General features: G+C 69.1%; 51 protein-coding genes and 1 pseudogene (2 of these 52 running past the window's edge). 32 read left to right on the top strand and 20 right to left on the bottom strand.

Annotated elements, in window-relative coordinates; genetic code table 11:
- The 6 genes from ACQEVY_RS14450 to ACQEVY_RS14425 form a co-directional block, all read left to right on the top strand.
- Window positions 1-777, top strand: partial view of a F0F1 ATP synthase subunit delta gene (locus ACQEVY_RS14450; RefSeq protein WP_432948445.1) — the 3' portion only. It extends 45 nt beyond the left edge of the window; only the last 777 of its 822 coding nucleotides appear in the window; the start codon falls outside the window, past its left edge; its stop codon occupies window positions 775-777.
- Window positions 778-908: 131 nt separating this feature from the next.
- The gene (gene atpA, locus ACQEVY_RS14445; protein ID WP_432948443.1) at window positions 909-2,501 is read left to right on the top strand and encodes a F0F1 ATP synthase subunit alpha; all 1,593 of its coding nucleotides are present in this window, start codon (window positions 909-911) and stop codon (window positions 2,499-2,501) included.
- 20 nt (window positions 2,502-2,521) lie between these two features.
- Window positions 2,522-3,439, top strand: coding sequence for a F0F1 ATP synthase subunit gamma (locus ACQEVY_RS14440; RefSeq protein WP_432948441.1), 918 nt, complete (start codon window positions 2,522-2,524; stop codon window positions 3,437-3,439).
- On the top strand, window positions 3,439-4,875 hold the full coding sequence (gene atpD, locus ACQEVY_RS14435) for a F0F1 ATP synthase subunit beta (RefSeq protein ID WP_432948439.1): 1,437 nt from the start codon (window positions 3,439-3,441) through the stop codon (window positions 4,873-4,875). Before ACQEVY_RS14440 ends, atpD begins: the two co-directional genes overlap by 1 nt.
- Window positions 4,876-5,069: 194 nt before the next feature.
- The gene (locus ACQEVY_RS14430) at window positions 5,070-5,444 is read left to right on the top strand and encodes a F0F1 ATP synthase subunit epsilon (RefSeq protein WP_328768591.1); all 375 of its coding nucleotides are present in this window, start codon (window positions 5,070-5,072) and stop codon (window positions 5,442-5,444) included.
- A gap of 129 nt (window positions 5,445-5,573) precedes the next feature.
- Window positions 5,574-6,020 (top strand): DUF2550 domain-containing protein, encoded by a 447-nt coding sequence (locus ACQEVY_RS14425; protein WP_328768590.1) that lies wholly within the window; start codon window positions 5,574-5,576, stop codon window positions 6,018-6,020.
- An 87-nt stretch (window positions 6,021-6,107) separates the two neighbouring features.
- Here ACQEVY_RS14425 and ACQEVY_RS14420 read toward each other — a convergent pair.
- From ACQEVY_RS14420 to ACQEVY_RS14410, 3 genes and pseudogenes are all read right to left on the bottom strand, one after another.
- Window positions 6,108-7,217, bottom strand: a pseudogene (locus ACQEVY_RS14420) (glycoside hydrolase family 18 protein); the annotation flags it as partial.
- 294 nt (window positions 7,218-7,511) lie between these two features.
- Entirely contained in the window at window positions 7,512-8,153 is a 642-nt protein-coding gene (locus ACQEVY_RS14415) for a response regulator (protein ID WP_432948437.1), read from the bottom strand.
- Window positions 8,150-9,382 (bottom strand): sensor histidine kinase, encoded by a 1,233-nt coding sequence (locus tag ACQEVY_RS14410; protein WP_432948435.1) that lies wholly within the window; start codon window positions 9,380-9,382, stop codon window positions 8,150-8,152. Before ACQEVY_RS14410 ends, ACQEVY_RS14415 begins: the two co-directional genes overlap by 4 nt.
- Before the next feature lie 152 nt (window positions 9,383-9,534).
- On the opposite strand from ACQEVY_RS14410, the gene ACQEVY_RS14405 reads away from it, so the two are divergent.
- The 3 genes from ACQEVY_RS14405 (at window position 9,535) to ACQEVY_RS14395 (ending at window position 10,734) form a co-directional block, all read left to right on the top strand.
- Window positions 9,535-10,116, top strand: coding sequence for a hypothetical protein (locus ACQEVY_RS14405; RefSeq protein WP_432948433.1), 582 nt, complete (start codon window positions 9,535-9,537; stop codon window positions 10,114-10,116).
- Between the two features lie 76 nt (window positions 10,117-10,192).
- On the top strand, window positions 10,193-10,468 hold the full coding sequence (locus ACQEVY_RS14400) for a type II toxin-antitoxin system Phd/YefM family antitoxin (protein ID WP_432948431.1): 276 nt from the start codon (window positions 10,193-10,195) through the stop codon (window positions 10,466-10,468).
- Window positions 10,465-10,734, top strand: a complete 270-nt coding sequence (locus tag ACQEVY_RS14395) for a type II toxin-antitoxin system RelE family toxin (protein WP_432948429.1) — start codon at window positions 10,465-10,467, stop codon at window positions 10,732-10,734. The genes ACQEVY_RS14400 and ACQEVY_RS14395 overlap by 4 nt, the downstream gene beginning before the upstream one ends.
- Before the next feature lie 27 nt (window positions 10,735-10,761).
- Here the strand turns inward: ACQEVY_RS14395 and ACQEVY_RS14390 are convergent, their stop codons facing one another.
- Genes ACQEVY_RS14390 through ACQEVY_RS14380 form a run of 3 tightly spaced genes read right to left on the bottom strand, consistent with a single transcriptional unit; the run spans window position 10,762 to window position 12,887 of the window.
- Window positions 10,762-11,334 (bottom strand): cob(I)yrinic acid a,c-diamide adenosyltransferase, encoded by a 573-nt coding sequence (locus tag ACQEVY_RS14390; RefSeq protein ID WP_432948427.1) that lies wholly within the window; start codon window positions 11,332-11,334, stop codon window positions 10,762-10,764.
- 13 nt (window positions 11,335-11,347) lie between these two features.
- The gene (locus tag ACQEVY_RS14385; RefSeq protein ID WP_432948425.1) at window positions 11,348-12,097 is read right to left on the bottom strand and encodes an ABC transporter permease; all 750 of its coding nucleotides are present in this window, start codon (window positions 12,095-12,097) and stop codon (window positions 11,348-11,350) included.
- Window positions 12,098-12,104: 7 nt separating this feature from the next.
- The gene (locus ACQEVY_RS14380; protein ID WP_432948423.1) at window positions 12,105-12,887 is read right to left on the bottom strand and encodes an ABC transporter ATP-binding protein; all 783 of its coding nucleotides are present in this window, start codon (window positions 12,885-12,887) and stop codon (window positions 12,105-12,107) included.
- 96 nt (window positions 12,888-12,983) lie between these two features.
- Between ACQEVY_RS14380 and ACQEVY_RS14375 the strand changes: the two genes are divergently transcribed.
- The 4 genes from ACQEVY_RS14375 to ACQEVY_RS14360 all read left to right on the top strand — a co-directional run bounded on the left by ACQEVY_RS14375 (window position 12,984) and on the right by ACQEVY_RS14360 (window position 17,981).
- Window positions 12,984-13,625 carry a TetR/AcrR family transcriptional regulator gene (locus ACQEVY_RS14375; RefSeq protein WP_432948421.1) on the top strand — a complete coding sequence of 214 codons (642 nt, stop codon included), beginning with the start codon at window positions 12,984-12,986 and terminating at the stop codon, window positions 13,623-13,625.
- Window positions 13,626-13,759: 134 nt separating this feature from the next.
- Window positions 13,760-14,608 carry a 3-hydroxyacyl-CoA dehydrogenase family protein gene (locus ACQEVY_RS14370; RefSeq protein WP_432948419.1) on the top strand — a complete coding sequence of 283 codons (849 nt, stop codon included), beginning with the start codon at window positions 13,760-13,762 and terminating at the stop codon, window positions 14,606-14,608.
- Between the two features lie 165 nt (window positions 14,609-14,773).
- Window positions 14,774-15,097 carry an STAS domain-containing protein gene (locus tag ACQEVY_RS14365; protein WP_165340644.1) on the top strand — a complete coding sequence of 108 codons (324 nt, stop codon included), beginning with the start codon at window positions 14,774-14,776 and terminating at the stop codon, window positions 15,095-15,097.
- Between the two features lie 295 nt (window positions 15,098-15,392).
- Window positions 15,393-17,981 carry an ATP-binding protein gene (locus tag ACQEVY_RS14360; protein ID WP_432948417.1) on the top strand — a complete coding sequence of 863 codons (2,589 nt, stop codon included), beginning with the start codon at window positions 15,393-15,395 and terminating at the stop codon, window positions 17,979-17,981.
- 116 nt (window positions 17,982-18,097) lie between these two features.
- Here the strand turns inward: ACQEVY_RS14360 and nucS are convergent, their stop codons facing one another.
- The gene (gene nucS / locus ACQEVY_RS14355) at window positions 18,098-18,769 is read right to left on the bottom strand and encodes an endonuclease NucS (protein WP_165340642.1); all 672 of its coding nucleotides are present in this window, start codon (window positions 18,767-18,769) and stop codon (window positions 18,098-18,100) included.
- Between the two features lie 280 nt (window positions 18,770-19,049).
- Between nucS and ACQEVY_RS14350 the strand changes: the two genes are divergently transcribed.
- Window positions 19,050-19,442 (top strand): SCO5389 family protein, encoded by a 393-nt coding sequence (locus ACQEVY_RS14350; protein WP_165340641.1) that lies wholly within the window; start codon window positions 19,050-19,052, stop codon window positions 19,440-19,442.
- Window positions 19,443-19,593: 151 nt separating this feature from the next.
- Here the strand turns inward: ACQEVY_RS14350 and ACQEVY_RS14345 are convergent, their stop codons facing one another.
- Window positions 19,594-20,622 carry an LLM class flavin-dependent oxidoreductase gene (locus ACQEVY_RS14345; protein WP_432948414.1) on the bottom strand — a complete coding sequence of 343 codons (1,029 nt, stop codon included), beginning with the start codon at window positions 20,620-20,622 and terminating at the stop codon, window positions 19,594-19,596.
- 237 nt (window positions 20,623-20,859) lie between these two features.
- Here ACQEVY_RS14345 and ACQEVY_RS14340 point away from each other — a divergent pair, with 237 nt between their 5' ends.
- On the top strand, window positions 20,860-21,189 hold the full coding sequence (locus tag ACQEVY_RS14340) for an ATP/GTP-binding protein (protein WP_432948412.1): 330 nt from the start codon (window positions 20,860-20,862) through the stop codon (window positions 21,187-21,189).
- Between the two features lie 28 nt (window positions 21,190-21,217).
- Here ACQEVY_RS14340 and ACQEVY_RS14335 read toward each other — a convergent pair whose 3' ends face one another.
- The 5 genes from ACQEVY_RS14335 to mce form a co-directional block, all read right to left on the bottom strand.
- Window positions 21,218-22,093: an ABC transporter permease subunit gene (locus ACQEVY_RS14335; protein WP_432948410.1), complete on the bottom strand. Its 876-nt coding sequence runs from the start codon at window positions 22,091-22,093 to the stop codon at window positions 21,218-21,220.
- On the bottom strand, window positions 22,090-23,280 hold the full coding sequence (locus ACQEVY_RS14330) for an ABC transporter ATP-binding protein (protein ID WP_432948408.1): 1,191 nt from the start codon (window positions 23,278-23,280) through the stop codon (window positions 22,090-22,092). Before ACQEVY_RS14330 ends, ACQEVY_RS14335 begins: the two co-directional genes overlap by 4 nt.
- A 209-nt stretch (window positions 23,281-23,489) precedes the next feature.
- Window positions 23,490-24,425, bottom strand: a complete 936-nt coding sequence (locus ACQEVY_RS14325; RefSeq protein WP_165340636.1) for a cellulose-binding protein — start codon at window positions 24,423-24,425, stop codon at window positions 23,490-23,492.
- A gap of 184 nt (window positions 24,426-24,609) precedes the next feature.
- A complete protein-coding gene (scy, locus tag ACQEVY_RS14320; RefSeq protein WP_432948406.1) occupies window positions 24,610-28,371 on the bottom strand; it encodes a polarized growth protein Scy in 3,762 nt (1,253 codons plus the stop codon).
- A gap of 298 nt (window positions 28,372-28,669) precedes the next feature.
- On the bottom strand, window positions 28,670-29,134 hold the full coding sequence (mce, locus tag ACQEVY_RS14315) for a methylmalonyl-CoA epimerase (RefSeq protein WP_328768572.1): 465 nt from the start codon (window positions 29,132-29,134) through the stop codon (window positions 28,670-28,672).
- A gap of 146 nt (window positions 29,135-29,280) precedes the next feature.
- Here mce and ACQEVY_RS14310 point away from each other — a divergent pair, with 146 nt between their 5' ends.
- From ACQEVY_RS14310 to ACQEVY_RS14300, 3 genes are all read left to right on the top strand, one after another.
- Window positions 29,281-30,483 carry an acetyl-CoA C-acetyltransferase gene (locus tag ACQEVY_RS14310; protein ID WP_432948404.1) on the top strand — a complete coding sequence of 401 codons (1,203 nt, stop codon included), beginning with the start codon at window positions 29,281-29,283 and terminating at the stop codon, window positions 30,481-30,483.
- Window positions 30,484-30,528: 45 nt separating this feature from the next.
- A complete protein-coding gene (meaB, locus tag ACQEVY_RS14305) occupies window positions 30,529-31,485 on the top strand; it encodes a methylmalonyl Co-A mutase-associated GTPase MeaB (RefSeq protein ID WP_432948402.1) in 957 nt (318 codons plus the stop codon).
- Between the two features lie 111 nt (window positions 31,486-31,596).
- Complete coding sequence (locus tag ACQEVY_RS14300) at window positions 31,597-32,298, top strand: DUF4389 domain-containing protein (RefSeq protein ID WP_432948400.1); 702 nt, start codon at window positions 31,597-31,599, stop codon at window positions 32,296-32,298.
- 9 nt (window positions 32,299-32,307) lie between these two features.
- On the opposite strand, the gene ACQEVY_RS14295 is transcribed toward ACQEVY_RS14300, so the two are convergent.
- Together ACQEVY_RS14295 and ACQEVY_RS14290 are read right to left on the bottom strand one after the other, a co-directional pair.
- The gene (locus ACQEVY_RS14295) at window positions 32,308-32,601 is read right to left on the bottom strand and encodes an MTH1187 family thiamine-binding protein (protein WP_432948398.1); all 294 of its coding nucleotides are present in this window, start codon (window positions 32,599-32,601) and stop codon (window positions 32,308-32,310) included.
- Window positions 32,598-32,942: a DUF3817 domain-containing protein gene (locus ACQEVY_RS14290; RefSeq protein ID WP_432948396.1), complete on the bottom strand. Its 345-nt coding sequence runs from the start codon at window positions 32,940-32,942 to the stop codon at window positions 32,598-32,600. Before ACQEVY_RS14290 ends, ACQEVY_RS14295 begins: the two co-directional genes overlap by 4 nt.
- A 250-nt stretch (window positions 32,943-33,192) precedes the next feature.
- Here ACQEVY_RS14290 and ACQEVY_RS14285 point away from each other — a divergent pair, with 250 nt between their 5' ends.
- The 4 genes from ACQEVY_RS14285 to ACQEVY_RS14270 all read left to right on the top strand — a co-directional run bounded on the left by ACQEVY_RS14285 (window position 33,193) and on the right by ACQEVY_RS14270 (window position 35,838).
- On the top strand, window positions 33,193-33,825 hold the full coding sequence (locus ACQEVY_RS14285; RefSeq protein ID WP_328774076.1) for an AIM24 family protein: 633 nt from the start codon (window positions 33,193-33,195) through the stop codon (window positions 33,823-33,825).
- The gene (locus tag ACQEVY_RS14280) at window positions 33,825-34,475 is read left to right on the top strand and encodes an AIM24 family protein (RefSeq protein ID WP_432948394.1); all 651 of its coding nucleotides are present in this window, start codon (window positions 33,825-33,827) and stop codon (window positions 34,473-34,475) included. The genes ACQEVY_RS14285 and ACQEVY_RS14280 overlap by 1 nt, the downstream gene beginning before the upstream one ends.
- A gap of 38 nt (window positions 34,476-34,513) precedes the next feature.
- On the top strand, window positions 34,514-35,263 hold the full coding sequence (locus tag ACQEVY_RS14275) for an AIM24 family protein (RefSeq protein WP_432955212.1): 750 nt from the start codon (window positions 34,514-34,516) through the stop codon (window positions 35,261-35,263).
- Between the two features lie 98 nt (window positions 35,264-35,361).
- On the top strand, window positions 35,362-35,838 hold the full coding sequence (locus ACQEVY_RS14270; RefSeq protein WP_328768566.1) for a MarR family winged helix-turn-helix transcriptional regulator: 477 nt from the start codon (window positions 35,362-35,364) through the stop codon (window positions 35,836-35,838).
- Between the two features lie 179 nt (window positions 35,839-36,017).
- Here the strand turns inward: ACQEVY_RS14270 and ACQEVY_RS14265 are convergent, their stop codons facing one another.
- Window positions 36,018-36,683: a response regulator transcription factor gene (locus ACQEVY_RS14265; RefSeq protein ID WP_432948391.1), complete on the bottom strand. Its 666-nt coding sequence runs from the start codon at window positions 36,681-36,683 to the stop codon at window positions 36,018-36,020.
- A 125-nt stretch (window positions 36,684-36,808) separates the two neighbouring features.
- Here ACQEVY_RS14265 and ACQEVY_RS14260 point away from each other — a divergent pair, with 125 nt between their 5' ends.
- The 6 genes from ACQEVY_RS14260 to ACQEVY_RS14235 all read left to right on the top strand — a co-directional run bounded on the left by ACQEVY_RS14260 (window position 36,809) and on the right by ACQEVY_RS14235 (window position 46,550).
- Window positions 36,809-37,696: a PepSY domain-containing protein gene (locus ACQEVY_RS14260; protein ID WP_432948389.1), complete on the top strand. Its 888-nt coding sequence runs from the start codon at window positions 36,809-36,811 to the stop codon at window positions 37,694-37,696.
- A gap of 514 nt (window positions 37,697-38,210) precedes the next feature.
- On the top strand, window positions 38,211-38,720 hold the full coding sequence (locus ACQEVY_RS14255; RefSeq protein WP_432948387.1) for a MarR family winged helix-turn-helix transcriptional regulator: 510 nt from the start codon (window positions 38,211-38,213) through the stop codon (window positions 38,718-38,720).
- 66 nt (window positions 38,721-38,786) lie between these two features.
- Complete coding sequence (locus ACQEVY_RS14250) at window positions 38,787-39,125, top strand: DUF3817 domain-containing protein (protein ID WP_432948386.1); 339 nt, start codon at window positions 38,787-38,789, stop codon at window positions 39,123-39,125.
- Window positions 39,126-39,200: 75 nt separating this feature from the next.
- Window positions 39,201-40,901, top strand: a complete 1,701-nt coding sequence (locus ACQEVY_RS14245) for an acyl-CoA mutase large subunit family protein (RefSeq protein ID WP_432948384.1) — start codon at window positions 39,201-39,203, stop codon at window positions 40,899-40,901.
- A 529-nt stretch (window positions 40,902-41,430) separates the two neighbouring features.
- Window positions 41,431-46,191, top strand: a complete 4,761-nt coding sequence (locus ACQEVY_RS14240; protein WP_432948382.1) for a ricin-type beta-trefoil lectin domain protein — start codon at window positions 41,431-41,433, stop codon at window positions 46,189-46,191.
- A 2-nt stretch (window positions 46,192-46,193) separates the two neighbouring features.
- A complete protein-coding gene (locus ACQEVY_RS14235) occupies window positions 46,194-46,550 on the top strand; it encodes a hypothetical protein (RefSeq protein ID WP_432948380.1) in 357 nt (118 codons plus the stop codon).
- A gap of 870 nt (window positions 46,551-47,420) precedes the next feature.
- Here the strand turns inward: ACQEVY_RS14235 and ACQEVY_RS14230 are convergent.
- Entirely contained in the window at window positions 47,421-48,050 is a 630-nt protein-coding gene (locus ACQEVY_RS14230; protein ID WP_432948378.1) for a TetR/AcrR family transcriptional regulator, read from the bottom strand.
- A 262-nt stretch (window positions 48,051-48,312) separates the two neighbouring features.
- Between ACQEVY_RS14230 and ACQEVY_RS14225 the strand changes: the two genes are divergently transcribed.
- The 4 genes from ACQEVY_RS14225 (at window position 48,313) to ACQEVY_RS14210 (ending at window position 52,718) form a co-directional block, all read left to right on the top strand.
- The gene (locus tag ACQEVY_RS14225) at window positions 48,313-49,296 is read left to right on the top strand and encodes a tetratricopeptide repeat protein (protein WP_328768557.1); all 984 of its coding nucleotides are present in this window, start codon (window positions 48,313-48,315) and stop codon (window positions 49,294-49,296) included.
- A gap of 641 nt (window positions 49,297-49,937) precedes the next feature.
- Window positions 49,938-50,570 (top strand): DUF6230 family protein, encoded by a 633-nt coding sequence (locus ACQEVY_RS14220; protein ID WP_432948376.1) that lies wholly within the window; start codon window positions 49,938-49,940, stop codon window positions 50,568-50,570.
- A gap of 218 nt (window positions 50,571-50,788) precedes the next feature.
- On the top strand, window positions 50,789-51,325 hold the full coding sequence (locus ACQEVY_RS14215; RefSeq protein ID WP_432948374.1) for a DUF6114 domain-containing protein: 537 nt from the start codon (window positions 50,789-50,791) through the stop codon (window positions 51,323-51,325).
- Window positions 51,318-52,718 carry an antitoxin gene (locus tag ACQEVY_RS14210; RefSeq protein WP_432948372.1) on the top strand — a complete coding sequence of 467 codons (1,401 nt, stop codon included), beginning with the start codon at window positions 51,318-51,320 and terminating at the stop codon, window positions 52,716-52,718. The genes ACQEVY_RS14215 and ACQEVY_RS14210 overlap by 8 nt, the downstream gene beginning before the upstream one ends.
- 124 nt (window positions 52,719-52,842) lie before the next feature.
- Here ACQEVY_RS14210 and pyk read toward each other — a convergent pair whose 3' ends face one another.
- The 3 genes from pyk to pta form a co-directional block, all read right to left on the bottom strand.
- The gene (gene pyk, locus ACQEVY_RS14205; RefSeq protein WP_432948370.1) at window positions 52,843-54,261 is read right to left on the bottom strand and encodes a pyruvate kinase; all 1,419 of its coding nucleotides are present in this window, start codon (window positions 54,259-54,261) and stop codon (window positions 52,843-52,845) included.
- A gap of 107 nt (window positions 54,262-54,368) precedes the next feature.
- Window positions 54,369-55,577, bottom strand: a complete 1,209-nt coding sequence (locus ACQEVY_RS14200; protein WP_432948368.1) for an acetate kinase — start codon at window positions 55,575-55,577, stop codon at window positions 54,369-54,371.
- On the bottom strand, window positions 55,574-56,220 hold the 3' portion of the coding sequence (gene pta, locus ACQEVY_RS14195; protein WP_432948366.1) for a phosphate acetyltransferase. The gene runs 1,459 nt beyond the window's last position; 647 of the gene's 2,106 nt are visible here — the last part of the coding sequence; the start codon falls outside the window, past its right edge; its stop codon occupies window positions 55,574-55,576. The genes ACQEVY_RS14200 and pta overlap by 4 nt, the downstream gene beginning before the upstream one ends.

Below are 56,220 nucleotides of genomic sequence, written 5' to 3'. Positions count from 1 at the left end.
GAGCGTCTCGACGCGCTGACGGACAGCACGTCCGTGGACGCGCTCGCGCTCGCCGACGAGCTGGCCGCCGTCACCGCGCTGCTCGACCGCGAGATCAGCCTGCGTCGGGTCCTCACCGACCCGGCGCAGCCCGGCGAGGCCAAGGCCGAGCTGGCCGGCCGGCTGTTCGGCGGCCAGGTCGGCGAGGCCACCGTCGACCTGGTGTCCGGCATGGTGCGCTCCCGCTGGTCGCAGCCGCGCAACCTGGTGGACGCGATGGAGGAGCTGGCCAACACGGCCGACCTCACCGCGGCCCAGCAGGCGGGCACGCTCGACGAGGTGGAGGACGAGCTGTTCCGGTTCGGCCGGATCGTCTCCTCCAGCACCGAGCTGCGTGCCGCGCTGACGAACCGTGCCGCCGGCACCGCCGCCAAGACCGAGCTGCTGCGCAGTCTCCTCGGCGGCCGGGCCAAGACCGGAACCGAGCGGTTGGTCACGCGCCTTGTGACCGCGCCGCGGGGACGTAGCCTGGAGGCGGGACTCGAGTCCCTGTCCAAGCTCGCTGCCGAGCGCCGAGACCGCATGGTCGCCGTCGTCACCTCGGCGGTCCCGCTGAGTGACCCGCAGAAGCGGCGCCTGGGTGCCGCCCTCGCGAAGCTCTACGGGCGTCCGATGCACCTCAATCTCGATGTCGACCCCGAGGTCGTCGGAGGGATCCGGGTGCAGGTGGGCGACGAGGTCATCAACGGCTCCATCGCGGACCGGCTCGAGGACGCCAGTCGCCGTATGGCGGGCTGACAGCAACTCAATACACGTACGTAAACAGGCAGTACTACGGCCCTGGTTGGGCCGTGCAGAGGATTCCTGGGGGTCGCCCCCAGACCCCCAAGTTGAAACTTCGGGCCCAACAAGGAGAGCAGGGAACCCAGATGGCGGAGCTCACGATCCGGCCGGAGGAGATCCGGGACGCGCTGGAGAACTTTGTCCAGGCGTACAAGCCGGACGCGGCCTCGCGCGAGGAGGTCGGTACGGTCACCCTTGCCGGCGACGGCATCGCGAAGGTCGAGGGCCTCCCCTCGGCCATGGCCAACGAACTGCTGAAGTTCGAGGACGGCACCCTCGGCCTCGCGCTCAACCTGGAAGAGCGCGAGATCGGCGCCATCGTCCTCGGCGAGTTCAACGGCATCGAGGAAGGCCAGCCGGTCAGCCGTACCGGCGAGGTCCTGTCGGTCGCCGTGGGCGAGGGCTACCTCGGCCGCGTCGTCGACCCGCTCGGCGCCCCGATCGACGGCCTCGGCGAGATCGAGACGTCCGGACGCCGCGCCCTCGAGCTGCAGGCCCCGGGCGTCATGGTCCGTAAGTCGGTGCACGAGCCGATGGAGACCGGCTACAAGGCCGTCGACACGATGACCCCGATCGGCCGTGGCCAGCGTCAGCTGATCATCGGCGACCGGCAGACCGGCAAGACCGCCCTCGCCGTCGACACGATCATCAACCAGCGGGACAACTGGCGCACGGGCGACCCGAACAAGCAGGTCCGCTGCATCTACGTCGCCATCGGTCAGAAGGGCTCGACCATCGCCTCCGTGCGTGGTGCCCTCGAAGAGGCCGGCGCCCTGGAGTACACGACCATCGTCGCCGCCCCGGCGTCCGACCCGGCCGGCTTCAAGTACCTTGCGCCGTACACCGGTTCGGCCATCGGTCAGCACTGGATGTACGAGGGCAAGCACGTCCTCATCGTCTTCGACGACCTCTCGAAGCAGGCCGACGCCTACCGCGCCGTGTCCCTGCTGCTCCGTCGTCCGCCGGGGCGCGAGGCCTACCCCGGTGACGTCTTCTACCTGCACTCCCGTCTGCTGGAGCGCTGCGCGAAGCTCTCCGACGACATGGGCAAGGGCTCGATGACCGGTCTGCCGATCGTCGAGACGAAGGCCAACGACGTCTCGGCGTTCATCCCGACCAACGTCATCTCCATCACCGACGGCCAGTGCTTCCTGGAGTCGGACCTGTTCAACGCCGGTCAGCGCCCCGCGCTGAACGTCGGTATCTCCGTCTCCCGAGTCGGTGGTTCCGCGCAGCACAGGGCGATCCGCCAGGTCTCCGGCCGGCTTCGCGTCGACCTCGCCCAGTACCGCGAGCTGGAGGCGTTCGCCGCCTTCGGTTCCGACCTGGACGCCGCGTCGAAGGCGCAGCTGGAGCGCGGTCAGCGCATGGTCGAGCTGCTGAAGCAGCCGCAGTACCAGCCGATGGCCACCGAGGACCAGGTCGTCTCCATCTGGGCCGGCACCACGGGCCGGATGGACGACGTGCCGGTCAACGACATCCGCCGCTTCGAGAAGGAGCTGCTGGAGTACCTGCACCGCAAGGAGCAGGGCCTGCTCACCTCCATCAAGGAGGGCGGCAAGATGTCGGACGACACGATCACGGCCATGAGTGACGCCGTCGCGGAGTTCAAGAAGCAGTTCGAGACCGCGGACGGCAAGCTGCTCGGCGAGGACACCCCTGCCGCTACGGGCAAGTGACGACGGAAGGGACCTGACTCATGGGAGCCCAGCTCCGGGTCTACAAGCGTCGCATCAAATCCGTCACCGCGACCAAGAAGATCACCAAGGCGATGGAGATGATCGCCGCCTCGCGCGTCGTCAAGGCGCAGCGCAAGGTGGCGGCCTCCACGCCGTACGCGACCGAGCTCACGCGCGCGGTCACGGCGGTCGGCACCGGCTCGAACACCAAGCACCCGCTGACCACGGAGGCGGAGAACCCGACCCGCGCCGCGGTACTGCTCCTCACGAGCGACCGCGGCCTGGCCGGCGCCTTCAACTCCAACGCCATCAAGGCGGCGGAGCAGCTGACCGCCCGTCTCGAGCGCGAGGGCAAGGAGGTCGACGTGTACATCGTCGGCCGCCGCGGTGTCGCCCACTACAACTTCCGTGAGCGCAAGATCTCGGAGCAGTGGACCGGCTTCACCGACGCGCCCTCGTACGGGGACGCCAAGAAGGTCGCGGCCCCGCTGATCGAGGCCATCGAGACGGAGACGGCGGACGGCGGCGTGGACGAACTCCACATCGTCTACACCGAGTTCGTCTCGATGATGACGCAGACGGCGGTCGACAGCCGCCTGCTGCCGCTCAGCCTCAAGGAAGTGGCGGAGGAGTCGCACCCCAAGGGCGAGATCCTTCCGCTGTACGACTTCGAGCCGTCGGCGGAGGACGTCCTCGACGCCCTGCTGCCGCGCTACGTCGAGAGCCGTATCTACAACGCGCTGCTCCAGTCGGCTGCCTCCAAGCACGCCGCCACGCGCCGCGCGATGAAGTCGGCGACCGACAACGCCGGGGATCTCATCGAGAACCTCACCCGGCTTGCCAACGCGGCCCGCCAGGCCGACATCACCCAGGAAATCAGCGAGATCGTCGGTGGCGCCAGCGCCCTGGCCGACGCGACCGCGGGGAGTGACAAGTAATGACGACGACAGTTGAGACGGCCGTTGCCACGGGCCGCGTCGCCCGGGTGATCGGCCCGGTCGTCGACGTGGAGTTCCCCGTCGACGCGATGCCGGAGATCTACAACGCCCTTCACGTCGAGGTGGCCGACCCGGCCAAGGCCGGCGAGAAGAAGATCCTGACCCTTGAGGTCGCCCAGCACCTGGGTGACGGACTGGTCCGTACGATCTCGATGCAGCCCACCGACGGTCTGGTCCGCCAGGCCCCGGTGACCAACACCGGCACGGGTATCACCGTCCCGGTCGGCGACTTCACCAAGGGCAAGGTGTTCAACACCCTCGGCGAGGTCCTGAACGTCGACGAGCAGTTCGAGGGCGAGCGCTGGCCGATCCACCGCAAGGCCCCCAAGTTCGACCAGCTCGAGTCGAAGACCGAGATGTTCGAGACGGGCCTGAAGGTCGTCGACCTTCTCACCCCGTACGTACGAGGCGGCAAGATCGGTCTGTTCGGTGGTGCCGGTGTCGGCAAGACCGTGCTGATCCAGGAAATGATCATGCGTGTGGCCAAGCTGCACGAGGGCGTTTCCGTGTTCGCCGGCGTCGGTGAGCGCACCCGTGAGGGCAACGACCTCATCGACGAGATGACCGAGTCCGGCGTACTGGACAAGACCGCGCTGGTCTTCGGTCAGATGGACGAGCCCCCGGGCACCCGTCTGCGTGTGGCCCTGGCCGGTCTGACCATGGCGGAGTACTTCCGCGATGTGCAGAAGCAGGACGTGCTGTTCTTCATCGACAACATCTTCCGCTTCACCCAGGCCGGTTCCGAGGTGTCGACCCTGCTCGGCCGTATGCCGTCCGCGGTGGGCTACCAGCCCAACCTCGCGGACGAGATGGGCCAGCTCCAGGAGCGCATCACCTCGACCCGTGGTCACTCGATCACCTCGATGCAGGCGATCTACGTCCCCGCGGACGACCTGACCGACCCGGCCCCGGCCACCACCTTCGCCCACCTCGACGCGACGACGGTGCTCTCCCGTCCGATCTCCGAGAAGGGCATCTACCCGGCCGTGGACCCGCTGGACTCCACGTCCCGCATCCTGGACCCGCGTTACATCTCGCAGGAGCACTACGACTGCGCCATGCGCGTCAAGACGATCCTGCAGAAGAACAAGGACCTCCAGGACATCATCGCGATCCTCGGTATCGACGAGCTCGGCGAGGAGGACAAGCTCGTCGTCCACCGTGCCCGTCGTGTCGAGCGCTTCCTGTCGCAGAACACCCACGCCGCCAAGCAGTTCACCGGCCTGGACGGTTCGGACGTGCCGCTGGACGAGTCGATCACCGCGTTCAACGCGATCTGCGACGGCGACTACGACCACTTCCCGGAGCAGGCGTTCTTCATGTGCGGTGGCCTGGAGGACCTCAAGGCGAAGGCCAAGGAGCTCGGCGTCTCCTGAACCTCTGGTTCTCGGTGAGGGGGCGGGCGCGTCCCGCCCCCTCACTCACGCCTAGGCAGCATCTCCCGGGGGCGACCCCCGGACCCCCGGCCGAGAGGCGGGGCGGGGCCCGGCACTTGTGACAAGCGGACCCCTACTAGACTTACTTCCAACACCCGGCAGCAACCGCCGGGTGGTGACCCGAGGAGCCCACCTTGGCTGCTGAGCTGCATGTCGAGCTCGTCGCCGCGGACCGCAGTGTCTGGTCCGGCGAGGCCACCCTGGTCGTCGCGCGCACCACGTCCGGCGACATCGGCGTCATGCCCGGTCACCAGCCGCTGCTCGGTGTGCTGGAGTCGGGCCCGGTGACCATCCGTACGAGTGAAGGTGGAACGGTCGTCGCTGCGGTGCACGGCGGTTTCATCTCATACGCGGACAACAAGCTGTCGCTGCTGGCCGAGATCGCCGAGTTGTCGGACGAGATCGATGTCCAGCGTGCGGAGCGGGCGCTCGAGCGCGCGAAGTCGGACGCGGACGCGTCCGCCGAGCGTCGCGCGGACGTCCGACTGCGAGCGGTGGCGGCACGCTGAAACCAGCGCGCCACAGGACTTGACTCAGCCGCGGCCAGGACCGGAGCCTTCTCCGGACCGGGCCGCGGCTGCGGCAATGCGGGTGCTTTTTCCCTTTCCGTTACCTAGGAGACGAGGAGGTCGGTGTCGATGGTCCTCGCTCTGACTGTGTGCGGTTTGGTGGTCCTGCTGGCGGCGGCCGGACTCTTCGTCTTCGGTGTGCGCCGCAGACTGATCCAGCGCTCCGGCGGAACCTTCGACTGCAGCCTCCGCTGGAACACCCCCGAGAAGAGCGACACCAGCGGCAAAGGCTGGGGCTACGGAATCGCCCGCTACAACGGCGACCGCATCGAATGGTTCCGCGTCTTCTCGTACGCCCCTCGCCCGCGCCGCATTCTGGAACGTTCGGCCATCGAGGTGGCCGGCCGTCGCGCCCCCGAGGGCGAGGAGGAGCTGGCGCTGCTCTCCGACGCGATCGTGCTCGCCTGTCTCCACCGGGGCACGCGCCTCGAACTGGCGATGAGCGAGGACGCGCTGACCGGCTTTCTCGCGTGGCTGGAGGCAGCGCCGCCCGGGCAACGAGTCAATGTGGCTTAAATTGCTGTCTCGTTGAATGGGGGTCCCCCCGGACGGAGTCTGGGGGAGAGTCAATGTGGCCTAGGAGTTGCTAGTCGTTACCAGGCGTTAGCTGAGGCCCTTGTTGATGGCCTTCACCAGTTCGCCGTTGCCGGTGTCACCGCTGAACTCCCAGAAGAACGCGCCGCCCAGGCCCTGCTTCTTGGCCCAGCTCATCTTTCCGAGGATCGTCGCCGGGGTGTCGTAGGACCACCATTCCTTGCCGCAGTGCGCGTAGGCCGTGCCGCCGACGGTGCCGGTGGCCGGGCAGGACGTCTTGAGGACCTTGTAGTCCTCGAAGCCCGCCTCGTACGTGCCCGGGGCCGCCCCCGTCGCCGTACCGCCGGGCGCGGACTGTGTGACGCCGGTCCAGCCGCGACCGTAGAAGCCGAGGCCGAGCAGCAGCTTCTTCGCGGGCACGCCGAGCGACTTGTACTTGGCGATGGCCTCGGCGCTGGTGAAGCCCCGCTGCGGAATGCCGCGGTAGGGGGTGAGCGCGGAGTGCGGGGCGGTGGGACCGTCCGCGGCCCAGGCGCCGAAGAAGTCGTACGTCATCACGTTGTACCAGTTGAGGTACCGCGCGGCGCCCGCGTAGTCGGCGGCCTCGATCTTGCCGCCGGACGAGGCGTCGGCGGTGACGGCGGCGGTGACCAGGTACTTCGCGCCGAACTCGGTACGCAGGGCGCGCATCATGTCCCGGTAGGCCGTGGCATCGCTGGTGTCGCAGGTCAGACCGCAGGCCCCCGGGTACTCCCAGTCGATGTCGATGCCGTCGAAGACATCGGCCCAGCGCGGGTCCTCGACCAGGTCGTGGCAGGACTTGGCGAAGGCCGCCGGGTCCTTGGCCGCCTCGGTGAAGCCGCCGGACCAACTCCAGCCGCCGAAGGAGAAGAGGATCTTGATGTGCGGATACTTGGCCTTCAGCTGGCGCAGCTGGTTGAAGTTGCCCTTGAGCGGCTGATCCGCGGTGTCGGCCGTGCCGCTCACCGAATTCTCGGCGGAGACCGGCATCTCGTAGTCGGCCCATGAGTCGCCGACCGCGCACTTGCCGTCGACGACGTTTCCGAAGGCGTAGTTGATGTGCGTGACCTTGGCGGCGGAGCCGGAGGTCACCAGGTTCTTGACGTGGTAATTGCGGCCGTAGACGCCCCACTGGATGAAGTAACCGAGCTTGACGGTCTTCTCCGGCGGCGGAGCGGGCGCGGCATCCACGGCGTCCACGGTAGCCGGGGCGGAGTTCGGGGTGGCCGGCTGGGCGGGACCGGCGAGGCCGACCAGGGCGGCGAGCGGGAGCAGCAGGGTGGCGAACCCTGCCACGGCTCTGTGTCTGACTCTGAGGCCGAAGCGCATGCGGGGACTCCTCGGAGAGGTGAGGGAGCTGAGAGCGGTGTGAGGGGGTGCGCTGGACAATAGAAAGGTCTGGACCATAGGTCAATAGGTCCAGACCACTGGCTGTGCTCGGCGGCGTGCTTGTTACACGCCCAACTCCTGCGCCAGCACCGCCGCTTGCACCCGGCTGCGCAGCTCCAACTTCCCCAGCAGACGGCTGACATGGGTCTTCACCGTGGCCTCCGCCATGTCCAGGCGGTCGGCGATCTCCGCGTTGGACAGCCCGTCGCCGAGGCAGGACAGCACCTCGCGTTCACGGCGGGTGAGGGATTCCAGGACTGCGGGGTCGGGCCGTGGACCCCGTACGGGCTTCGCGGCGAACTCGGCGATCAGGCGCCGCGTGACCGCGGGCGCGATCAGGCCCTCGCCGCGTGCGACCGTGCGGACCGCTTCGATGAGAGCCTGCGCCTCGGTGTTCTTCAGCAGAAAGCCGGAGGCACCGGCCCGTAGGGCTCCGAAGACGTATTCGTCGAGGTCGAAGGTGGTCAGCACGAGCACGTCGGCGAGGCCCTCGTCGACCACCTGGCGGGTGGCCGAGACGCCGTCGAGACGGGGCATCTGGATGTCCATCAGGACGACGTCCGGCCTCAACTCCCGCGCCAGGGCGACCGCTTCCTCGCCGTCCGCGGCCTGGCCGGCCACCTCGATATCGGGCGCGCTGCGCAGAATGAGGACCAGCCCGGCACGTACGGCGGACTGGTCCTCGGCGACGAGCACGCGGATCATTCGGTTCCTCCCAGGGTGGTCGGCAGGGTGGCGTGTACGGTCCAGATCTTGCCGCCGCGTGATTCGGGCGAGCCGTGCAGGTCGCGTGAGTCGCCCGCGTCGGGTGCGCTTTCGGGCCCGGCCTCGAAGGTGCCGCCCAGCAGCGCGACCCGCTCCCGCATGCCGACCAGACCGGCGCCCGAGCCGGGGGCGCTCGGGCCGTCGCGGTCCCCGTACGGGCTGGTCACCCGCAGGCTCAGGGTGCCGTCCTGCTGGGCGAGCGTCACGGTGACGCGGCCGGGGGAGGCGTGCTTGAGGGCGTTGGTCAGGGACTCCTGGACGATGCGGTACGCGGCGAGCTCGACCGGCGCGGGGAGCTTCATGGGCGTGCTGTCGAGCGTGACGTCGAGGCCGTTGGTGCGGGCGGTGTCGACGAGTGCGCCGAGCCCGTCCAGGGTGGGGGCGGCCGAGGGCTCGGTGTCGCCGCTGGAGTCCCGGAGTATCCCGATGAGCCGCCGCATCTCCGCCAGGCCCTCGACGCTGTTCTCCCGGATGATGCCGAGGGCCTGCTTCGTCGTGTCCGTGTCGTCGATGGAGAGCGCGGCCGTGGAATGGATGGCGATCGCGGACAGGTGGTTGGCCACCATGTCGTGCAACTCCCTTGCCATCCGGGCGCGTTCGGCGGTGACCGCCTGGGTGCGGTCGATCTCGGCGAGCAGGGCGGTCTGTTCGGCGCGCAGACGGGCGGCTTCGGCGGCGTCGCGGTGGTTGCGGACGATCCAGCCGGTGGAGGCGGGGGCGAGCCCCACCACGCCGACGGCCACGCCGAACAGGATGGCCTCCGGCCTCCGCCAGAGCGCGAGGGGCACCACCGCGGCGAGCACCGTGAGCAGGCCGGTGATCCAGGGGATGCGGCGGGCGGAGGCCGGGGTGCCGTACAGGACGGCCGCGTAGACGATGTCGGTGAACAGCACGACGGTGACCACGTTGCCCCGCGTGATCGTGTCGGCCGTCAGCATGAGGATGCCGATGAGCAGGGCCGTACGCGGCATGGTCCGGCGCAGCAACTCACAGCCGGCCATCACGGCGAGCGGCACCAGCGCCGCCCACTCCGGGGACCACAGGACGATGCCGTTGTCGCCCCCTAGACGGGGGAAGAGACCGAGGATCCAGAACAGGAGCCCTCCGAGCAGCCCGCCCACCGCGATGAGCACGTCGTCGCGGTGCGGGCGGGGCAGTCGTACAGCCATGAAGCCATCCAACACGGCGTCCGCGCCCGGCGCCTGATCCTGCGGAACGGTCCACGGCTACATCGAAGGATGCAGTGCCGTTTCGTCACCGGTGACGACGAATCGGGCCGATGCCGCCGGGAGCCTGGAGAGGTGACCGAGAGGAGCAAGCCGTGATCGTCACACTCATCATCGTCTGCGAAGTCGCCTTCTGGGTGCTGCTGGCCGCCGGCCTGGCCGCGCGCTATCTGCTCAAGATGCCGCGCACCGGCCTCGCCCTGCTGCTGTGCGAGCCACTCCTCGAAGTCCTGCTGTTCACCGTCACCGCGATCGACCTCAAGAACGGCGCCGAGCCCGACTGGAAGCACGGCCTCGCCGCCGTCTACATCGGCTTCACCGTGGGTCTGGGCCACTCCATGATCAAGTGGGCAGACGCCCAGTTCGCGCACCGCTACGCAGGCGGCCCACCGCCGCCGAAGCCGCCGAAGTACGGAATGGCCCGCGCGCTGCACGAGTGGAAGACCGCGGCCCGCTGGATCCTCGCCGCGGTCGTCGCACTGGCCCTGCTCCAGGCCGCGATCTGGTACGTCGGCTCCGGCGGCGACACCGAGTCCCTGCGCACCTGGCAGTCGAGGATGCTCTTCGTGATCGGCATCAACGTGCTCATCGCACTCGGCTACACGGTGTGGCCGAAGAAGGCCCCGCACGGTTACGTGGAGAAGGACCCGTACGCGGAGAAGCCAACGATCCGCTGAGCCGCTCCGCCCCAGGAATGGACCGGGCTTCGTCACCGGCGACCCGTGTGTACACGTAGATGGGTACACTTGCGCCATGGATGAATCCGTATCGGTGCGCGAAGCCCGTGCCGGCCTAGCGAAGCTTCTCGACCAGGCCGAGGCGGGGGAGCCCACGGTCATCACCCGAGGTGGCACTCCCGTCGCCGCGATCGTGCCCATCGAGGAGTACGACGCGCTGGAAGCAGCCGCAGACGAACTCCTCGCCCGCAAGGCCATCCGGACCCTTGAGGAGGATGGCGGCGAGCCGCGCGCGACCATGGCCGAAGTCCTCGCCGACATCTTCGGGACCGGCGCGACGGACGTGGCGTGAAATACGCCTTCGAGTTCACCGCCGCCGCGCGACGCCAGCTGCGCACCATCGACCAGACGACGGCCCTGCGCATCCTCCACGCGCTCAGCCGCATCGGTGACGATCCCTATCGCGATGACGCTGACGTGAAGAAGCTGTCCGGGTACGACGATCTGTACCGTCTGCGGGTTGGCGCTTACCGGATCGCCTACACCATCGATGACGGGAAGCTGATCATCTTGGTGGTCGAGGTCGGACACCGCAGGGACATCTATCGAAGGCTCTGACCGTCGCCGTCAGGGCACGGCGGCTCTTCAGCGCTCGCCCCCCGGCACCCAGAGCACGTCCCCGACCTCCTTGTTGGCCGACCGGGCAAGGATGAACAGTAGGTCGGAGAGCCGGTTGAGGTAGGTGGCGGTGAGGGGGTTCATGGTGTCGCCGTGGGCCTCCAGGGCCGCCCACGTCGACCGTTCCGCCCGTCGTACGACCGTGCACGCCTGGTGCAGCAGTGCCGCGCCGGGTGTGCCGCCGGGGAGGATGAAGGAGCGGAGCTTTTCCAGTTCGGCGAGGAAGCGGTCGCAGTCCGCCTCCAGCTTGTCGATGTAGAACTGCTCGACCCTGAGGGGCGGGAACTCCGGGTTCTCGACTACCGGCGTCGACAGGTCCGCACCCACGTCGAACAGATCGTTCTGTACGCGTGTGAGGACCTTGACGATCTCCTCGTCCAGGCCTCCGAGGGCGATCGCCGTACCGATCACCGCGTTCGCCTCGTTGGCGTCCGCGTACGCCGCGATCCGCAGATCGGTCTTGGCGACCCGGCTCATGTCGCCGAGGGCGGTGGTGCCCTGGTCGCCGGTCCTGGTGTAGATGCGCGTCAGATTGACCATGTGACCAGCCTAGTTACGCTCCGGCCTTCCGGAACACTCGTGTGCCCACCGTCACGGCGAGCGCCGCGAAGCAGAGGGCCACGAGCACGCCGTACAGCATCGTGGTGGTGGCGTACGAGCCGACGTACGCGTCCCGCATCGCGTCGACCAGATAGCGCACCGGCATGAACCGCGAGAGCACGTCCAGCCAGCCGGGCGCCAGGGCCATCGGCAGCATCAGACCGGACAGCAGCATGGACGGCATCGCGATCGCGTTGATGGCGGGACCGAACTCCTGCGGGGTCCGCACCGTCATCGCGAACGCGCACGAGAGCGCGGCGAGCGACACGGAGAGCAGCGCCACGAAGGCGAAGCCGATGAGGACGCCGGCGAGTGGTGCGCGCAGGCCCATCACCAGTGCCGAGAGCACCAGCAGCACGGACTGGAAGACGAAGAGCAGGGCATCGCGCAGTACCCGTCCGAGCAGCAGGGCCAGCCTGCTGACCGGGGTCACCCGCATCCGCTCGATCACTCCGGTCTGCTTCTCGATGATGATCGAGAATCCGCTGAACGAGGCGCCGAACAGGCCGAGTTGGAGTAACAGCCCGGGGACCAGCACCTGCCATGACGAGCCTTGCGAGCCCAGCGGCAGGTCGGTGAGCAGCGGTCCGAAGAAGAGCAGGTAGAGCAGCGGCATGAGAATGCCGAAGAGCATCTGGAACTTGGAGCGCAGCGTCTGGCGGGCGTAGCGGCCGAAGACCAGCGCGGTGTCGTGCAGAAACATGGGGGTCCTATACGGCTACGGGGGTGGAGTCGGCGGGTACGGGACCGCGACCGGTGATGGCGAGGAAGGTGTCCTGGAGGGTGGCGTCGAGTGACCCGCCGTACTGGAGCTTGAGCGCGCCCGGCGTGCCCTCGGCCACCACCGTTCCCTTGTCGACGATCACCAGCCGGTCCGCGAGCGCGTCCGCCTCGTCGAGGTAGTGCGTGGTCAGGAATACGGTCGTGCCGTACTCGTCGCGCAGCCGCCGCACCAGATCCCACAGATCGGCGCGGCTGCCGGGGTCGAGCCCGGTCGTCGGCTCGTCGAGGAAGAGCACCTCGGGCCGGTGCATCAGGCCCATCGCGATGTCCAGCCGCCGCCGCTGGCCGCCGGAGAGCGCCGCGCACTTGCGGTCCAGGAACTCGGTCAGGCCCAGGTCCTTGGCCAACTCCTCGGCGCGGGCGATGGCCTGAGGTTTCGTCAGGCGGTAGAGGCGCCCCTGGGTGACCAGTTCCTCGCGTACGGAGATGTTCGGGTCGACGCCTCCGGACTGGGCGACATAGCCCGTCTTCTCGCGCACGCGGCCGGGTTCGCGGACCAGGTCGCAGCCGGCGACCGTGGCCGCGCCCCCGGTGGGCGCGAGCAGTGTGGTGAGCATCCGAAGCGTGGTCGTCTTGCCCGCGCCGTTGGGTCCGAGAAAGCCGACGATCTCGCCCGGCTGAACGGTGAGGTCCACGCCCCGCACCGCCTCCACCGGGCCTTGTTTCGTCTGGAAGGTCCGGGCCAGCCCGGCCGTACTGATGATTGCCATGCGCCAAGAAAAACAGAGTCCATGAAATTTTGCAACAACACCAAAAATTGTCTGGACCCAAGATTGGCCTCACCGCAGCAAAGCTACGATGGAGGCATGGCAGAGGGGCTCAGGGAGCGGAAGAAGCGCGAGACGAGGCAGCGGATCTCGGACATCGCCACGTCGCTGTTCGTGGAGCACGGCTTCGTGACCGTGACGATCGCGGACATCGCCGACAAGGCCGACGTCTCCGTGAACACCGTCTACAACTACTTCCCCGCCAAGGAGGACCTCTTCCTCGACCGCAGCAAGGACGTGGTCCACCGACTCTCGCGTTGGGTGCGCGGCCGTGACGTGGGGGAGTCGGCCGCTGCCGCCGTACTGCGCGAGCTGCGGGAGGAGGTCGAGACGGTCTCGCCGCGCGTCGGTCTCATGGAGGGCTACGAACAGTTCATGAGGGTCATCCATGAGGCGCCCACCTTGCGTTCCAGGCTGTGGAGCGTCCAGCAGGAGGTCCAGGAGAACTTGGAGGCGACCCTGCGCGAGGAAACCGGCGCCCCTGTCGACGACCCCATGCCCACGCTGATCGCCGGTCAGATCAACTGGCTGCACCAGACGGTGATGGGCGTCATCGGCCGCGAAATGGTCGCCGGGCGCAAACCGGGCGAAGTGTCCCGAGAGGTGCTCTTGCTCCTGGACGACATGGAGGACCTGTTGAGCGAGAAGGTCCTCAACTACGCCGTACGAGCGCCGGAATGACCCCTCCCGGTGTGATGTCCGTCCATTGAGACGTGACGCGCATTACTAACTAGTCACACAGCCCTTAACGAGCGCTAAGGTCCGCCGGAGAGGCAGATATAAGCAGCGTGTTAGTGGGTTAGGGGAGTCGGACTGTGGCGCGGAAGCTTGCCGTCATCGGAGCCGGACTGATGGGTTCCGGTATTGCCCAGGTATCCGCACAGGCCGGCTGGGACGTCGTCCTACGGGACGTCACCGATGAGGCGCTGACCCGTGGCACCGACGGCATCAAGGCCTCGTACGAGAAGTTCGTGAGCAAGGGGAAGCTGGACGCCGATGCGGCCGAGGAGGCCTTGGGGCGTATCACCGCGACCACCGATCTCGACGCGGTCGCCGACGCCGACATCGTCGTCGAGGCCGTCTTCGAGAAGCTGGACGTCAAGCACGAGATCTTCCGTGCGCTCGACAAACTGGTGAGGGACGAGGCCGTACTCGCGTCCAACACCTCCGCCATCCCGATCACCAAGATCGCGGCGGCCACCGAGCGCCCGGAGCGGGTCGTCGGCGTCCACTTCTTCTCGCCGGTCCCGATGATGCAGCTGTGCGAGCTGGTGCGCGGCTACAAGACGAGCGACGAAACGCTCGCCACCGCACGGGAGTTCGCGGAATCGGTCGGCAAGACCTGCATCGTCGTCAACCGCGACGTCGCCGGCTTCGTCACTACGAGGCTCATCTCGGCGCTCGTCGTCGAGGCGGCGAAGCTGTACGAGTCGGGCGTGGCCAGCGCCGAGGACATCGACGTCGCCTGCAAGCTGGGCTTCGGTCACGCGATGGGGCCGCTGGCCACCGCCGACCTGACCGGCGTGGACATCCTGCTGCACGCCACGAGCAACATCTACACGGAGACGCAGGACGAGAAGTTCGCGCCTCCGGAACTGATGCGCCGGATGGTCGACGCCGGTGATATCGGACGCAAGAGCGGGCAGGGCTTTTACGCCTACTGACGTTCTGTCGTCCCCTACAGTGATCACCCTTCGGGGTGGTTTCGGTATCGGTTCGCTTACAGACGGCAACTTCTGCCCCGGTACGGCAGTCAGTCCTGGCACAAACACAGGACACGGAAGAGCACGAAAGACGCTGAACACGAAACGCACTCTCGGGGAGCGCATATGCACATCAGGGGCGACCACGCCGAGCTGGCCGTCGGGGGCCGCCTCGACGTCGTCAGCGCGGCGGACGCCCGTACGGTCCTGCACTCGGCCGTCGACGACGGAGCCGGCGACCTGGTGCTCGACCTGTCAGAACTGGACTCCTGGGACGCCACCGGACTCGGTGTCATCATGGGGGCCCACCGACGGGCGGGGAGGTGTGGCCGGAGGCTTGTGCTGCGCGGCGTCCCGCCGCAGATGCAACGCCTGTTGGTGGCGACCCGGCTGCACCGGATCCTGGCGATCGAGGGTGGCATCGGAGTCGAGTCGCTGCCCCGGGTATGAGCCGGACCGCCGCCTCCAGAAGGAACGTACCGCCGCTCACTCGAGAACCGGCTTTCGCAAGGAACCGGACCGCCGTCTCCTGCATGAAAAGCACAGCGAACACAATCCTCATGAAGCTGTGACGTCTAGGACGGCGCCGTACCCCGTCTGTTCGTAGATACTGTGCAAAGGTTTAGGGTTCGGCTGCCCGCTATACCCTCACCAACCCGTAAGCGGGCACCGGACCAGAAGCGACAGCGCAGTGTGCAGCAGGCCGGGGGGCTCGGCACACAACGCTTTTGGGGGGCTTGGACCTATGGACCCGACGAACAACCGAGGACCCGAAGAGCACGTCCGCGACGACGACGTCCGGACGCCTCGACAACGTCCGCCGCGCGATCCGCTCACGCAGGCGCTCGCACCGGGAAACAGCCAGAACGCGCCGGCACTGGCGCGCACCGTCCAGCTCGTGTCCGGTGACTTCCTGCTCACCGTCAATCCCGTCGACGGCAGCGAGATAGAGCTCTGCCCGCCGGGCGAACGGCCGGGCAGACCGGTGAAGTTCACACCCGCGGAGCGAGCCGAGCTGGCGCGCGCCTCGCGGCCGCCCGTACCACCGGGGCACTCGCTGCCCCGGATGCCGCTCCTGGAGCGCCAGGAGGAGCGTGAGCGGCTTGTACGCCTGCTTGCGCGCGGGCGCTCCGTACGGCTCACCGGGCCGTCGGGATCGGGCCGTACGGCGCTTCTGGACGCCGTCGCCGAGGACTGCGCGGATCTCGCGCCGGACGGCGTCGTACGTCTCAGCGGCTACCGCCGCACCGTCGGCGATCTGCTGCACGACCTCTTCGCGGCCGTCTACAGCGCGCCGCTGTACCGGCCGGAGCCGGACGAACTGCTCGCGCTCGTCCGGGAGATCGGCGCGGTCGTCGTCCTCGACGACATCGAGTTCGGCGGCGGCGCGCTCGACGGGCTGCTCGACGCGACGCCCGAGTGCGCCTTCCTGATCTCCGCGACGCCCGAGGTCGCCGCGCCGTCCGCCGACTCACTCCTCGAAGAGGTGTTCCTCGGGGGCCTGGGCCGGGCCGGCGGGCTCGAACTGCTCGAGCGTGCCGTGGGCCGCGTACTGACCGAGGACGAGGCGAACTGGGCGGGCGACCTCTGGTTCGAGTCCGAGGGACGGCCGCTGCGCTTCGTACAGGCCGGCGCCCTGCTGCGGCAGCGCGACCAACTGCGCGCCGACCCGAACGCCTTCGACGAGTACGGCTACTACGAGGACGCGCCCGTGGACGCGCCCTTCGACGCCGACGACCTCCACGACGTACCGCTGCCCTCGCTCGCCGACGGCGCCGCACCCGCCGCGCTGCTCGCCTCCCGGCTCAGCGAATCGGCGCGCGCCACGCTGCGGTTCGCCGTCGCCCTGGGCGGCGAGGTGCCGCACCAGGCGCATCTGCCGGCGCTGGTCGGGGACACGCACGCGGACGCGGCGCTCGCGGAGCTGGTCGGCTGCGCGCTCGTCACGCCGGTCGGCTCGCACTACCGGCTCGCGGCGGGCGTGCACACCCAGCTGACGGCCAACGGGTATGCCTCCGACGCGCATGAGCGGGCGCAGACCGCCGCCCAGCACTACGCCTGGTGGGCCGGGCATCCTTCGGTCACGCCGGAGCGGGTCGCCGCCGAGGCGGACGCCGTGCTCGCGGCGCTCACCGGGCTTGTGTCGGTCGCCGAGCCGCCGTTGGAGGGCGAGGAGGAGAGCGTCGCCGTAGCGCTGGCCCGTGCGGTCGCGCCCGCGTTCGCCGCGAGCCTCGACTGGGGTTCGTGGGAGCGCACACTCCGGGCCGGAGCCGAGGTGGCCAGGGTCGCCGGTGAGGTCTCCGAAGAGGCCTACTTCCACCATGAGTTGGGGATACTGGCGCTCTGCGGCAGCCAGTACGACCGGGCCCGCGCCGAGCTGGAGGCCTCCGTCGGGCTGCGCGGCGCCGTCGCGGACAAGCGCGGTAGCACCGCAGGCCGCCGCGCCCTCGCGCTGGTCGACGACCGTACGGGTGTCACGCCGGCCGGCGGGTTCGGGGCGACGACGGGCGAGGAGGTGTCCGACGCGCGGTACGAGGAGTCGGCGTCGCCCCCTGGTGGCGTACCGGCTACGTTCGCGTCGGCCTCGCCGCCCACGCCGCCCCAGCTCGCGACGGTGATCACGCGTCGGACCGGGCCTCCGGCTTCGCACCGGCCCAGCGGCGTCAAGCGGCTGGTGAACGGCACCAAGCGCAATCTGGTGGCCGCGGGCGCGGGAGCGCTCCTCGTCGCTGTACTCGGCACCGTGGTGACGCTCGGCGCCACCTCGGACGGCGAGAACCCGCCGCCTTCGGAAAGGGTCGGCGTCAACCCGTCGGCCGGTCCGGGCGAGAACGGCGGCGGGCTCGGCGCGGACCAGCCGGTGAGGGACGACGACAGCAACTCGGACTCCACGAGCCGTCCGACGCCCCCGGACCCGGGCGAGGACGGCATCGTGGGCACCGCGGACGATCCGACGCCGACGCCGAGCAAGAAGCCGTCGAAGGACGACCCGACCGGGACGAAGGACCCGGACGACCCGACCAAGTCGCCGTCGAAGCCGCCCACGAGCAAGCCGCCGGCGGACGACCCGAAGCCGACGCCACCGGACGACCCGACTCCGCCGGACGACCCGACTCCGCCGGACGACCCCACGCCGCCGGACGACCCGACGCCGACGCCGCCGGACGATCCGACGACTCCGCCGACCGTCGAGCCGCCGGACGACCCCACGCCGCCGGACAACTCGGCCAGCGGCCCGGCGCCCAGCACACCGGTGAGCCCGCCCGAGACCACCGCGAGCGCTCCGGCGGAGAGCGACGATCCGACGGGCGGCGATCTGACGACGGTGATCTGACGCCGGGGTTCTGACAGCCGCATACGACACGGCAGTTGTACGTCACGGCAGAGGGCCGGGTCCGCTTCATGCGGACCCGGCCCTCTGCCGTCGTAAGCCTCAGAACGTCCCGTCCGTCAGAACAGCCGCAGCTTGTCGTCCTCGATGCCCCGCAGCGCGTCGTAGTCGAGGACCGTGCAGCCGATGCCGCGGTCGGTCGCGAGGACGCGGGCCTGCGGCTTGATCTCCTGGGCCGCGAAGATGCCGCGTACCGGCGCGAGATGCGGGTCGCGGTTCAAAAGCTCCAGATAGCGCGTGAGTTGCTCCACGCCGTCGATCTCGCCGCGGCGCTTGATCTCCACGGCGACGGTCTGTCCCTCGGCGTCCCGGCAGAGGATGTCGACCGGGCCGATGGCCGTCATGTACTCGCGGCGGATCAGCGAATAGCCCTCGCCGAGGGTCTCGATGCGGTCGGCGAGCAGTTCCTGGAGGTGTGCTTCCACGCCATCCTTGATCAGGCCCGGGTCCACGCCGAGTTCATGTGAGGAGTCGTGGAGGACTTCCTCCATCGTGATGATGAGCTTCTCGCCCGCCTTGTTGGTGACGGTCCAGACGCCCTTCTCGTCTCCGTCCCCCTCTTTCAACGTGCAGGGCGGAGACATCCAGTTGAGGGGCTTGTAAGCCCGGTCGTCCGCATGAATCGAGACGCTGCCGTCCGCCTTCACCAAGATCAGGCGGGGTGCCGACGGGAGATGGGCGGTGAGCCGGCCGGCGTAGTCGACGGAGCAGCGGGCAATGACGAGACGCATGGTCGGCAACGCTACTCGACGGGCGCTGGTGAACGCGATTCGCCCATCGTCAACGCCTCTTGCCAATGGCACATGCTGTTCGTAAGTGGCCGGTTGTGTGCGCATTGGCGCCCTGCTGTGTTCCAGATGTCCTGGTGCGATCAAGAACAGTTGCCTACCGTATGAACGGGAGGTCGTGGTGCGCGTACGCAGCGTGTCCGTTGTCAGCTTGTCCGTTGTCGCGGTCTCCCGCCCTGTCCGTCAACCCCCTCTGTCGGGAGGGGGTGCGAGAGGAGAACCCATGTCGCTGGACGTCTCACCGGCCCTACTCGAACAGGCCGAGCGAGGCGAGGTCGACGAAGCGGAATTCGTCGACTGCGTCCGGACTTCCCTGCCTTACGCATGGGAGATGATCAGCTCCCTGGTGGCCCAACTGAAGGTCGACGGCGGAAACTTCGCCGACAACCAGACGCCGCCGCCGGACGAGCAGGCACGGGGCCAGTTGCTGCGAGCGCTCGCGAGTGACGCGATACGCGGCGCTCTGCAGCGGCACTTCGGAGTACGGCTGGCCTTCCAGAACTGCCATCGGGTGGCGGTGTTCCCGCTTGACGCGTCGGTTGACGACACGCTGGCCCGCTTCACCTCGGTGCGCAGCCAACTGCTGAACCAGTCCCCGGAGTTCCGGGACTGCTGAGGCAGCGACGCCGCAGGCTTGCCGCCCCGTACGCGGGAGGTGCATTTTTTGCACGGGGCGGCAAGCTCCCCGCGAGGCGGGCGCGTTGAACCCCGCCCGCCGCCGACCGGCCGGGCACACCAACTGCCGTACCCGTCCCGGCACCAGCTCCTCACCGCAGCCGTGGCAGCACCTCCGCTCCCAGCCGCCGTACGTTCTCCTCCGTCGCCGCCAGGTCACCCGAGCCCTCCACCAGGAGCGCGAAGCGGGTGATCCCCGTACGCTCCGAGGTCGCCGCCAGCCGGTCCGCGCACAGCCGGGGCGGGCCCACCGGGTGCAGACCGCAGAGCAGTTCGGTGTACGCCAGCGGGTCCCGCATCGACCGGGCGCGGCCGTCCACCGTCACATGGGCCTCAAGACCCTGCTTCAGCCAGCCCGGCATCGCCTTGACGAGCGTCTCGACCGCGTCCGTCCGACGGTCCGCTATCTGCGCGATACCGGCCGAGACGTGCGCCGCGCCCGCGATCTCCTCGGGGGAGCGGCCCGCGGCCCTGGCGTGCTTACGCCACAGCGCGACCATCTCCGCCTTCTCCTCGTCGCCGACATGCATCCCCAGCAGCATCGACAGACCGCGCTCGGCGGCCAGCCGGACGCTCGCCGGCGAGGTGCAGGCGACGACGACCTCCGGACCCTCGGCGCCCGTCAGATCCTCCGACGGCCTTGGTACGACCGGGACTTCACGGAAGTTGAAGCGCTCGCCGGCACTGGAGACGGAGGGTTCGCGCAGCCAGCGCACCAGCAGATCGAGTGATTCCGGGAACCCCTGCTCGTACGCCTCGAGGCCCGCACCGAAGACCTCCAGATCGACCCAGGGACCTCCGCGCCCCACGCCGAGCATGAAGCGTCCGCCGGACGTCACATGCAGCAGCGCGGCCTGTTCGCCGAGCGCCACGGGGTGTGTGTTGGGGAGCACGCTGACCGCCGTGCCGACGCGGATACGGCGGGTGCGGCCGAGCAGCAGCGCGGCAAGCGTGACGGCCGACGGGCATGTCCCGTACGGCACGAAGTGGTGCTCGGCCAGCCAGACCGCGTCGAGTCCCGCCTCCTCGGCGACCTCCGCCGATCGCACCGCGCGATGCAGTGCCTCTCCGTGGCCCTGTCCCGGGAACTGGGCCGCCAGTACAAAACTTCCTATGCGCATCGCACTCCTGTCCTCCTTGGCGCCGAGGCGGCTCCCTGCCCCGCATAACCGTCTGACACGTGCCAAAGACACGGCTTGGCGGGGAGATTGGCGGATTGTCTGCAGAATGGGCCGGTCACGCCGGAAGGTTGAGCCGGTCACGCCGGAGTCTGTGGGGGCTTTGTGGTACGTGTACCCATGGCTGCGCCGCGTAGGCTGGATGCGGCCCGTGCTCCCTGTAAAGCCGTGAGGTGTCCTGTGTCCCCGCGCCGCAATCGTCCCAAGGGCGCCCCCAGCGCGTCCGCGGAACAGAGCGACCGGTCCGACCGCTACGGCGGCTGGCAGACCTCGGAGAGCTGGCAGGGCGAGGCGTGGAGCGTACGCCACGTCGCGGGCGCGAGTGCCGAGGGCAAGACGTATCGGTGCCCGGGCTGCGCGCAGTTGATCCCCTCGGCGGTCCCGCATGTGGTGGCCTGGCCGGAGCACGCGGGCGTGGACGACCGCCGCCACTGGCACAAGGCCTGCTGGAACGCGAAGGACCGCCGCACCACTCGGGTGCAGCGGTCCCGCAACGCGCCACGTTTCTAAGGGCCCTTGGGGCCCCTGTTCATACGGCTCACACGTCGCGCTTCTCCAGCAGGAGGTAGGCGCCGACGAACGCCGCGGCCGTCACGCCCAGCATGATCCACAGCGGGTCCCAGCCGGACGGGCCGGTCTCGCTGAGGGACTGGGAGTAGAAGACGCTGAGCTGGTTCGGGATCGAGTACTCGAGGAGCGCGTCGCGTACGCCTTCGAGGGACGCCGTGAACATGAACATCGCGATGACCAGCGGAGCGAGCAGCGCCCCGATCATGATCGTGATGGCGCCCGCCGAATGTCGGACGAGCGAGCCGACGATGAGCGAGAGCAGTCCGAGCAGCGCGATGTAGAGGCTGATCCCGACCGTGCCCTTCAGCCAGTCCTCACCGGTGGGATCGCCCGCGCCGTTGTCCTTCAGCATGGTCACCTGGGCGAAGGCGACGATCGTGGCGGACACCACCGTGACCACGAAGGCGACCAGGAAGAACACGATCGCCTTGGCCACCAGCACCCGCGCGCGGCTGGGGCACGCGGTCATCGTGGTCCGGATCATGCCGGTGCCGTACTCGGAGGCGGTGGTGAGCACGCCGAGCGTCATGATGCACATGCTGCCGAGGAGCAGCCCGAAGAAGCCCAGGGACAGCGGGTGCTCGCCGTCCAGATCCGTCGAGGAGGCGGCGACGGCCGCACCGGCGGCCAGCCCGATGCCGACCACGAGCAGGATGAAGACCCCGAGCGTCCACATGGTGGACCGTACGGACTTGATCTTCGTCCACTCCGAGGCGATGGCATGCCCCAGGTGCGTACGCGTGATGGGGATCGGCGAGGTGTACGAAGGGCCGGGCGCCGCCTGCCAGTTGGGCGGGGCCTGCTGCTGCGTCTGCTGCTGCATCTGTGGCTGGGGCGTACTCATCGGGCGTCCTCGGGCTTGGTCATGTCAGGAGCGGCGGCGGGCTGCGCGGGAGCGGCCTGGGCGTACGGGTTGGGCTCGCCGGGGCCGCCGGGCGCGGTCGGCGCCCCGTACGGGCCCGCGGGCTGCCCCTGAGGCATCGCGAACGGCTGGCCGCCCTGCTGGGGCGGCGGCGGGGCGTACCAGCCCGGCTGGCCCTGCCCGGGCACCGGCATCTGCGGCGGCGGCATGGCACCCGGCGGCATCTCCTGCTGGAAGCCCGCGCGCTGGTCGTCGGTCGAGCGGTAGTCGACGGCGCCCTGCGTCATCCGCATGTACGCCTCCTCCAGCGAGGCCTGGTGCGGGGACAGCTCCCACAGGCGTACGTCATGGCTGTGCGCGAGGTCGCTGATGCGGGGCAGCGGCAGGCCCATGATGCGCAGCGCCCCGTCCTGCTCGGGCAGCACCTGGCCGCCGGCCTCGGTCAGCGCCGCCGTCAGCTTCTCGCGCTGCTGCGGTTCGGCATCAGGAGTCCGTACGCGCGCGAAGTCCGCGGAGTTGGCCGAGATGAACTCCTTGATGTTCATGTCGGCCATCAACTGACCGCGGCCGATCACGATGAGGTGGTCGGCGGTCACCGCCATCTCGCTCATCAGGTGCGAGGACACGAAGACCGTACGGCCTTCCGCCGCAAGGGACTTCATGAGGTTGCGCACCCACAGGATGCCCTCGGGGTCGAGTCCGTTGACCGGCTCGTCGAAGAGCAGCACCTGAGGGTCGCCGAGCAGCGCGGCGGCGATGCCGAGGCGCTGGCCCATGCCGAGCGAGAACCCCTTGGAGCGCTTCTTCGCCACGTCCTGGAGGCCCACGACCCCGAGGACCTCGTCCACACGGCGGGCCGGGATGCCGGACAGCTGCGCCAGGCACAGCAGGTGGTTACGCGCGTGCCGGCCCCCATGCACGGCCTTGGCGTCGAGCAGCGCGCCGACCTGGCGGGGGGCGTTGGGCAGCCTCCGGTACGGATAGCCGCCGATCGTCACCTGCCCCGCGGTCGGGTTGTCCAGGCCGAGGATCATCCGCATGGTCGTCGACTTGCCCGAGCCGTTGGGCCCGAGAAAGCCGGTGACGGCACCTGGCCTCACCTGGAAGGAAAGGTTGTACACGGCTGTCTTCGCGCCATAGCGCTTAGTCAGGCCGACTGCCTCGATCATTCTCCGCACCCATCGACAGGTCAGTGTGTCGGGACGCATGCCCCCGTAAGGCTTAGGAGGATAACGGTCGGCTGACGGTTCCCACCAAGTCTGGGTAAAACACAAGCCCCCTGCGCTTGAAAGCAGGGGGCTCGTGGAGCGCCCCTTTAAGGGGCGCGGGGAACTGCGCGACCAGCCACAACCGGCCGGCAGTTAACCCACAACCGAACTTACCGAGACTGCTGAGCCGGAACTCCCCGAGAGATCGGCTCATCCTGCTCCGGCGTGCCCGCGGCAGCGACAGCCGCCCCGGTCAGCGTCGCGAGCATCTCGCGCACGTTCGTCAGCTGAGCGTTGATCGAATCGCGGCGGTTGGTCAGAGCCGCAAGCTCGCGCTCGGATTCCGAACGGATCCGGTCCGCCTTGGCGTTGGCGTCGGCCACGATGTCCTCGGCCTGCCGCTGAGCCGTCTCGACGGTCTGCCGGGCCCGGCGCTCGGCGTCCGTACGCAGCTTCTCCGCCTCCAGGCGCAGCTGCTCCGCGCGGTGCTCGATCTCCGCGAGGCGCTTCTCGGCCTTGGCCTGACGCGAGGCCAGGTCGCGCTCGGACTGCTCGCGCCGCTTGGCGAGGTTCGTCTCGAAGTCGGCGGCGGCCTGCGCGGCCTTGGCGCGGGTCTCCTCGAAGAGGGCGTCGGCCTCCTCGCGCTTGGACGCCGCGTCCTTCTGCGCCTCGGCACGCAGCTGAGAGGCGTCGCTCTTGGCCTTCTCGACGATCCGGACGCCCTCGTCCTCCGCCTTGGCCTTGCGGTCGGCGGAGAACGCCTCGGCGTCGTTACGCACCTGCTGGGCGGCGGACTCGGCGAGCTCGCGGTGCTGCTCGGCCGCGCGACGGGCCTCCTCGCGCAGATCCTTCGCCTCCTCCTCGGCGAGGCGGAGGATCTTCTCGACGCGCGCGCCGAGACCCGCGTACGACGGCTCGGCGTCGTTCACCTGAGCCTGGGCGTTCTGCGTCTCGAGGTGGAGTTCCTCGATGCGCTTTTCCAGGGCGGTGATACGGGCCAGAGCGCTGTCACGGTCGGAGACGAGCTTCGAGATGCGTTCGTCCACCTGAGCGCGGTCGTACCCACGCCGCACAAGCTCGAAGCCGTAGGGGGAAGTGTCGCTCATGGGGTTCCTGTCGAATGAGACCGGTGAGGTGATAGGTGGAATCCTAGGGGTCAAGGCGGCGCGTCATCGAGCAGAAGACAGACTTGGTATGGAGAATGACGCCCTTTTTGATGGCTAACGGTCCGCAGCGCACCCAGGACACGGTGTCACAGGCCCCGAGCGAGTACGAAACCGGCCGTTTTGGCTAGCTTTCCGAGGACTTGCCACCCGAACGGGTCGCACCGGCCGCCGCGCCCGCCTTGACCCCCGAGTCCTTGCCGCTCGCGGGGGCCTCGAAAGACTCCAACGCCTCGAGGACGTCCTGGACACGGGAGATCTCCGCGTTGATGTCCTCGCGGCGGCGGACCAGCACCTCCAGCTCGCGCTTGCCCTCCTCGACCATCCGCTTCGCGTCGCGCTCGGCGTCGGAACGGATCTGCTCGGCCTCGGCGATGAGCGCGGTCTTCTTCTGCTCGGCTTCCTTGAGAAGCCCCTCGGCCTTGCGTACGGCGGCGATACGGACCTTGCCCGCCTCGGAGTTGGCCTCCGAGACCATGTCCTTGGCCTTCGCCTCGGCTTCCTTCAGCTGGTCCTCGGCGGCCTTCACCAGCGCGTCGCAGCGCTCGCCGGCCGATCGCATCGCCTCGGCGGACTCACGGCGGGCCCGCTCGTGCAGCTCCTCGATCTCGCCGGTGATCCGGTCGCGCAGCTCCTCCGCCCGTTCGCGGATCGCGGTGGCGTCCCGGCGCGCGCCGACCAGCAGCTCGTCCGCGTCCGTACGGGCCCGCTCCACATACGAGTTGCCCTCGACGGTCGCCTCGGAGACCAGCCGCTCCGCTTCGTGGCGGGCCGCGCCCACCATCGTGTCGGCCTGCGTCTCGGCGTCCGCCGTGGTCTTCTGCGCGGTCCGCCGGGCCTCGGAGGTCAGCTTCTCCGCCTCGGCCGACGACTCCCGAATGAGCTTGTCGACCTGCTCCGCCGCCTCGGAACGCCGCTTGTTGGCGTCCTTGCGGGCCTCGTCCATCAGGCGGTCGGCCTCCTCGCGCGCCTCCGCCCGGACCCGCTCGGCCTCCGCCTCCGTCTCGGCCTTGAGCCGCTGCGCCTCGCCGCGCACCCGCTCGGCGTGCTGCCGTGCGGAACCAACGGTCTCGGCGGCCTCGGCGCGCAGCCGCTCGGCGTCGCCCGTCGCGTCCGAGATCAGCTTCTCGGCCTTCGCCACGGACTCGGCGCGAACCCGCTCCGCCTCCGTGTTCGTCTCCGAACGGAGCCGCTCCGCCTCGGAGCGGGCCTCGCCGATGAGGTTGTCGGCCTGGGTCGCCGCGTCGGAACGGAGCCGGTTCGCGTCCTCCCGGGCCTCCGAGCGGAGCCGGTCGGACTCGGCGATCGCCTCCGAAACCGTGCGCTCCGCAAGGGACTTGGCGGCCTCCGCCTCCTCCCGCGCCTCCCGCTTGAGACGGTTGCCGTCCTCGGCGGCCCGCTCCCGCTCCGCGTAGGCGTCGGCGCGGACCCGGTCCGCCTCCTCCTGTGCCTCCGTGCGCGTACGCTCCGCCGCGTGCTCGGCGGCGCTGCGCAGGCCCGCGATCTCGTCCTGCGCCTGCTCGTGCAGCCCGGCCACGGAGTCCCGTACCTGCTGCGCGGTCTGCTCGGCGGCCGACACCATCTCGGTGGCGCGCCGGTCGGCCTCCTCGACCAGGCGCAGGGCCTCGGCCTGGGCCTCCTCCACGCGGTTGCGCGCCGAGGCCAGCAGCTCCTCGCTCTGCTCGCGGGCCCGCTCGCGCTCCTGGTCGGCCTCCTCGCGCGCGGTCCCGAGGATCTGCTCGGCCTCGCGGCGGCGCCGGGTGGCCTCCTCCTGGGCGACGGCCAGCGTCTCGGCACCCTCGGCCGCCAGCCGTTCGGCGGCGGCCTGCGCCTCCGCCCGGACCCGGTTCGCGGAGTCCTGGGCCTCCGACTTGAGCCGCTCGGCCTCGGCGGAGGCCTCCGAACGCAGTCGTACGGCGATGGCCTCGCCCTCGGCCCGCGAGGCGGACGCATCGGAGGCGGCCTCGTGGCGCAGCCGCTCGGCTTCCGCCTCGGCCTGCGCCTGGAGCGTCCGGAGCCGCTCGGCGGCCTCGTGGCGCAGCCGGTCGGCCTCCTCGACGGCTTCGCGGCGGATCCGCTCCGCCTCTGCGCGGGCGTCGGTCAGGGCCTCCTCGGCGGCGGCCAGACGCGCCTCGGTCTCCGTGTGGAGCCGGTTCAGTTCCTCGGCGGCCTCGGCCTGCCGGGCGGCGACGGCGCGCTCGGCCTCCTCGCGCAGCTCCAGCGCGGCCCGTTCGGCCTCTTCCTTGATGGTCTCCGACAGCTCGACGGCCTCCGCGCGATTGCGCTCGGCCTCGTCGCGGGTGCGCTGCAGGGTCTCCTCGGCCTGGCGGCGCAGCGTCGTGGCGCGCTCGATGGCCTCGGTGCGGAGCTTCTGGCTCTCCGTCGTCGCGTTCGAGCGCAGCTCATCCGCGTCGGCCTTCGCCTTGGCGAGCAGCTCCTCGGCGGTCTTGGCCGCCTCCTCGATCTGCTGGACGGCCTCACGCCGTGCCTCGGCGCGGATCCGCTCGCCCTCGCCGACCGCGTCGGCCCGCAGGGCCTCGGCCTCGCCGCGCAGCCGGCGCGCCTCCTCCTGCAGCTCGACGGTCTTGGCGCGGTACTCCTTGGTGTCGTCCTTCGCCGCGCCCTTCAGCTCCTCGGCGATGTCGTGCGCCTCGGCCCGCAGCCGGTCCGCCTCGGCCTCGGCCTCGCGGCGGATCCGCTCGGCCTCCTCGGTGGCCGCCTTGGTCGTCTTCTTGGCGTCCTCCGACGCCTTGTTGAGGACCTCCTCGGCCGTACGCGCGGCCGAGGACAGCTGCGAGGCGGTCTCCTCCGCGGTGGCGCTCCGGGCCGTCTCGGCGGCCTCCGCGAGGATCTTCTCCGCCTCCAGGCGGGCGTCGGCGACGACCTGCTCGGCGTCCGCCTTGGTGGTCTCGGCCTCCTTGGTGGCCTCGCTGACCAGCCGGGCGACCTGCTCCTTCGCCGTACGCGTGCGCTGCTCGTTGGTGGACTCGGCGCTGGCCAGGGCCTTGGCCGCGGCCTCCTTCGCCTCCGTGAGGACCTTGTCGGCCTCGGCCTGCGCCTCGCGGAGCTTCGCCTCGGCCTCCGCCATGCGCTGCTCGGCGGCCCGGCTCAGCTCGGTGGCCTGACGGCGGGCCGACTCCGACTCGTTCGTCGTGGAGCTGCGCAGCTGCTCGGCGTGGTCGGTTGCCTCCTGCGCCTGCGTGGACGCGGCGTTCAGCAGCCGCTCGGCGTCCGTACGGGCCCGGCGCAGCAGCGCCTCGGCCTCCGCGCGGGCGGCCTCGGCATCGGCCTCCAGGCGCTGCCTGGCCTCCGCGGAGATACGTTCGGCCTCGGCGCGAGCCGCGGCCAGGGCCTGCTCGGCCTCGGCGCGGGACTCGTCCAGAAGGCGGCGGGCCTGCTGCTCACTGCGGGCGCGCAGCTGCTCGGCCCAGGCGACGTTGTCGTTGACGTGCGACTCGACGGTCTGCCGGCGCTCGGCCAGCTCCTGGTCGAGCTTCTGACGCCGGGCCACGGCCTCGGCGTGCAGCTCGGACTGGAGGCGGGCGGCCTGCTCGGCGTGCTCCTGGAGGATCCGCTGGGTCTGCGCGCGAGCCTGGCTCAGCTCCCGCTCCGCGTCCATCCGCAGCTGGTCGGCCTGGATCTGCGCATTACGCAGCATCTGCTCGGCCTGATAGCCGATGTCGGCGCTGTCGAAGGCAGGACGGGACGCCAGATTGCGGCGCGCCTCATGCAGCTTGGCGCGCAGCACCTCGACTTGATAGCCGAGGTCCTCGGCGTGCTGGACGGCCTTCTCCCGCTCGGTCTTCAGCCGTTCCATCTCGGCCTCGAACCGAGAGAGGTGGTCGACGTCAGCCGCCGGCTCTCGCTCCTGGCGTTCGTAGCCCCGCACTGCGCGGTCCCATCCGTCCCCTGGTCGCAAGTCTCTCCAAACGAGCTCCGTCCATCCGCCGAACGGGGCCCCCGGGGAATGGTGTCAGATCAACGGCGGAGCATGGGCTGCTGCCCCGACGCTCGTCCCCCGAAACCCGGACCCCGGCCCGCGGCCGCCCTCCCGGAGCGACGACCGCATCCAACCCTACCGGGCCCGATCGACCCGGGTGCCTGGCCAACCTGCTTTTCCGGCCGGGGGATCCGGGGTCCGAGGCGCAGTGGCCGACGGAAAGTCCCCAGACCATGACTTACGGACCTCAGTGCCCGGACGACTCAACGGCCCCCTCACCAGTGGACTCCTTGGGCGCGGACGTCACCAGTTCGGTCAGTACGCCATGGCAGTCCTTGGGGTGCAGGAACGTGATGCGCGACCCCATCGTGCCCCTGCGAGGCTCGTCATAGAGCACACGTACGCCCTTGTCCCTGGCGTCGGCCGCGTCCGCGTCGACGTCCGGGGTGCCGAAGGCGATGTGGTGCACGCCCTCGCCGTTCTTGGCCAGCCATTTCGCGACGGTGGAGTCCTCGCGGGTCGGCTCCAGGAGCTGGAGATAGGTGGCGCCGCCGTCGGAGGTCTCGTTGATCTTGAGCATGGCCTCGCGTACGCCCTGCTCTTCGTTGACCTCGGAGTGGAAGACCTCGAAGCCGTACGTGGCACGGTAGAACTCGACGGTCTTGTCCAGGTCGAAACAGGCGATCCCGATGTGGTCGATTCGCGTCAACATGGTGTTAGTGCAGCGCGCCCCACGCGGTTACGCAACGTGCGCGCGATCACACGCCCCGCCGGATGACGGGTGGCCTACCGCTCAGTACATTTTAGTAAACCCTCGTTCACTCCTCAGCTGTGCAAGCTGGAAGGGGATCGCTCCTCATGACTGGAACGAACAGCACCACCTCCGTGATCGTCGCGGGTGCCCGCACCCCGATGGGACGGCTGCTCGGCTCCCTGAAGTCCTTCTCGGGAGCCGACCTCGGTGGATTCGCGATCAAGGCCGCCCTGGACCGTGCGGGGATCAGCGGCGACCAGGTGCAGTACGTGATCATGGGCCAGGTTCTGCAGGCCGGGGCGGGGCAGATCCCGGCGCGGCAGGCCGCGGTCAAGGCCGGCATCCCGATGAACGTCCCGGCGCTCACCGTCAACAAGGTCTGCCTCTCGGGCCTGGACGCGATCGCGCTCGCGGACCAGCTGATCCGGGCCGGCGAGTTCGACGTCATCGTGGCCGGCGGCCAGGAGTCCATGACGAACGCGCCGCATCTGCTGCCGAAGTCCCGTGAGGGCTTCAAGTACGGCGCGATCGAGATGCTCGACGCGATGGCGTACGACGGTCTGACCGACCCGTGGGAGAACGTCCCCATGGGCCAGTCGACCGAGAAGCACAACACCCGCCTCGGCATCGCCCGCCCGGAACAGGACGAGATCGCCGCCCTCTCGCACCAGCGGGCCGCCGCCGCCCAGAAGAACGGCGTCTTCGACGCCGAGATCACCCCCGTCGAGATTCCGCAGCGCAAGGGCGACCCCGTCGTCTTCAGCAAGGACGAGGGCATCCGCGGCGAGACGACCGCCGAGTCGCTGGGCAAGCTGCGGCCCGCGTTCACCAAGGACGGGACGATCACGGCCGGTTCGGCCTCGCAGATCTCCGACGGTGCTGCGGCCGTCGTGGTCATGAGCAAGGCCAAGGCGCAGGAGCTGGGCCTCGAGTGGCTCGCGGAGATCGGCGCCCACGGGAATGTGGCCGGCCCCGACAACTCCCTCCAGTCCCAGCCCTCGAACGCCATCCAGCACGCCCTGAAGAAGGAGGGCCTGGACGTCTCGGACCTCGACCTCATCGAGATCAACGAGGCCTTCGCGGCCGTCGCGGTCCAGTCAATGAAGGACCTCGGGGTGTCCACGGAAAAGGTGAATGTCAACGGCGGCGCGATCGCCCTCGGCCACCCCATCGGCATGTCCGGCGCCCGTCTCGTACTCCACCTCGCCCTGGAACTGAAGCGGCGCGGTGGCGGCGTGGGCGCGGCAGCCCTGTGCGGCGGTGGCGGCCAGGGTGACGCGCTGATCGTGCGGGTACCCAAGGGCTGAACGGCCTTTTAGTCCTTACTCGGTATGGATCGGATCGGAGCTGTGATGCAGGACGTCCCCACACTGGTGGCCCAGGCCAGGGAAGGCCGGCCGCGGGCCGTGGCCCGGCTGATCTCCCTGGTGGAGGGGGCGTCCGAGCAGCTCCGCGAGGTCATGGCGGCGCTGGCCCCGCTCGCCGGGAACGCGTACGTCGTCGGGCTCACGGGTTCGCCTGGCGTGGGCAAGTCCACGTCCACGTCCGCGCTCGTGACCGCGTACCGGCGGCAGGGCAAGCGGGTCGGCGTCCTCGCCGTCGACCCGTCCTCGCCGTTCTCCGGCGGAGCGCTGCTAGGCGACCGCGTACGGATGTCCGAGCACGCCGGCGACTCCGGCGTCTACATCCGCTCCATGGCCACCCGCGGCCACCTCGGCGGACTCGCCTGGGCTGCGCCCCAGGCCATCCGGGTACTGGACGCGGCGGGCTGCGACGTGGTCCTGGTCGAGACGGTGGGCGTGGGCCAGTCGGAGGTCGAGATAGCGTCCGAGGCCGATACGTCGGTGGTGCTCCTGGCTCCCGGAATGGGCGACGGAATCCAGGCTGCGAAGGCCGGAATCCTGGAGATCGGCGACGTATACGTCGTCAACAAGGCCGACCGCGACGGCGCCGACGCCACAGCCCGCGAACTGAACCACATGCTCGGCCTGGGCGAATCCCGCGCCCCCGGCGACTGGCGCCCTCCGATCGTCAAGACGGTCGCCGCGCGTGGCGAGGGCATCGACGAGGTAGTCGAGGCCCTGGAGAAGCACCGCGCCTGGATGGAGGAGCGAGGCGTCCTCGCCGAACGCCGCCTCGCCCGCGCCGCCCACGAGGTCGAGACGATCGCCGTCACGGCCCTCCGGGAGCGCATCGGGGACCTGCACGGCGACCGCCGCCTGGGCGCGCTCGCGGAGCGGATCGTGGCGGGGGAGCTGGATCCGTACCGGGCGGCGGATGAGCTGGTGGCGGGCATTACGGAGGGCTGAGAGGCATCCTCAGGGGGCGGCGGCCACGAGTCGCAGGCTTCCGCGCCGCGTGCGAGCCTGAGTTCCTGACGGTGATCATCTCGACCGGGGGGACCGGAAGGAGCCCGCCACGTGACCGCGCCCCCTGCCCCCGCGCCCCCTGCCCCCGCGTCGCCTGTCCGTCTCGAAGCCTCGCTCGATCCCCGGCTGTCCCGATGGATGTGGCTGGTGAAGTGGCTGCTCGCCATCCCGCACTACATCGTGCTGTTCTTCCTGGGGATCGCGTTCGTGCTGGTGACGATCGTCGCGTTCTTCGCCATCCTGTTCACCGCCCGGTACCCGCGGTCCCTCTTCGACTTCAACGTCGGCGTGATGCGCTGGAACTGGCGCGTGACCTACTACGCCCACACCGCACTCGGCACGGACCGGTACCCGCCGTTCACCCTCGCGGACGTACCCGACTATCCGGCGCATTTCGACGTCGCCTACCCCGAGCGGCTCTCCCGCGGCCTTGTCCTGGTGAAGTGGTGGCTGCTGGCGATCCCGCAGTACATCGTCGTCGGGTTCCTCGCCGGCGGCTGGGGTTCGGGGGAGGACGGGTGGCGGGGCGGCGGCCTGATGCCGTTCCTGTCCCTGGTCGCGGTGGTCATCCTGGCGTTCACCGCCCGCTACCCGGGACACCTCTACGACTTCCTGCTCGGCCTGGCCCGCTGGGTTGCCCGCGTCATGGCTTACGCCGCGCTGATGACCGACCAGTACCCGCCGTTCCGGCTCGACATGGGCGGGCAGGAACGGTCGACGGCGAAGATCCCGGCGCCCGACTTGAGCAAGTGACGGAACGCCTCAGGCGGACAGGTGCCGTTCGACCGTCTCCACCTTGGACGTGAGGCCGTCCGTCACGCCGGGCCGGATGTCCGCCTTGAGGACGAGCGAGACGCGCGGCGCGCGTTCCTCGACCGCCGCGACGGCCCGCTTGACGACGTCCATGACCTCGTCCCACTCGCCTTCCACGGACGTGAACATCGCGTCGGTACGGTTCGGCAGCCCCGACTCGCGTACGACACGGACCGCGTCGGCCACGTACTCGCCCACGTCGTCGCCGACACCCAGCGGCGTCACGGAGAAGGCGACGATCATGCGTTGACGATCCCTTCCTGGCGGGCGCGCGACGCGATGACCGCGTTCTCGGCCTCACGCTTCAGCTTGCGCTCGGCGACGAAGCCGCCGGCCGGGAGGACGGAGAGGATGAAGTACAGGGCCGCCGTCTTCGGGGACCACTTCGTACGGTTCCACGCGTCGGCCCAGAAGAGCACGTACAGGATGAAGAGGACACCGTGGATCATGCCCATCACGGGCACCGCGTTGAAGTCCGTCGTCCGCTTCAGCACCGAGCAGACGAGCAGCAGCAGGAACGAGATCGCCTCGGGGGCGGAGACCAGACGGAGGCGGCGGAGGGCGGAGGCGGTCTTGATGTCCACGAGTCACCTTCGATGGCAGTGGCGGTAGAGGGTCACGCTTTGCGGCGGTTTGTGAACGTACGCACAAGCGGCTCCCATTGTGGCATCCGGCGCTGACACGGACCGGCGTGGGGGCCGAACCGCGTTCAGGGGTTCGACCACGCGTCCCGCACGGGTCCCCCTGCGGTGCGATCAGGGTGTGCTCAGGGTCGGGATCATCCCGGAGGATCTGTCACCGGCCGCGCCCGGCGGCTACCTTCACACCGTGGCGATGTTCCGACTCCAGGGCAGCAAGGTGCTGGCCGTCGACATGACCGGCGATGCCGTGAAGGCGAAGAACGGCTCGATGGTGGCGTACGACGGGCAGATGGACTTCAAGAAGATGAGCGGCGGCGGGGAGGGGATACGGGGGATGGTGACCCGGCGCCTCACCGGCGAGCAGATGACGCTGATGGAGGTGAAGGGGCACGGGACCTGCTGGTTCGCGGACCGGGCGAGCGAGATCAACCTCGTGACCCTCCAGGGCGACAAGCTCTTCGTCGAGTCGAGCAATCTGCTCGCGACGGACTCGGCGCTGCGTACGGGCACGTCCTTCACGGGCATGCGCGGCGCCTCGCAGGGCAACGGCCTCTTCACGACGACCATCGAGGGTCACGGCCAGGCGGCGATCATGTCCGACGGTCCCGCGGTGGTGCTGCGGGTCAGCTCGCAGTATCCGCTGACGGTCGACCCGGGGGCGTACATCGCGCACCAGGGCAATCTGCGGCAGTCGTTCCAGTCGGGTGTGACGTTCCGCACGTTCATGGGCGAGGGCGGCGGCGAGGCCTTCCAGATCCGCTTCGAGGGCGATGGGCTCGTGTATGTACAGCCCAGCGAGCGCAACACGATCGGCGGGGAGGTCTGATGCCGTTCCGCGAGGTCAACTCGAAGGTGATCGAGGCCACGGTCGCGCCGGGGCAGCGGCTGTTCAGCCAGCGTGGCGCGATGCTCGCGTACAAGGGCGAGGTCTCCTTCACCCCGAACATGCAGGGCGGCCAGGGCGGCGTCATGTCGATGATCGGCCGCCGGGCCGCGGGCGAGGCGGCGCCGCTGATGACGGTGGAGGGCTCGGGCACCGTCCTGTTCGGGCACGGCGGCCACCACGTCGAGGTGATCAACCTCACAGGCGACACCTTGTACGTGGAGGCGGACCGGCTGCTGGCCTTCGACGGGACGCTGGAGCAGGGCACGATGTTCATGGGTTCGCAGGGCGGGGTCATGGGTATGGTCCGCGGCCAGGTCGCCGGCCAGGGGCTGTTCACGACGACCCTGAAGGGTCACGGCGCGGTGGCCGTCATGGCGCACGGCGGGATCATCGAGGTGCCGATCACCCCGCAGCGCCCCGTCCACGTCGACCCGCAGGCGTACGTCGCGCATCACGGCGACGTACGCAACAAGCTGTCCACCGCGCTCGGCTGGCGCGACATGGTGGGCCGCGGCTCGGGCGAGGCCTTCCAACTGGAGCTGAGCGGCAACGGAGCGGTGTTCGTGCAGGCCTCGGAGGAGAAGCTGTGACCGCCTACCCGGGGACGGGCCCCGTGATCCACGACCCGATGACGCTGCCGTCCGACGACAACGTCAACAACTACACCTTCTGCGTGGAGCTCAAGGGAAGCGAGTGGTTCCTGCAGAAGGGCAAGATGATCGCCTACTACGGCTCGATGGAGTTCAACGGCATCGGGCACGGGCGACTGGACCGCCTTGTCCGGACGTCATTTCATTCGCCGTTGCACGCAAGCGACTGGGTCGTGGCCTCCGGCTCGGGCAAGATGCTGCTCGCCGACCGGGCCTTCGACGTGAATTCGTACGATCTGGAGGAGGGCAACCTGACCATTCGCTCAGGCAACCTCCTAGCTTTTCAGCCAAGTCTCGCGCTCAAGCAGTCGATCGTGCCGGGCTTTCTGACGCTCATCGGTACGGGCAAGTTCGTGGCCGCCTCGAACGGTCCGGTGGTGTTCATGGAGCCGCCGATCCGGGTCGATCCGCAGGCCCTGGTCGGCTGGGCTGACTGCCCCTCGCCGTGCCATCACTACGACCACGGCTATATGACAGGCCTGATGGGCGGTCTGCGTGCGCTGACGGGCATGGGCGGGGCCTCTGGAGAGGAGCACCAGTTCGAGTTCGTGGGCGCCGGCACGGTATTGCTGCAGTCCAGCGAGACGCTGATGGCCGAGCAGGCGACGGGGATGACTCCGAACGAGCCGGGGGTACCCGGTGGTGGCGGGGCACCCGGTGGGCAACCGTCCGGATCACCGCGCCTTCCCGGACAGCTGGGAGATCTACAGCGTCGCTTCGGGCTGTGAGCGGTAGTCTGCGGAGTGTGACATCGAACGCGTGCGCACCGACACCTAAATAAAACCCTCATAAGTTCACCTTTCAACATCTTAGGTAGAATCCATTCATGGAGACCGAAACGGCCACGCCCTGGCTGACCGATGCGGAGCAGTGCGCCTGGCGCACCCACCTGGAGGTCAACAGGTTGTTGACGTACCAGCTCGAAAGGGACCTCCAGCCGTTCGGCCTGACAATGAACGACTACGAGATCCTGGTGAACCTCTCGGAATCGGAGGGCCTGCGGATGCGGATGAGCGACCTCGCGGCCGCCACCCTCCAGTCCAAGAGCCGCCTCTCCCACCAGATCACCCGCATGGAGAACGCGGACCTGGTGCGGCGGGAGAACTGCGAGTCCGACCGCCGTGGGCTGTACGCCGTGCTCACGGACCACGGCATGGACACGATGAAGAAGGTCGCGCCACACCATGTGGCGTCTGTGCGGCGGCACTTCATCGACCTCATCCCGCCGGAGGAACTGGAAGCACTCCACAAGTCCCTGACGCCGATCGCGGGGCATCTGCGGGGGCAACGGGGTCGACCGTGACCGCGAGGCGCTGAGCGCTTGGCTGGGATGCCGGTTCGAAGCTGCGGGTCCGGTTGTGGCTGGTCGCTCCCCCACTCTCGGCTGCGCTCGAGCGGGGGGACCCCCATCGCGGCGGAGCCGCAAATGTCATAGCCCCGCGCCCCTAAGAGGCCTGCGGCCTCCTTAGGGGCGCGACCGCCTCATCTTGCCTCCAGGCGGTAACCGGCCCCCCGTACGGTCCGGATCAGCGAGGGCCCCAGTTTGCGGCGCAGGGTGCTGATGTACACCTCGACGATGTTGGGGTCGCCCTCGTAGGCGAAGTCCCAGACGTGCTCCAGGATCTCGGACTTGGAGACGACTTCGCCGGCCCGCACCACGAGCTGCTCGAGGACCGAGAACTCCTTTGCGGTCAGGGCGATTTCTTCCTCCTCGCCCCGGAAGACGCGCCGCGCGGCGGTGTCCACCCTGAACTCGCCGATCACATGCACGGGGGACGCGCCCGCGGATCCGCGCCGCCGGAGCAGCGCCTTCACGCGGGCCACCAGGACGACGTACGAGAACGGCTTGGTGAGGTAGTCGTCGGCGCCCGTGTCGAGGCCCTCCGCCTCGTCGTACTCTCCGTCCTTGGCGGTGAGCATGAGTATGGGCACGTCGTGACCGGCGGCGCGCAGGGCGGCGCACACCCGGTACCCGTTCATGCCGGGCAGCATGATGTCGAGGATGACGAGGTCGTACGAGCCCTCGCCGGCCTGGTGCAGGCCGTCCCGGCCGTCATGGACGACGTCCACGGCGAAGCCCTCGGCTGTCAGTCCCTTGGCGAGGGACAGGGCGAGCCGCTTTTCGTCTTCCACGATCAACAGGCGCATGGGGTCAGCTTCGCAGGGCGAACCTGAAGCGGTCTTCAGGGTGCTTCAGCTTCGCTTCAGCGGGCCTTCGGCAGATTGGTCCACGTCGGAACACGGCGTAGCAGACCAACTCGGGAGGAAACCCCATGAAGCGCAACATCGTCATCGCCACCATCGCCGCCGCGGCCCTCGTGGGAGGCGGCACGGCGACGGCACTCGCGGTCACGAGCGACGACGGGTCGGCGACGACGAAGCCGTCGAGCGTGCGGCCGGCCGACGATGGTCGCGATGACGGCGGCCGTGACGATGACGCGGGCGACACCGACGGCCGCGACGCGGACGGTCGTGACACGGACGACGGTGGCTCCGACGCCCGTGACACCGACGACGCCCGTGACGCCGACGATGGCCGTGACGATGACGGCCGTGACGCCGACGACAGCCAGGCCGGCGCCGGCCAGTCCGACGACGCCGCTCAGGGTGCGTCCGGCAAGGTCACGGCGGCCGAGGCCATCGGCTCCGCCCTCCGCCACACGCCGGGTACCGCGGTCTCGGCCGACCTGGACGGCCCGGACGACGGCGGCCCGGCGGCCTGGGACGTCGACGTCCTCGCCAAGGGCGGCACCTGGCACAGCATCCAGATAGACCCGGCGACCGGCAAGGTCCTCGGCTCGCACGTCGAGCAGGAGGACGGCGCCGACACCGCGCAGGTCCGCGCCGCCCTGAAGGGCTCGTCCGTCTCCGCGGAGGAGGCCGCGAAGGCCGCCGCCGCGAAGGGCACGGTCACGTCGGTCGACCTGGACGAGGACGGCAAGTCCAAGGCCTGGGACACTGAGACGCGCGCCTCGGGCGGCACGGAGCGCGAGTGGAACGTAGACCTGAAGACCGCCAAGGTCACGGCGGACAAGTCCGCCGACCAGGACTCGGCCGACGCCGACGCCGACGCCGACGCCGACGCCGACGCCGACGCCGATGCCGATGACGCGGACGCCGCCGACGCGCACGACGTTGACGACGACGGCTCGGACAACTGAGCGCTCGCATAGGGCATGCGCAGAACCGCGGCATATGAAGGCCGCGCTGAAGACGCAGACATGCGAAAAGTTCCTCAAGAAGAGGGCGCCGATACGGGCGCCCGGGGCAAACAGGGACGCCTGATCCCCGCGACGGCGGCGTCGACACGCTGCCGATCGCGGGCCGGGGCAGGCCCTATGCCAAGAGGAGGAACACGCGGTCAACGTAACAGCGGGCGCCGGGAGTTGACCACCAGGGCCCCCGGGCCCCTGCGCAGCCAGCCGGGCGTGAATGCCCTCGACGCGGCCGGCCGGTGCCAGGCGCCGACGGCCGCCGGCCTCCAGGCCCGTCGAGCGCGGCCAGCACGGTGGTGGGCTCAGCCGGGGTGCTCGGCACCGTGTGCTGCGTACTGCTGGCGCTGGAGGTGCGGCGTACGGGACGTACGGCGGGTGTCGGGGATCGACCCCCGGGCGTCGGGGACCGATCCGCGAGACGGGGCTGACCAGGATATGACCGGCCGGTAGGGTCTTTGCCGTGCCGAAGCCGCTCAGTCTTCCTTTCGATCCCATCGCCCGCGCCGACGAACTCTGGAAGCAGCGCTGGGGGTCCGTGCCGTCCATGGCCGCGATCACCTCGATCATGCGCGCGCACCAGATCCTGCTGGCCGAGGTCGACGCGGTCGTCAAGCCGTACGGGCTGACGTTCGCGCGCTACGAGGCACTCGTACTGCTCAACTTCTCCAAAGCTGGCGAACTGCCGATGTCCAAGATCGGCGAGCGGCTCATGGTGCACCCCACGTCGGTGACGAACACCGTCGACCGGCTGGTCAGGTCGGGCCTGGTGGACAAACGGCCCAACCCCAACGACGGCCGTGGCACGCTCGCCTCCATCACCGACAAGGGCCGCGAGGTCGTCGAGGCGGCCACCCGCGACCTGATGGCGATGGACTTCGGGCTCGGGGTGTACGACGCGGAGGAGTGCGCCGAGATCTTCGCGATGCTGCGGCCGCTGCGCATCGCCGCGCACGACTTCGAAGAGGCGTAGCAGCAGGGCGTACGGGGCTCGGGGGCGCCCGAAGATCGTACGAAACCGCCGGTTACGCTCGTACGCATGAAAAAAAGCGTGCTGACCCGCTACCGCGTCATGGCCTACGTCACCGGTGTCCTGCTGGTCCTGCTGGTGATCGGGATGGTCGGCAAGTACGTGCTCGACCTGGACGGCGCCGCGGACTTCACGCGCGTGGTCAGCATCGCGCACGGCTGGCTGTACGTCGTCTACCTGGTGTTCGCCTTCGACATGGGCTCCAAGGCGAAGTGGCCGGTGCCGAAGCTGCTGTGGGTGCTGCTCGCGGGTACGGTGCCGACGGCCGCCTTCTTCGTGGAGCGCAAGGTCACGCGCGAGCTGGAGGCCAAGGTCGTGGACGACCCGGCCGCGGTCGCGAAGGCCTGACCCATCACCGCCGTGGCGTAGTCCACGGCGGTCTGCCATCGACATTTACTTGGACGTCCTAGTAAATTCGAAGGTATGGACGCTGACGCCATCGAAGAGGGCCGCCGACGCTGGCAGGCCCGGTACGACGCTTCACGCAAGCGTGAGGCCGACTTCACGACGCTTTCCGGCGATCCGGTGGAGCCGGTGTACGGGCCGAGGCCCGGAGACACGTATGACGGGTTCGAGCGGATCGGCTGGCCGGGGGAGTACCCCTACACGCGGGGGCTCTACGCGACCGGCTACCGAGGGCGGACGTGGACCATCCGGCAGTTCGCCGGGTTCGGGAACGCCGAGCAGACCAACGAGCGCTACAAGTCGATCCTCGCCAACGGCGGCGGCGGTCTGTCCGTGGCCTTCGACATGCCCACGCTCATGGGACGCGACTCCGACGATCCGCGTGCGCTCGGCGAGGTCGGGCACTGCGGGGTCGCGATCGACTCCGCCGCGGACATGGAGGTCCTGTTCAAGGACATCCCGCTGGGTGATGTCACGACATCGATGACGATCAGCGGGCCGGCCGTTCCCGTCTTCTGCATGTACCTGGTGGCCGCCGAGCGCCAGGGCGTCGACCCGGCGGTCCTGAACGGCACGCTCCAGACGGACATCTTCAAGGAGTACATCGCGCAGAAGGAGTGGCTGTTCCAGCCCGAGCCGCATCTGCGTCTCATCGGCGACCTGATGGAGCACTGCGCCTCGAAGATCCCCGCGTACAAGCCGCTGTCCGTCTCCGGCTATCACATCCGTGAGGCCGGCTCGACGGCCGCGCAGGAGCTGGCGTACACCCTTGCCGACGGCTTCGGTTACGTGGAACTGGGCCTGTCCCGCGGCATGGACGTGGACGTCTTCGCCCCCGGCCTGTCCTTCTTCTTCGACGCACACGTCGATTTCTTCGAGGAGATCGCCAAGTTCCGGGCGGCGCGTCGGATTTGGGCGCGGTGGATTCGGGACGTGTACGGCGCGAAGTCCGAGAAGGCGCAGTGGCTGCGCTTCCACACGCAGACGGCCGGTGTCTCGCTGACGGCTCAGCAGCCGTACAACAACGTGGTGCGTACGGCGGTCGAGGCGCTCGCGGCGGTCCTCGGTGGCACCAACTCCCTGCACACCAACGCGCTCGACGAGACCCTGGCGCTGCCGTCCGAGCAGGCGGCCGAGATCGCCCTTCGTACGCAGCAGGTGCTGATGGAGGAGACCGGGGTCGCCAACGTGGCGGATCCGCTGGGTGGTTCGTGGTTCGTCGAGCAGCTGACCGACCGGATCGAGGCCGAAGCCGAGAAGATCTTCGAGCAGATCAAGGAACGGGGCCTCAGGGCCCACCCCGACGGGCAGCACCCCATCGGCCCCATCACCTCCGGGATCCTGCGGGGCATCGAGGACGGCTGGTTCACCGGCGAGATCGCCGAGTCCGCCTTCCAGTACCAGCAAGCCCTGGAGAAGGGCGACAAGCGAGTGGTCGGGGTGAACGTCCACCACGGCTCCGTAACCGGTGACCTGGAGATCCTCCGGGTCAGCCACGAGGTGGAACGCGAGCAGGTACGGTCACTCGCCGCCCGCAGGTCGGGCCGCGACGAGACGGCCGTCCGCGACACCCTGGCCGCCATGCTGGCCGCAGCCCGGGACGGCTCGAACATGATCGAGCCGATGCTGAACGCGGTACGAGCGGAAGCGACCCTGGGCGAAATCTGCGACGCCCTCCGGGAGGAGTGGGGGGTCTATACGGAGCCGGCGGGGTTCTAGCGCTGACGGTGCTGTCCGCTGAGGGCGGTGAGGGGTTGTTGTCCCCTCGCCGCCTTTTTGTGCGCATGTGCCGATTTGATACGTGCCTTGCTGTGTGATCCGTCGGCTTGACTGGATTCGGCCAATCTCCTGGGGCCCTGAGGGCTCGAAGCCGTCTCACCTTCACAGGTTGCACACAAATAATCCGCAGAGTGAGCACGTGAATTGCACCTGACGGGGCGTGGCTGACAGCCGCGCGCGATTTCACGCCACGCGGCTCGGCCTCGAAGTCAGCGCTTTCCCGCGCTGGTTACTCGTGCGTATGGTGATCGCCGCGTTCGGCGCACCTGCACGCTCTGCAGCCTGCCTGACGCCTCTGTCTGTACGGGTCCGTACGGACTTCAGTCCCCCTCGCGGCGCTTCCACGTCCTCGGACGGGGTGCCTCCGCCTGCCCTCCTCGTGAAGAACGGTGCTCTTTTGCGTTCCAGACCAGGGTTCTTCGTGCCTGTTAAGCGAAGAACCAGACACTTAGTGCGAATTGTTCCGCAGGTGCTTGCGCTCGCTGTGCTGGCCACGGTCGTCGGCGGGCCGGACGGGACCGGTGACCGGACCGTCAACGGCAGCCCGGTGGCCGACAGTTACGACGGCTTCGACGCCAAGGCGGCCGAGCAGCTGAGGCAGGACCAGTGCCTCATGGCCGACGTGCTGCGTATGGGCGGCCCGGCCATGTTCACCACGGCGCAGAACGCGCTCAACCAGACGCCGGACAAGCTGCACACCGCGGCCAACCGTGAGCGCTGGACCGACACCCCGCTGGCGAAGGCGTTCGAGACGGACAGGGCCGCCGCCTCCAAGGAGGGGGCGGCACTCGACGCGTACGTCGATGTGTGGAAGAAGCCTCTGGACGGCCTGAGTACTCCGGACGGATTCACCGAGACCGGGTTCCACTGGCCGCCGGGAGCCACCGGGAAGGGCCCGAGCTTCTTCGAGCAGACCGGGTTGAGCCAGTGGATCTCGGACCGGTTCTGGAAGGACGAGGGCGAGTTCTACGAGGACCCGACCCCGAAGGCCGACGACGCCACGGTCAAGGCGGTCAAGGACCTCGGCACCCCGCTCTACGCCAAGGATCCCGACACATCCCTGTCTGGTCCCGCGTGGCAGCAGGCGTTCGCCGAACACCAGGCATGGGGCAATCTGGTGGACTGGTCCATGGAGCCGACGGGCGAGGACAACGCCCGTATCTTCCTCGCCTCCGGCGGCTTCCCGCGCACCGCGCCCGAGCCGGGCAGCGTCGAACACCGCATCACCGTCGAGGACTTGAAGACCCGCTTCGCCTCCTGCGCCTGGCGCGGGCCGGTCGACCCGAGCAAGGTCCTCGGCAAGCAGGTCGCCGACGCGACTGCCGAGTGGCAGCAGGAGATCTCCGCGCAAGCCACTCAGCGCAACCAGATCCTCAACGCCAACGTCGGCGCCACCAAGGCCCTCACGACCGGCTCCAAGGCGATGGGCGAGATGCTGGGCCGCTCGTGGATCGCGGACAGGCTGGCCCGCTGGCAGGACTACTGGTCCGCCGGAGGCCCTGGCTGGATCGGCGACAGCCCGATGGTCATCCACGCGCACGGTGCCGCCGACAAGTGCCTGGAAGTGGGCGGAGGCAAGAAGGACAGCGGCACACCGGTGCAGATCTACACCTGCAACGGCGGCGCGGGCCAGAAGTGGCAGATCCGCGGCGAGGCCCTGGTCAACGTCAACTCCGGCAAGTGCCTGGACATCAATAACTCCGGCACCGCGAACGGCACGACGTTGCAGATCTGGACGTGCAACAACACCGCCGCCCAGAAGTGGCAGTACAACACCCACGCGACTACTCGCCTGTACAACCCGGGCACCGGCAACTGCCTGGACCTCGCGACGTACGCCAACAGCCGTGACGCGCGGATGTGGGACTGCAAGGGCACCAAGCCGCAGAAGTTCGACATCAAGCCTTCCGGTCACAAGGGCACGGACTCCCTGAGCTATCCGACGAAAGCCCAGTTCGACAAGGCGAAGAAGGGTGTCACGGACGCCCAGGCCGCGGCGAAGAAGCAGCTCGACCTGATCAAGGCCCAGGCCACCGCCGCGAAGACGGCCGCGACGACCACGGACACCGCCGCCCAGGCCGCCTACGCGATCGCCGACAAGGCCGGTGCTCCCCGGGGCCGCGGTCTGCTCGTCGGACAGCAGAAAGCCCAGGTGACGAAGGCGTCGGCCGCCGCTCTGGAGGCCATGGCGAAGGCGGGTGACACCGCGTACGCGGCCACCCGTGCCTCCGCCGGGGACAGCGCCACCATCGCCGCCCGTGCGGTGACGCAGGCCGCCGCGTCCAAGGCGGCGTTCCGTACAGCCGCCGCCAACGAGGCCAGGGCGCAGGCGAAGGCCGCCGCCGACGCGGCCGCCGTACAGGCGCAGAACGCCAAGACCTCCCGTGACACCGCCAAGACCAAGCTCGCCGAGACGCAGAAGGCCGAGGCGGACGCGAAGGCGGCCGCCGCCGTGGCGCACGCCAAGCGGCTGTCGGCGGAGAAGGAGGAGCAGACCGCGAAGGCGGAGAAGGAACTCGCCGCGCAGAAGCAGGCCGACGCCGCCCGGCACAAGGACAACGCCGAGGGGTACGCGAAGACCGCGGGCGAGGCGAAGGGCAAGGCGGAGGCCGCCGAGACCACCGCACGTGAGAAGCGCCAGGACGCGGAAGCCGCGCGGGACCGGGCCCAGGGCAAGCGCGACGACGCCTGGGACGCCGAGAGCAAGGCGAACGCGGCGCGTGCCAAGGCCGACGCCAAGGACGCCTACGCCGCGGCCCACGATTCTGCCGACGACGCGAAGGAGTCGCGGGCGGCGGCGAACGAGGCCGACAGGCACGCCGACGACGCGGAGACGGCCGCGAGGTCGGCCCGCTCCGAGGCGGACGCGGCGACAAAGGCCGCGGCCGACGCCGACGCGGCTGCGACGCGCGCGGAGGCGGCTGCCAAACGCGCCCGCTCCGACGCCGACGACGCGAAGGCGGCCAAATTGAAGGCCGACGCCGCGGTGCGGACGGCGACGAGCACGGCAGCCGAGGCGATCAAGGCCTCCCAGGACGCCGCCTCGGAAGCCCGTACGGCGGACAAACTCGCCGACGACGCCGAGAAGGACGCGGCCAACGCGAAGAAGCAGGCCGACGCGTCCAAGGCGGAGGCGGCCAAGGCGGTCGCAGGAGCGGCGAACGCCGCCGGTCACGCGTACACCACCGCCCAGGCGGCCGAGGACGCCGGTAACTCGGCGCGGCAGGTCGCCGCTCCGGCGAACGACGCGATCCAGCTCGGTTCGCCGTATGTCACGACCGACTCCGCGGCCGGACTCGTCGTCCTGACCGGACAGTCGTCGAAGACGATCGCCGAGCAGCAGAAGGCCGTCGCGGAGGCGCATGCCGCCAACGCCCAGAAGAACGCCGCGCAGGCACAGAGTCTCGCGAACGCGGCGACGGGTGACGCCAAGGCCGCGTACACGCTGGCCGCTGAAGCCGCCGGTTTCGCGGCCACCGCCCGCAAGTCGGCGACGGAGGCGCACGGTTACGCCGCCGAGGCCGCGGGCTACGCGGCGGAAGCCCAGAAGTCACTGGCCCGCACCATCGAGCACGGACGCCAGGCCACAGAGGACGCGGCAGCGGCCGACCGAGCCGCCGGCCGCGCCGAGGGCCACGCCAAGGACGCCCGCGCCTCCGCCGACCAGGCGGCCCTGGACGCCGAGGCCGCCCGCACGGCGGCATCCGAGGCCGAACAGGCAGCGAAGTACGCCCGCGCGGCGGCCACCCGCGCCGCCGAGGAAGCCACGGCGGCCGAGGCGGCGGCGAAGGACGCGCAGAAGTACGCGGAGTCGGCGCAGCAGGCCGCCGAGTCGGCCGCGCGGAAGGAGGCGAACCAGCAGGTCGCCTCGGGCGCCGGCACGGGAATCGGCGGAACGTTCTACGTCGTAGACGAGGACAGCATCGAAATCACCGACGCAAGGCAGGACGAGCCCTGCGAACTCCCGCCCGGGTTCGGAACGAGCTGCACCGTCACGTTCACGTTCAAGTTCAACGCGACCGTCGACTTCTACCAGTGCACCAACCCTGACGTCCCGGCCACCGAATCCGGGTGCCCCGCGTCGGACACGGTGTTCCTGGGGCCGCAGCCGTTCAAGGGCCTCACCAAGAAGGTCACCCGGACCTTTACTCAGGCGGACATCCTGAAGGGCCTCGTCCAGACCTACCTGAAGCTCGGGAAGGAGTTGCTGGTCCAGGACTTCGTGGACTGCTGGCACGGCAGCGCCGGCGGATGCGCGTGGGCGGCCTCCAACTTCATCCCCGGTAAGGCCATCGGTAAGGCCGTCGAGGCCGTCGCCAAGCTCGGTGATGCGCTGAAGACCGGAGCCGGCATCGGCGACGCCTGGAAGGGCGTGAAGGAGATCGGCCTGGACCCCGACGCCGTCGCCGGTATCGGGAAGAAGGGAGCAGACGACCTGGCCACGAGCTGCCGTGTCAACAGCTTCCCTGCGGAAACGCGGGTGCTGCTGGCCGACGGTTCGCGCAAGACGATCAACACGATCACCGACGGTGACAAGGTACTGGCGACCGACCCGGAAACTGGTACCACGCGCTCGGCGCACGTCACCGCGACCTTCTCCCACCACGTCGACCAGCTCATAGAGATCACGGTCACCGGCGGCGGACGGATCCTCACCACTCCGGGCCACCGGCTGTACGTGGCAGACCACGGATGGGCGCTGGCATCTGAACTGCACGGGGGCGAGAAGCTCCGGACTCGAAGCGGCGCAGCGGGCACTGTGGTGAGCGTGCGGGCCGTCACCGCCCCGCAGACCGTGTGGGACCTGACTGTCGACGACCTGCACACCTTCTACGTGGTCGCCGGAACCGCCCCGGTCCTGGTCCACAACTGCGACGGGCAGCTGAGCGAGGACCTGCGGGCGGAGATCGAGTGGGAGCACGGGGAGGACGTCGCCGACGGTGTCGACCGGATGGCAAGCCGTATGCATGACGGCAGCGTCGACGCCCTCGACCACGTGATCCCGGGGATAGGCCACGATCTCAGGGCTCTGGGCAACTACCTGGCCGAGTGGCGTGGCAAGCTCACCTACCGGGACACGGAGAAGGGGTCGAGACTCGCCTACGATGAAGCTCGCGGCGTCCTGGTCGTGGAGAACTCCTACATGATTCACGCCTATCAGTACGACAGGGCTCTGTTCGACAGGAACGTGGACAAGGGTCGCTACGTCTTGCAGAACGGTGGGAACTGACGATGAGGGACAGGCCGTTCGTGCGGCTGGCCGATACCGGTTTCTCCGTCCGGTTCGTGGGAGCGCAGCGAGACCTCCTGGACGAGGTCCTGACATTCGTCAGTCATCACCCGTCACCCGAGATCCGTACGGGCTGGGACAAGGACCGTCTCATGGTCCTGGCCGACTCCATCGGAGGCGAAGAGCGGACGTACTCGGTCGAGGAGCTGCATGTCCTGCATGCCGCACTTGTCTCGGTGTGCAGCATGTTCGCCTCGGAGGAGTCGTTTCACATCCGGATCGGATTCTTTCGGGAGAACGCCCTCGCTGTGGCGAGCGGCTTGGTGAAGGCGGTCGAGGACGCCCGGGAAACCGGGTGACCCGGCTGCCGCCCGGCTGACCCTCATTGGGCAGGCCAAGGGCCGGGGGAGCAGGAAGCGAAGCCAAGCATCCGCTCCACCAGTCTCATGACACTCCCGCAGCGGATGCCAACGAGTGCGGATAAGACCTCGAGCTGGCGAGCGGTACAGCTCGTCGACACGTAGGCCCGTCGGCCCGCACCTTTTGCGAAAGGTGCGGGCCAAAGTCGTTGTCCGCCCGGCGTCGCGTACGGATGGTGAAGTGCCCGTCACAGCAGGTGAGTTCGAGGCGGTAGACTTCAGCCCGTGACGCGCCCGATGGGGCGCGTCCTCCCTTCGCTCCGGGCCCCTTGCTTCCTCGGGGCCCGGCCCGACGAGTGCGGTCCCGGGACCGTGACTGGCCGCCTCACGTAGAAGGGAGGGCGCCCCCACATGGGCGGTCACGAGGAGCAGAAACCGACTCTCGTCATGCGGCTGATCCGGCTCTTGCCGGAGCGGGCTGCGAAGCGCGCGAGGAGGTGGCTGCTCTGGTGGCTCACCAGGTAGCCGGATATCCCCCACGGAGCTGGGGATATCCGACAGGCTCCTGTTGAGCCGGGGCCCCCTTCGGAGTTACCCGCTCCGGCGGGGGCCCACCTTCTCTGGTGGCTCAGCAGCTAGCCGGATATCCCCAACCAGGATGGGGACATCCGACAGGCTCCTGGTGAGCTTGGGCATCCGCCTGCCTACAGCATCACGGTCCTCAGACGGCACCTTCTGCATCCAAGTACAGCACACCAGCCCCCCACCCAGCCCACGATCAGCCACTGTTCACGCCGCAGTTGCTCGGCCACCTCGCGGGCAGCGTCGAGCGTGCGAACTGGGCGGCGAGATCCGTGGGCAGAGCAGGTCTCAGGTCGCCGCCGACGCCGTCAAGCCGTTCAGCAGAAGCCTCGTGAAGCTGTGCGTCCAGGCCGCGTCGACGGGCTCTGCGCTTACCAGGGCCCGATGTATCACCGCGCCCGCGATGACGTCGAAGATGAGGTCCGCGGTGCGGGCCGCGGCTTCGGGGTCGTTCTCCTCCGGGAGTTCGCCGCGTTGCTGGGCGCGGGCGCGGCCTTCCAAGACGAGGAGTTTCTGGCGTTCCACGATCGACGAGCGGATGCGGTCGCGCAGTGCGTCGTCGCGGATCGACTCCGCTACCACCGCCATCAAGCCGCTCTTCGCCTCGGGGCGGGCCAGGATCGCCGCGAACTGGAGGACGACGCCCTCGACGTCCGCCGCTAGGTTGCCGCGGTCGGGGAGTTCGAGTTCGTCGAAGAGGGCGGCCACCGCGTCCACGACCAGTTCGTTCTTGCCGGACCAGCGGCGGTAGAGGGTCGTCTTCGCGACGCCCGCGCGCATCGCCACATCGCCCAACGTCAGCTTGGACCAGCCCAGTTCGACCAGTGCCGCCCGCGTCGCCGCCAGGATCGCGGCGTCCGCGGCGGCGCTGCGCGGTCGGCCTCCTGTGGCGCGTGGGGCGCAAGTGCGGGTCTGCATCCGGTGACCATATCGGGCTGCTCCTGGGACTTGAGAAGGGCAGGCAAGGTGAGGGAGATCACCGGGAGTTGGTTCCGTGGGGGTTTCCCTTCCAGTTACGCTACGGGTCGTAGCGAAAGCCTGCTTACGAGCGACGACCACAGCGACGGCCACAGCGACAACCACGCGGCGCCAGGTGGGGACCCGGCGTCGAGCGCCTCGCGGCAGGCCCGGCTTTCATGGTGCTTTTCCGGTACGTACGCGGAAGGGGGAAGATGAACTCATGCAGCCACGGAACATGTCCATGAGCGGAGTCGTCGACCTCGCCGCGGTGAAGGCGGCCCAGGAGGCCAAGGCGAAGGCGGAGCAGTCGCGCGCCGAAGCGGCGAAGCAGGGCGGGGGAGGCGCTGTCGCCGCCACGAGCCTTGTCATCGACGTAGACGAGGCGGGTTTTGAGCGGGACGTCCTGCAGCGCTCCACCGAGGTGCCCGTCGTCATCGACTTCTGGGCCGAGTGGTGCGAGCCGTGCAAGCAGCTGAGCCCGCTCCTGGAGCGGCTCGCCGTCGAGTACAACGGCCGGTTCGTCCTCGCCAAGATCGACGTCGACGCCAATCAGATGTTGATGCAGCAGTTCGGGATCCAGGGGATCCCGGCCGTTTTCGCGGTGGTGGCCGGACAGGCCCTGCCGCTCTTCCAGGGCGCCGCCCCCGAGCAGCAGATCCGGGGCACCCTGGACCAGCTCATCCAGGTCGCCGAGCAGCGCTTCGGTCTGACGGGCCTCACGGTCGACGCGGACGCCGAGGCCGGGCCGGGCAGCGAGGCCGAGGCGGCTCCCACGGTGCCGGCCGGTCCGTACGACGCGCTGCTCGAAGCCGCCGTACAGGCCCTGGACGCGGGGGACTTGGGCGGTGCGGTGCAGGCGTACAAGAACGTGCTGAGTGACGACCCGGGTAATACGGAGGCCAAACTGGGCCTCGCCCAGGCCGAGTTGCTCCAGCGTGTGCAGAACGCCGATGCGCAGCAGGTGCGTAAGGACGCCGCCGAGAAGCCGGCTGACGTGCAGGCGCAAATCGCCGCCGCCGACCTGGACTTGGTGGGTGGTCATGTCGAGGACGCGTTCGGGCGGCTTGTCGACACGGTGGCGCGTACGGTCGGTGACGACCGGGACGCCGCGCGTGTACGGCTGTTGGAGCTGTTCGAGGTGGTCGGCAGTGACGATCCGCGAGTGACCGCCGCACGCAGAGCACTTGCCCGTGCTTTGTTCTGACCGGTCCTGATCTGCGCATGATCCACCGGGGTAACCACTGTGACCCCTGTTGCGTGAGTGAGAGATTTGTCGACTGAGCGACCCCGCGGCCGCGTTTTACCAAATCTTGGTAAACGCGGCCGCTGTTACTTGGAGTAAGTGACGGACGGTGATCTGTCGGATTCCGTCCAAGGATCAATGGTTTTGGTACTCACCTAGGGGACACCCTGCGTCGTCGGCCGATACCGGCGGGTCGTTGAAGGGTTATCCGGCCGTTACTAGCCAGTAACGAACCCCCTTGCGGCGGCGGCGCGAATGGACCACGATCGGCCACGCTCGGTCCATTCCCGTTCCCGACAGCCAATCGGGGCAACGGGTTTCACTGGGTCCCCACCGAGTAGGAGCGGCGGCAGTGGCGTCACTCCTTGGACAGGGGGGTCTCTGCTTGCGGGCAGAGCCTGTCCGGCAGGTTGTGCGTGAAGTGTTCAGGCGCGACCAGTGGTTGTCGCTCGGGGGTGATCGCTTGTGTTGGGGCGCCCTTCGCGCCTCTGAGTACGGGCGCTCTCCTTCCCGAGGACGTAGCACTTCTCCCATCCCTGCCCGACTGAGCCGCCGACCGGGGGCCGTCAGGGCCGGAGATGTACGTCCGAGAAGGAGGAAATATGGAGTCCCATGTGCGTGGCGGGACGAGATGGAAGCGGTTCGCCGTGGTCATGGTGCCCAGCGTGGCCGCGACCGCCGCGATAGGCATGGCCCTGGCCAACAGCGCTCTCGCCGCGTCGTTCAGCGTGTCGGGTCAGTCGTTCAAGGTGACGACCGATCAGCTTGATGGCCAAGGCTTTTCGCAGTACGGCGCCATTGACGAGGGGTACACCCTCTCCGGCAAGAAGGCGATGCACCCCGTCGCGGTCTCGGCGTTCAAGACCGCGACGATCAAGAACCTGTGCCAGTCCGTCGTCACGCCGAACATCCCGGTGCTCGGCAATGTCAGCCTCGTCCTCAGGGCCGGTGCCGGTGAAACGCCGGTCGAGGCGGAGAACCTGTACATCGACGTCGCCGACCTTGAGGCCGACGCCGAGTTCCGCAACATCGACATCGGTGTGGCCGCCGGAGACGCCAACAAGGGTCCCGGCATCGCCAAGGGCGACAAGGCGAACCCGTACGGATTCGCGCAGCAGGCAGACTCGGTCCAGCTCAAGGGCGTGAAGCAGACGGCGTGGGCGACCACTGCCGGAACCTTCAAGCTGAGCGGGCTGACGATGAAGCTGTCCCCGGGCGTCAAGGAGTGCTACTAGGCACTCCGTGACGGGTGGGGGAGTCCCGCTTCCCCGCCCGTCACACCTCCTTCTCGTCTTTGAAGTCCGTATGTGAAGTCCGTACGCAGGTCCGTCGGATGTCGTCATTCGGCGTCCGTCCGGTGCCACCCGGTCCGTACACTCGCCACCCCCCACACTCACACCACGCCCCCAGCTTTCACCTCTCACAGCAACGCCGTTCCAGGGAGCTGTTTTCCATGAGCGCCGACACTCCAGCCACGCGCAGCCAGTTCACCGATAGGCGGCTGCAGTTCCGCGCCTGGAGGGGCACCCGGCCGTTCTGGGCCGGGCTGTTCATCCTGCTCGGCGGGATCCCGATCATGTACTTCCCGTACGCGAATCTCCAGATAGGTCATCTGACCCTGGCGATGGCTACGACCGCGGGCGCGGGTTCCCTGATCATCGGCGTGCTGCTGATCGTGCTCGGGATCAGCCTGTGGTTCCAGAAGCATGTACGGGTCTTCGCCGGCGTGGCGGCGATCCTGCTGGCGCTGGTGTCCATCCCGGTGTCCAACCTCGGCGGGTTCCTCGTCGGCTTCCTGCTCGCGCTGTTCGGCGGTGCCATGGCCGTGTCCTGGGCGCCCGGCGAGGAGCCCACGGCGGAGCCGGCCAAGACGGACCGTACGGACGAAGGAGGCGCTCCCGCGGCCATGACGCCGGGCGGAGCGAGCGAGCCGAACGATCTGTCAGGAACGAGCCCGAGCAACGGGGCGAATGGGAGGCACCGTGCCTGAGGAGGTCCACCGCGTGGAGTCGGGAGAGCTCCGGGCGAGAACCGGGCCGCGGCATGCAGCCCCCAAGAAGCCCTTGCTGACGAGGCTGCAGATGCCCGCGGGCAAGGCGATAGCCATCGCGTCGATGCCGACGGCGATCCTCATGGGCATGGGCATCACGCCGACGCTCGCCCGGGCGGACGACAAGCCGTCGCCGAAGAATCTGACGATCGACGAGTACAAGGAGTGCGTCGACGCGATCGAGGAGTCCGAGGAAGGCAAGGACGCCTCGCCCTCGCCGTCCCCCTCGACGAGCGACCCCGCGTCCGACGACAAGAAGGAGCAAGAGCCAGAGCAGGGTTCCTCGGGTGAGGACGCTTCGGGCGACAACTCCGCGGGCGGCAACGCCACGGGCAACGGCTCGTCGGACAACGGCTCTTCGTCGGATTCAGGTTCCGACGACAAGCCCGAGACCGAGCCCGAGCCCGCCGAGCCCGCTCCCGAGAAGCCGGCCGAGCCGACGCCGTCTCCTTCCCCGTCCGAGAGCAACCACCCGCTCGACCCGCTGGGCCTCGGCAAGGCGCTGGAGGACCTCTTCACGCCCGACGACAAGGAGAAGGCGGAAGAGGAGGCGGCTGCCAGCCCGTCGCCCACCCCCTCCCCGTCGGCGAACGAGGACAAGGCGAAGGACGAGGCCGACAAGGCCGGCGACAGTGCCGGGGACGCCGCGGACAAGGCGACCGACACCGTCGGGGACGCCGCCAAGGACGTCACGGACACGGCGGGCGACGCGGCCGAGAAGGCCGAGGGCGTGGCCAAGGACGTGACCGACAAGGCGTCCGAGGCGGCCGAGGACACCGCGGAGAAGGCGGAGGAGGCGGCCGGTGAGGCCACCCCGTCCCCCAGCCCGTCCGAGAGCGCGGCCCCTGAGAACTGCGTGGCCGCCACGGAGGACGAGGGCGGTCTCGAGAAGGGCATCCCGCTGCTCGCCGACGACCCCTGGCAGCTGGAGGCCAGCTCACTGCTGCTCAAGGGCGCCGACTACCAGGGCGTCGTCAAGGTGAAGACCGCCAACGGCACGGTCAAGGAGGTCCTCAAGTACGTGATCTCCGATGGCACCGACATCGGCGATCTGCACCAGACCGTCGACGACAAGCGGGCTGGCGCCAAGCACCATGTGCAGGCGGGCAAGGGCACCACGTCCACTATCCGTGAAGGCAAGACGGTCATGTACACGGAGAGCATCTCCGGCAACCTGCTCGGTCTGATACCGGTCACGTTCAGCCCGGAGCACCCACCGCCGCTGAACATCCCGCTGATCTACTTCACCAATGTGAAGGTGGTCCAGGCCGCCCAGTTCGGCGGAACGCTGACCGTCCCCGGCCTGCAGCAGTTCAGCACGCCGCTCGGCTAGTCCCCACGTCCCCACGGCTCCGGGAGCCTGGAGCCGTACACACCCTGAGGGCGCCCCCTGCGCGGCGGGGGGCGCCCTCAGTGGCGTACTCGCTTCGGATACGTATCCGGGAACGCGACCGGAGTCAGCCGCCCAGGTGGTGCACCCGCACCATGTTCGTGGTGCCGGCCACGCCGGGAGGCGAACCGGCCGTGATGATCACCGTGTCGCCGTCGTTGAACTGGCCCAGCCTGACCATCTCCTGGTCGACCAGGTCGACCATCGCGTCCGTGCTGTTCACGAACGGCACGACGTGCGGCTCGACGCCCCAGCTCAGCGTGAGCTGGTTGCGGGTGGACTCGTCCGTGGTGAAGGCCAGGATCGGCTGGACCGCGCGATAGCGGCACAGCCGGCGGGCGGTGTCGCCGGACTGGGTGAAGGCCACCAGGCCCACGCCGCCCAGGAAGTCCGCGATCTCACACGCGGCACGGGCCACCGAACCGCCTTGCGTACGCGGCTTCTTGCCCGGTACGAGCGGCTGCAGGCCCTTGGAGAGCAGCTCCTGCTCGGCGGCCTGGACGATCTTCGACATCGTCTTCACCGTCTCGAGGGGGTACGCGCCCACACTCGACTCGGCGGACAGCATGACCGCGTCCGCGCCGTCCAGGATCGCGTTGGCCACGTCGGAGGCCTCGGCGCGCGTGGGACGGGAGTTGGTGATCATCGACTCCATCATCTGGGTCGCGACGATCACCGGCTTGGCGTTGCGGCGGCACAGATCGATCAGGCGCTTCTGCACCATGGGGACCTTCTCGAGCGGGTACTCGACGGCCAGGTCGCCGCGGGCGACCATGACGCCGTCGAACGCCATCACGACGTCCTCCATGTTCTCCACCGCCTGCGGCTTCTCCACCTTGGCGATGACGGGGACCCGGCGGCCCTCCTCGTCCATGATCTTGTGTACGTCGTTCACGTCGTCGGCGTCGCGCACGAACGACAGCGCCACCAGGTCGCAGCCCATACGCAGCGCGAAGCGCAGATCCTCGACGTCCTTCTCGGACAGCGCGGGCACGTTCACGGCCGTGCCGGGCAGGTTGATGCCCTTGTGGTCCGAGATCACGCCGCCCTCGATGACGACCGTACGGACCCGGGGGCCCTCGACCTCGAGGACCTTCAGCTCGACGTTGCCGTCGTTGATCAGGACCTGGTCGCCCTCGGCGACGTCGCCCGGCAGGCCCTTGTAGGTCGTGCCGCAGATGGACTTGTCGCCCGGTACGTCGTCGGTGGTGATGGTGAACTCGTCACCGCGCTCAAGCTCGACGGGACCCTCGGCGAAGGTCTCAAGCCGGATCTTCGGGCCCTGGAGGTCGGCCAGCACGCCGATCGCGCGGCCCGTCTCCTCGGCGGCGGCCCGGACACGGTCGTACCGCCCCTGGTGCTCGGCGTGCGAGCCGTGGCTGAAATTGAAGCGGGCCACGTTCATGCCGGCCTCGATGAGCGAGACGAGCTGCTCGTGCGAGTCGACGGCTGGGCCCAGAGTGCAGACGATTTTGGAACGGCGCATGGGGGGATCCTAACGGTTTGTTTCACTGCGGAATATTCCGTCTTGTGGAATGTGCAAAAGGGCGGAATGCCGCTCAGTTGAGGGCCTGAATACCGCCCACGGGCGCCTCAGAGGCTGCCCACAAGTGCGTACGTCTGAGTCGCGATCTCCAGTTCCTCGTCGGTCGGTACGACGGCCACCGCGACCCTCGCCCCCTCCGGCGAGACCAGCCGCGGCTCGCCGGACCGGGCGGCATTGCGCTCGGCGTCGACCGCCAGGCCCAGCCCCTCCAGGCCCGCGACCGCAGCTTCGCGCACCGGGGCCGCGTTCTCGCCGACCCCCGCCGTGAAGGCGATCGCGTCCACCCGGCCGAGCACCGCGTAATAGGCGCCGATGTATTTCCGCAGGCGGTGGATGTAGATGTCGAAGGCGAGCCGCGCCCGCTCGTCCCCTTCGTCGACGCGGCGACGGATCTCCCGCATGTCGTTGTCGCCGCACAGGCCGATCAGGCCGCTCTTCTTGTTCAGCAAAGTGTCGATGTCATCCATGGACATCCCGCCAACACGCGCCAAATGAAAGATGACCGCCGGATCCAGGTCTCCGGACCGCGTACCCATCACCAGCCCCTCCAAAGGCGTCAGCCCCATGGATGTGTCCACGCACCTGCCCGCCCGGACAGCCGAGGCCGAGGCCCCGTTGCCCAGGTGCAGCACGATGACGTTCACCTCGGACGGGTCCTTGCCGAGGAGCCGGGCCGTCGCGCGCGAGACATACGCGTGCGAGGTGCCGTGGAAGCCGTAGCGGCGGATGCGGTGCTCGTCGGCGGTCTCGACGTCGATCGCGTAGCGGGCCGCGGACTCCGGCATCGTCGTGTGGAACGCCGTGTCGAAGACGGCCACCTGCGGGAGGTCCGGGCGCAGTGTCTGTGCCGTACGAATGCCCGTCAGGTTGGCCGGGTTGTGCAGCGGCGCCACCGGGATCAGCCGCTCGATCTCCGCGAGGACCCGCTCGTCGATGACCGTCGGCTCGGTGAACTGCTTGCCGCCGTGCACGACCCGGTGACCGATCGCCGCCAACTCGGGGGAGTCCAGGCCGAGTCCGTCCTTGGCCAGCTCCTCCGCGACAGCCTTCAGGGCGGCCTCGTGGTCGGCGATCGGGCCGGTCTGCTCGCGTGCCTGGCCGCCGTTCGCCAGCGGGGTGTGCTTCAGGCGGGACGTCTCCTCCCCGATGCGCTCGACGAGGCCCACGGCCAGGCGGCTGCTGTCGCGCATGTCGAGCAGCTGGTACTTCACCGACGAGGAGCCGGAGTTGAGGACGAGGACGCGGGTGCCGGTCACAGGGCGGAAGCCTTCTGGGTCATGGGAGATGGGGTCTGGGCCTGGGCCTGGATCGCCGTGATGGCGACGGTGTTCACGATGTCCCCGACGAGCGCGCCGCGGGACAGGTCGTTGACCGGCTTGCGCAGGCCCTGCAGAACCGGACCGACGGCGATCGCGCCGGCCGAACGCTGCACGGCCTTGTACGTGTTGTTGCCGGTGTTGAGGTCCGGGAAGATCAGCACGGACGCCTGCCCGGCGACTTCCGACCCCGGCAGCTTGGTCGCCGCGACCGACGGCTCCACGGCGGCGTCGTACTGGATCGGGCCCTCGATCTTCAGCTCGTCATGGCTCGCCCGGACCAGCTCGGTGGCCCGGCGCACCTTGTCCACGTCCGCGCCCGAGCCGGACGTCCCCGTCGAGTACGAGAGCATCGCGATCCGCGGCTCGACACCGAACTGCTGGGCGGTGGCGGCCGATTGGACGGCGATGTCGGCCAACTGCTCGGCGTTCGGATCGGGATTGACCGCGCAGTCCCCGTACACCAGGACCTTGTCGGCCAGGCACATGAAGAAGACGGACGACACGATCGAAGCGTCCGGCTTCGTCTTGATGATCTCGAAGGCCGGGCGGATCGTCGCCGCCGTCGAGTGCACGGACCCCG

Source organism: Streptomyces sp. CA-288835 (assembly GCF_050936385.1).
GTDB lineage: Bacteria > Actinomycetota > Actinomycetes > Streptomycetales > Streptomycetaceae > Streptomyces.
This window is presented reverse-complemented; position numbering and strand designations above follow the sequence as displayed.

Bases quoted from the DNA above. Each gene is read 5' to 3' on its own strand.
- ACQEVY_RS14230 (WP_432948378.1), bottom strand. From the start codon at position 48,050: ATGCAGACCCGCACTTGCGCCCCACGCGCCACAGGAGGCCGACCGCGC.
- ACQEVY_RS14350 (WP_165340641.1), top strand. From the start codon at position 19,050: ATGTCGCTGGACGTCTCACCGGCCCTACTCGAACAGGCCGAGCGAGGC.
- ACQEVY_RS14220 (WP_432948376.1), top strand. From the start codon at position 49,938: ATGGAGTCCCATGTGCGTGGCGGGACGAGATGGAAGCGGTTCGCCGTG.
- ACQEVY_RS14295 (WP_432948398.1), bottom strand. From the start codon at position 32,601: ATGATCGTCGCCTTCTCCGTGACGCCGCTGGGTGTCGGCGACGACGTG.
- ACQEVY_RS14215 (WP_432948374.1), top strand. From the start codon at position 50,789: ATGAGCGCCGACACTCCAGCCACGCGCAGCCAGTTCACCGATAGGCGG.
- mce (WP_328768572.1), bottom strand. From the start codon at position 29,134: ATGTTGACGCGAATCGACCACATCGGGATCGCCTGTTTCGACCTGGAC.
- atpD (WP_432948439.1), top strand. From the start codon at position 3,439: ATGACGACGACAGTTGAGACGGCCGTTGCCACGGGCCGCGTCGCCCGG.
- ACQEVY_RS14425 (WP_328768590.1), top strand. From the start codon at position 5,574: ATGGTCCTCGCTCTGACTGTGTGCGGTTTGGTGGTCCTGCTGGCGGCG.
- ACQEVY_RS14345 (WP_432948414.1), bottom strand. From the start codon at position 20,622: ATGCGCATAGGAAGTTTTGTACTGGCGGCCCAGTTCCCGGGACAGGGC.
- ACQEVY_RS14275 (WP_432955212.1), top strand. From the start codon at position 34,514: ATGACGCTGCCGTCCGACGACAACGTCAACAACTACACCTTCTGCGTG.
- ACQEVY_RS14400 (WP_432948431.1), top strand. From the start codon at position 10,193: ATGGATGAATCCGTATCGGTGCGCGAAGCCCGTGCCGGCCTAGCGAAG.
- ACQEVY_RS14285 (WP_328774076.1), top strand. From the start codon at position 33,193: ATGTTCCGACTCCAGGGCAGCAAGGTGCTGGCCGTCGACATGACCGGC.
- atpA (WP_432948443.1), top strand. From the start codon at position 909: ATGGCGGAGCTCACGATCCGGCCGGAGGAGATCCGGGACGCGCTGGAG.
- ACQEVY_RS14365 (WP_165340644.1), top strand. From the start codon at position 14,774: ATGCACATCAGGGGCGACCACGCCGAGCTGGCCGTCGGGGGCCGCCTC.
- ACQEVY_RS14310 (WP_432948404.1), top strand. From the start codon at position 29,281: ATGACTGGAACGAACAGCACCACCTCCGTGATCGTCGCGGGTGCCCGC.
- ACQEVY_RS14415 (WP_432948437.1), bottom strand. From the start codon at position 8,153: ATGATCCGCGTGCTCGTCGCCGAGGACCAGTCCGCCGTACGTGCCGGG.
- ACQEVY_RS14280 (WP_432948394.1), top strand. From the start codon at position 33,825: ATGCCGTTCCGCGAGGTCAACTCGAAGGTGATCGAGGCCACGGTCGCG.
- ACQEVY_RS14270 (WP_328768566.1), top strand. From the start codon at position 35,362: ATGGAGACCGAAACGGCCACGCCCTGGCTGACCGATGCGGAGCAGTGC.
- ACQEVY_RS14335 (WP_432948410.1), bottom strand. From the start codon at position 22,093: ATGAGTACGCCCCAGCCACAGATGCAGCAGCAGACGCAGCAGCAGGCC.
- ACQEVY_RS14265 (WP_432948391.1), bottom strand. From the start codon at position 36,683: ATGCGCCTGTTGATCGTGGAAGACGAAAAGCGGCTCGCCCTGTCCCTC.
- ACQEVY_RS14325 (WP_165340636.1), bottom strand. From the start codon at position 24,425: ATGAGCGACACTTCCCCCTACGGCTTCGAGCTTGTGCGGCGTGGGTAC.
- ACQEVY_RS14390 (WP_432948427.1), bottom strand. From the start codon at position 11,334: ATGGTCAATCTGACGCGCATCTACACCAGGACCGGCGACCAGGGCACC.
- ACQEVY_RS14440 (WP_432948441.1), top strand. From the start codon at position 2,522: ATGGGAGCCCAGCTCCGGGTCTACAAGCGTCGCATCAAATCCGTCACC.
- ACQEVY_RS14410 (WP_432948435.1), bottom strand. From the start codon at position 9,382: ATGGCTGTACGACTGCCCCGCCCGCACCGCGACGACGTGCTCATCGCG.
- nucS (WP_165340642.1), bottom strand. From the start codon at position 18,769: ATGCGTCTCGTCATTGCCCGCTGCTCCGTCGACTACGCCGGCCGGCTC.
- ACQEVY_RS14380 (WP_432948423.1), bottom strand. From the start codon at position 12,887: ATGGCAATCATCAGTACGGCCGGGCTGGCCCGGACCTTCCAGACGAAA.
- ACQEVY_RS14225 (WP_328768557.1), top strand. From the start codon at position 48,313: ATGCAGCCACGGAACATGTCCATGAGCGGAGTCGTCGACCTCGCCGCG.
- ACQEVY_RS14260 (WP_432948389.1), top strand. From the start codon at position 36,809: ATGAAGCGCAACATCGTCATCGCCACCATCGCCGCCGCGGCCCTCGTG.
- ACQEVY_RS14250 (WP_432948386.1), top strand. From the start codon at position 38,787: ATGAAAAAAAGCGTGCTGACCCGCTACCGCGTCATGGCCTACGTCACC.
- ACQEVY_RS14375 (WP_432948421.1), top strand. From the start codon at position 12,984: ATGGCAGAGGGGCTCAGGGAGCGGAAGAAGCGCGAGACGAGGCAGCGG.
- ACQEVY_RS14385 (WP_432948425.1), bottom strand. From the start codon at position 12,097: ATGTTTCTGCACGACACCGCGCTGGTCTTCGGCCGCTACGCCCGCCAG.
- ACQEVY_RS14235 (WP_432948380.1), top strand. From the start codon at position 46,194: ATGAGGGACAGGCCGTTCGTGCGGCTGGCCGATACCGGTTTCTCCGTC.
- meaB (WP_432948402.1), top strand. From the start codon at position 30,529: ATGCAGGACGTCCCCACACTGGTGGCCCAGGCCAGGGAAGGCCGGCCG.
- ACQEVY_RS14245 (WP_432948384.1), top strand. From the start codon at position 39,201: ATGGACGCTGACGCCATCGAAGAGGGCCGCCGACGCTGGCAGGCCCGG.
- ACQEVY_RS14360 (WP_432948417.1), top strand. From the start codon at position 15,393: ATGGACCCGACGAACAACCGAGGACCCGAAGAGCACGTCCGCGACGAC.
- ACQEVY_RS14330 (WP_432948408.1), bottom strand. From the start codon at position 23,280: ATGATCGAGGCAGTCGGCCTGACTAAGCGCTATGGCGCGAAGACAGCC.
- pyk (WP_432948370.1), bottom strand. From the start codon at position 54,261: ATGCGCCGTTCCAAAATCGTCTGCACTCTGGGCCCAGCCGTCGACTCG.